Source organism: Streptomyces sp. NPDC047130, assembly GCF_040643475.1.
In the GTDB taxonomy this organism is placed as follows: Bacteria; Actinomycetota; Actinomycetes; order Streptomycetales; family Streptomycetaceae; genus Streptomyces.
The window spans coordinates 447,833-505,503 of the sequence record NZ_JBEYUK010000003.1; the positions used below are offsets into that span (position 1 = coordinate 447,833).

The following is a 57,671-nucleotide window of genomic DNA, read 5'->3' on the forward strand; positions in this document are numbered from 1 at the left end:
CAGGAGGTCTGGGTGCCCGCCGCCGCCCTCCACGTGGTAGGCGTGCACGGTGCGGTTCCGGGTGGCCTCCAGGGTGTCGGACAGGTAGCCGGACTCGTTGAGCGTGTCGGTGTGCAGGGCGACCGGCAGGTCGGCCGTCTCGGCGACGGTCAGGCAGGTGTCGACGATCTCCGGGGTGGCGCCCCAGTCTTCGTGGATCTTGAACCCGCCGCCGCCGGCGAGCACCGCCCGCTCCAGGAGCTCCTTCGACGAGGACGAGCCGCGGGCCAGGAACGCCACGTTGACCGGCGCGTCCCGCCAGCCCTCGATCAAACTGTGCAGGTTGTAAGCGGGGTTGGCGCCCACGTCCCAGACACCGCCGATGCCCATCCCGACCAGCGAGGTGACGCCGGCGGCCAGCGCGGCGGGCACCACCTCGGGGCTGGAGAGGTGGACGTGGGAGTCGACGACGCCCGGGGTGGCGATCAAGCCCTCGCCCGTGATCATCGCGGTGTGGGAGTCGACGACCAGTTCGACGCCGTCGGTGCTTCCGGGGTTGCCGGCCCGGCCGGTGCCGACGATACGGCCGTCCTTGATCCCGATGTTGGTCTTGCGGACGCCGAGGAGCGGGTCGAGGACGAGGACGCCGAGGACGACCATGTCCAGGGCGCTGTCGCGGGCGGCGCGTCCGGCGACCAGCAGACCGTCGCGGGCGGACTTGGCGCAGCCGCCGAGGAGCTCCTCGCCCGGCTCGGTGTCGTCGGCCTCCACCCGGACCCACAGGTCGGTGTCGGCGAGACGGACAAGGTCGCCGGTGGTGGGGCCGTACCGGGAGGCGTATTCGGTGCGGGACATGCGGCTCATCGCTGCTGGCCTCCTCGGACGACCACGGTGACGGTTCGGGTGCAGCCGGGCAGGAACTCCACGGAGGTGCCGGAGGGGACGTCGAGGCGGTGGCCACGCGCGGCCTCGCGGTCGAACTTCAGGACGGCGTTGGCCTCCTCCAGCGGGAAGTGCGAGGAGAGCCACACCGGACGGTGGCCGTGGTTGGTGATCGTCAGTTCGCGGCGTGGGCGGCCCGGCGCGAGTTCGATGTCGGGCGCCGGCCCGTCTGTCGCCACCGCGCCGCCGGCGGGGAGCACAGCCCCGGGGCCCTGCGCGTCGGCGGGACCGAACGGCTCCGTGACGTGAACCAGGGAGGTGCCGTGCGGGAAGAGCGCCTCCACCTGGAGGGACGGCACGGCCTCGGCCACACCGGGCAGCAGCGACTCGCGTGGCACGAGGTGCACGGCGCGCTCCACGATTTCCTCGAGCGGGGTCGCGTCCCAGGCCATCTCCAGGATCTCGTCGCACACCAGGGCGATCGCCTCGGTGGCGCCCAGACGGGCGCCCCTGGACAGCCGCCGGCGGGCGAGCTCCGCGGCCGAGAACAGGGTGAGGCGTTCCTGCTCGCGTGGGGTGAGATGCATGGGCGGGCTTCCTTCGAAGTGCGTGGGCGGTTGGCCTGCCTGGGGATGTGCCCAACAGCCTGCCCGGTGAAGGCCAGGTGAACAATGACGGGACGCTCCGCGTTAGGCCCCCCATAATGGGCATGTGCACAATGACGAGCCGGTTACGGCACCCCCCGAGAACCTGCGCAGGCGTCTGCCCTCCCCCGCACCGGGAGGCGACGCCCCGACCGGTTCGGACCCTGAAGGCCTTGACGAGCTGCACCTGCTCGCCCAGCACTGCCTCGACCACATCGCCGAGTTGGTCGACCGCTATGTCGCCGAGGTGTCCGCGTTCGAGGGGTACCGGACGGCGGTCGAGCAGGAGGATCTGCGCGAGACCGCCCGGGACAGCTTCGAGCTGCTGCTCAGGCTGGTCGGGAGGCTGCCGGTGCCCGAGTCCCTGGACGGAGTCTCGGAGCGTCTCGGGCGCCGCCGCGCCCAGCAGGGAGTGCCTCTGGAACAGCTGCTCCAGGCCGTGCGGATGGACTTCCGTGTGGTGTGGACGGCATTCCTGCAGCGGACGCCCCCCGAGCGGCTCGCCGAGCTGACCCGGGGCGCCGTGCGGGTGTGGGAGGCGGTGGAGTTCCACACCGTGCGCACCCACGCCGCCTACCTGGACGAGGTGGCCGTCCTGGCCAGGCGCCAGGAGCGGGAGCGGGTCGCCCTGATGGGCAGACTCCTCTTCTCCGACGGCCGCGACCAGCAGTTGGTGGCCCAGGCGGCGGCCCTGCTCGGAGTGGGCGCGCGCGACCGGTTCGCCGTGGCGATCGCCCCGCCGGCCTCGCAGGACGCGATGCGCCGCGCGGTCGCCTCCCACCTGGGCCGGACGGTGTCCCATCTGCAACAGCACCAGGGCATGCTGGTCCTCGTGGTACGGCTGCCGGGCGACACCCCTCAGCTTCCGCACGACTGGCTCGTCTCGGTGCCCTGCGCGGTGGGCCCGGTGGCCAGAGGTCTGGCCGAGGTGCCCGGGGTGGTCCGCGCGGCGGAGGCGGTGGCCCTGGCCCTGCCGGCCGACGCGCGGGGACCCGTGACACTGGCCGAGGCGTGGATGCCGGTGGCAGCGGCCCGGGTGGGGCCGGTCGCCGCGATGCTGGCCCGCTCGGTCCTGTCGGGCCTCGACGCCGCGCCGTCGGCCGAGCGCGGCAGGCTGCTCGACACGGTGCTGGCCTACTGCGACACGGGGTCGATCGCTGGAACCGCCGCGCGGCTCTACTGCCACCGCAACACGGTGCTCAACCGGCTGAACCGGTTCACCGAACTCACCGGCTTCGATCCGGCCCGGCCCCGGGAGGCGGCCACCGTGCTGTTCGCGCTGAGCTGCCGGGACACGGCCGCCGCGGGCCCGGCCGACCCGGCGGCGGAGCGCGGCTGAGCAGGCTGATGCGCCGGTGGCGTGCGCCTTGGAGGCGCGCACCTCTCCGCTGGAGGGCAGCCGGCGGACCGGCCAGGAATCGTAGCTGGCGCAGCGCCCGAACTCGCCCTGCTCATCGACGACAATTGCGCCAGACACAGAGGGTGCCGCACGCATCGGCTGGCACACCCACCGCTTCACCCCCGCGGAGAAGCCAGGGTGCTGGAAGGACGTCCCGACTCTGACACCTGGGGCCGCGTCCGCGCGGTCGTGCGTCCGGCGGAGGACCTTGCACGGCGCGTACGCGCAGTCCGATGGGCCGGCTCGCTGTGCTTCGAGGTGCTGAGCATGACCTGGTCCTTCGGTCTCGTCGCGAGGCGCCGGCCCGGTGTCACGTCCTGCCGGGCCTGCGGGCGCAGACGCTGCCGTGGGAGGCATGAGAACAACGAGTCCTGCCGAAATGCGCCTGTACGGTGTTCCGTTCGAGCGGCCTACTGAAAGGAAGGCATCGCACGGGAGGTCCACGGTGACCAACACACCGACTGGTAGGCCATCGGCACCTCGACCGCGGACAGGCGCCGAGTCGGTCCTCGAAGCACTGCGCGCATGCGGCGTCTCGCACGTCTTCGGACTGCCTGGCGGCGCCAATCTACCGCTCTACAGGGCGCTGGGCGGCGCGCCCTGGCTGCGGCACGTACTGACCCGGCACGAGCAGGGCGCCGGGCACGCGGCATCCGGCTACGCGCAGGCCACCGGACGCATCGGAGTGTGCTTCGCCACCTCCGGCCCGGGTGCGACCAACCTCGTCACCCCGTTGATGGACGCCCACATGGATTCGGTGCCGATCCTGGCCGTCACCGGACAGGTCGACAGCGGGCAGCTCGGCAGTGACGCCTTTCAGGAGACCGACATCTGCTCCGTCGTGCGACCCGTGACCAAGTACACCGCCGAGATCACCGCCGCGGCCGACATCGACGCAGCCGTACGCGAGGCCGTCGGACGGGCGCTCAGCGGACGCCCAGGCCCCGTCCTGCTGTCCATCACCAAGGACGCGTTGGTCGGGGAGGTCCCGTCACCCGACACCGCGGCGGCGATCCCGGTCACGCCACCACCCCGCGCCGATCCGGAATCGGTGGAGCGAGCTGCCGCCCTGCTCCTGGCCTCACGTCGCCCCGTGCTCTACGTGGGAGGAGGCGCCGTCAAAGCTGCCGCGAGCGGGCCGCTGCGGGAACTGGCCGAGCTGCTGCGTCTACCGGCCGTCACCACTCTCATGGCTCAGGGAGCCTTCCCTGGTGGCCACGATCTGCATCTGGGGATGCCCGGCATGCACGGCACCGTTCCCGCGGTCGCCGCCATGCAGCGCGCGGACCTGCTGCTCGCCGTGGGTGCGCGGTTCGACGACCGGGTGACCGGCAGGCTCGAGGGGTTCGCACCGGAAGCCCGCGTGATCCACATCGACATCGACCGGCGGGAGATCTCCCGTAAACGACAAGCCGATGTGGCTCTTCACGCGGACTGCTCGCAGGCATTACGGGCCTTGCTGGAGGCATTGAGACGGCAGTTGCTCGGCACGCCTGTGCCTGACTTCACGCCTTGGTGGAACACTCTCGACACCTGGCGCGACCGCTACCCGAAGGGTTCCGGCGGCGACGGCTTCCGGCTCACCGCCGCCTACGTGCTGGAACGCCTCGACGCCCTGGTGAGCGGGCCGCGGACGGTGTACACGGTGGGAGTCGGCCAGCACCAGATGTGGGCGGCGCAACTGCTGAACTGCGAGCGCCCCCGCACTTTCCTCACATCGGGAGGTGCCGGCTCCATGGGATACGCGATCCCCGCGGCCCTCGGCGCTCAGGTGGCCCTTCCGGACGCCGAGGTGTGGGCCGTCGACGGCGACGGATGCTTCCAGATGACGAACCAGGAACTCGCCACCTGCGTGCACGAACGTCTGCCCGTCAAGGTCGCCGTCATCAACAACTCCTCCCTGGGTATGGTGCGCCAGTGGCAGGAGCTCTTCCACGACGGCGACATCCAGCACACCGATCTGGACACCGACGAGGGATCGCAGAGCCCAGACATCACCCAGCTGGCCCTCGCCTACGGCTGCGCGGCCTGGAAGGTGACTCGCCCCGAGGAAGTGGACCGCGCCGTGATCGCCGCCTCGGCAGTGCGTGACCGGCCCGTGGTCCTCGAGTTCGTGGTGCCCAGAACGGACATGGTCTGGCCCATGGTGCCGGCCGGAGTCTCCAACGAGGAGATCCTCGTCGCACGCGACCTGCGCCCGCGCCTCGAACCGGACCCCACCCCGGACGATCCTCAGAGCCGTGACGCCTGACAACACTCCGCGTCTGCACCAGGCAGAGCGTGGGAACAGCGGCGCCCCTGACCGTGGCAGGAAGGAGCACTACGGTGACAGGTCCCCCGGACGACGAGCTGGAGGCGACGCTCTCCGGACTACCACCACCCAGCAGCGCACACTTGGCGCAACACCTCCCTTTGGCCCGTGGTCTGGTAAGCGACACGCTGCCGGCGCTGGGCCGTCACGCACAGCTGGTCCAGGTCCGCCGGATCACCCTGCCCGCCGGCGGCACCACGGGCTGGCACTACCACCATGGCCCACTGCTCATCGTGGTCAGCCAAGGGGTCCTCACCCACACCTTGGCCCGGGACCTCAGCACGGAGACGGTGCGGGCCGGGCAGGCGTTCGTCGAGGCACCCGGCCCCGAGCAGGGACACATCGGCAACAACCTGGGGACAACACCCCTGGTGATGTACGCGATCTACTTCCTGCCGTCCCTGGCATCTCCTCTTTCCGAAGCAATCCCAGCCCCCGGCCCGCAACCGGACAGCACCCCACACTCCGAATGAGGCCCGACCGTCGTCTCCGCCACGGCTGTCCACCCGCACAGCGCCACCAGCGTCAGCTGACGGCGCCGGACGGGAACTCGGGAAGCCATGTACGCCCTGCGCTTCGAGGAAGTCGGCGAGCCGGCACGGCGGTCGCGACCACGCGCTCGCCCGGCGCGAAGACGTCGCCGAACGCGGACCTGCACCGACACCCGACGGACAAGGCGTCGACCTCGTCATCGAGGCCGTCGGCTCGGACCAGGCGTTCGGCATGTGCGCGCGCATCGTCCGGCCGCGAGGCAGGATCGCGAACACAGGAGTGCACACGAAGCCGGTCTCCCTGCCTCTGGACGCCCTGTGGAACCGCGACGCGACGGTGTCCACCGGCCAGGTCGACACCTACACCCTTCCCGACCTGCTCGTGCCCGCTCGTACTGCTGCGGACTCGACGCCCGCGGGTCGACGGGCTGATCACCCACCGGATGCCGCTACACCGACTGCAGGACGCTTATGCCCTGCTCGCGGACCGCCGCGGTGAACTCGGCATCAAGATCGCACTGCGTCGAGAGGGCTTCCATGAGCGGTCGGCGTGACGGAAGTCGGGCTGACGCCGACTCACCGGGTCACGCCGACCGCTCCACACGGAGAGGACACAGACCGGAGCGACGCGCCCTGCGACGCGTGGTGGCCGCCACCCGAGACGGGCAACCACGCCGACATCAAGGGGCGGAAGCACTGCCCCTGCCCTCCGCCGCCGCACCGGCCCGTCGCCGGCCGGTGACCATCGATCGGGAATCGGCACACGGGTGATGACGGCAGGTCAGGAGCGCGGCGACGACTGCCCCGTGTGCCGGGACCTCTGGGCGTGGTTCTGCAGGAAGGCGATGAGAGCGGCTGTGAGCTCGGCCGGCGCGTCCTCCTGGACGAGATGGCCCGAACCGGCGATCGGTTCGAGTCGCGCGCCCGGAATGCGGGATGCGAGCTCCCGCCCCTTCGCCGCGGGAATCCAGGTGTCGTCCTGGCCCCAGCACACCAGCGTCGGGATGCCGATCTCGCCGTACCGGTCCTGCACCTCGTCGGTGTGGAGCTGGTCGGCCTGGCTGATCTGCCGGTAGAAGGCCGCCTGGCCAGGCTCGCCGAGCCAGGGCCGGACGAGCCGGTCGAGGACCGCGGGGTGCAGGCCGGGACTGCTGGCCGACGCTACGTACTCGCGCACCAGAGCGTGGTGCAGCGCGGGCGGCAGCTGCTCGAAGACCTCGGAGTGCTCACCGACAAGCCGGAAGAACGGCGACCCCCACGGCGCCAGCGCGACCGGGTCGACCAGAGCGAGCGCGCGATAGCGGGCGCCGTGCAGCAGATGCGCCCGCAAGGAGACGGCGCCACCGAAGTCGTGGGCGACCACCAGAGGCTCCTCCAGGCCCCAATGCGCCAGAAGCTCGGTGAAGACCCTGCCCTGGGCAGCCAGGGAGACATCCTGTCCGACGGACATCTCCGACGCCCCGTAACCGGGCATGTCCCACACGAACACCTGGTGACCGCGGGCGAGTGAACGGGCGACGGCACGCCAGACATACGAGGAGAAGGGTGTTCCGTGCAGGAGCACGACCGGATCCCGGCCGGGTTGTCCGAGGCTGCCCCAGCGGACGTCGCCCGACGTGCTGCGGAATGTCTCGGGCAGCTGCCATTCGCTCACGGGTGCTGTTCCTCTCGGCTGTGCTCGCAGTGCAGCGCTGTCCGGACCGGGCGTGGTCCGGACGGCGTGGGCACAGGCGGTAGCTCCGCGCCCAGGCAGTGAACTCACCTTGTGCCTGGTCACGCGGCGGATGATAGCGGTCCGCCGCCCCGGCGGATGCCTTTCTCGCCGCGTGTCAACAGCCGTCGAGATGCGCAGGCAGGCGGCCGTGGTCGGTACTGGTGCCGGTGCCGGTGCCGGTGCCGGTGCCGCAGCCAGGGTCGGTGTCAACGCCCGGGACAGCGAGTCGCGCATGGTGACGCGAGCACCGCCCCCAGCCCGCGGAGACCTCTCCCGATGGGGGCGTCAGGGGCATCGATGGTGACCTCGTCACCACACGCGTCCGGCGCGGTGTCTCCGTCGCACCTCGTCGGAAGCGGGCGGCAGCCCCGAATCTGGTGTCAGCGCGTCGAACTCCCCGTGCACCAGGAGGCGCCCCCATGGCCCACAGCAGCACAGCCCTTCACGAGCCGGTCCCTCCGTCGGGGCCTGTGGCCGGCCGCCGTCCCACGGCTCCCGTCCGCCGCCTCGCCGGCCACGGCACCGATCGCGTCACCGACCTCTGCACCGCCCTCTTCGCGGGATTCCGCGGCTACGACCAGCGGATCAGGGCGCGGCAGTACATGGACGGGCTGCTGACCGCCGAGGGGCGCAAGTCGATCGCCAACATCGCCACTTCGGTCGGCATGCCCGGTGACGAACAGCGGCTGCGCCACTTCGTGAACAGTGCGCGCTGGTCCGTCGGCCCGGTGCGCCGGGCGCTCGCGGGGTTCCTCGACGGGAATTCCCCGATCGCCGCCTGGGTGGCGCTGCCGGTGTCGATCCCCAAGACCGGCAGCCGCACCGTGGGCGTGGCCCCGCACTACTCCGCGGAGGACGGGCACCGGATCGTCGGGCAGCGGGCCTATGGCATGTGGTACGCGTCCGAGCGCCTGGTCGCCCCGGTCAGCTGGCGGCTGGCCTTACCGGGTGACAGCGGCCCCGCCCCGTCCACGACCCGGGAGTGCGTGGCCGGTCTGCTCGACGACATAAGGACCTGGCGGGGCGGTTCCCGCCTGTGCGTGACGGACGTACGGGGCGACGGCGAGCAGGAGGACGCCGCCCGGCTGCTGCGCGGGGCGTCCCCCGTCGCCGTACGCGTCAGTGGTCACACCCTGCTCGCCGTGGACGAGCGGCGGCCGGGGGGCCGGAAGGAGCGTCTGGTGCCCGTGTGCGACGCGCTCGGCGCGGCACGCCGGACGCGACACATGGACGGTGTGCCGTACGCCGGGCACGGCGGGCTCCCGCCCGTGACGGCGATGGCGCACGTACGGCTGCCCGGAGCGCACGGCGCCGCCGTCGAGGGCTCCCCCGGAAGGGTGAGGCTGTTCGGCATGTGGCGGGGCACGCGCCGCGCCCCGGACGAATGGTGGCTCACCAACGCCCGGGACGCGTCGCCGGCCGCCCTCCTGCGTGCGACCCGGCTGATGCGCGAGGTCGGTGCGGGCTGGCGGGACCGTGGCAGGGACGTGGGGCTGCGGGACTTCGAGGGGCGCTCGCTCCAGGGCTGGCACCGACACGTCACCCTGGCGTCCTGCGCCTACGCAATGGCCGAGCTCGCATCCTCCGAGGCGCCGGGTGACGCGTCGCCGGCCGCGTGAACGGCCTCCGGGACGGCGGCCGGCCGCGCTTCGGGTCCGGCGGGCGCGTCCCGTGGCGGCGGGTCCTTCCTCTGCAGGACGTCGCTCGTGCGGTGGAGTCGGAGGGCCAGCTGGACCTCCAGTGCCCGCTCCGGTTCGAGCCAGTCCTCGCCGAGCAGTTCCGTGACCCGCTCCAGCCGGCGGGAGACGGTGTTGGGGTGGACGTGGAGCGCCTCGGCGGCGCGGCGCGGACTGCAGCCCGCGGCGAAGTACGCGTCCAGGGTCTTGGTGAGTTCGGTCGACCGCTGGTCGTCGTAGTCGAGCACGAGGCCGATGGTGGTGTGGATGAAGCTGGCGGCGTCGCGGTTGTCGGAGAGCAGCACGCCGAGGAAGCCCAGGTCCTCGGTGGAGGCGTGGGTGCCGACGCTGTCGAGCGAGACCAGCGCGTCCAGGCAGCGCAGCGCCTCCTGGTGGGTCTGCCGGATCAGGCCGGGGCTGGAGACGGGTCCCGCCGCTCCCACGGTGACAGGGTGGTCGAGCAGGGGGCCGAGTTCCGCGGAGACGGCGGCGGCCTCCGCGCTGGAGTCGGTGGCGGGCAGCAGCAGGGCGATGCAACCGTTCTGGATGCTGCGTAATCCGTCCATCCGCCGTGCGTAGGCCGCGGCCCAGCCGGCCGCCCGGCCCTGGGCGCCGCCCTCCACCCGCACCACCACGACCACGTGCGGCCGTTCGAGGTCGACGCGCAGCCGGTGCGCCCGCTCGACGAACTGCTGGGTGAACCGGTGCGGTGCGACCAGCAGGTCCTCGAACAGTTCGTCCCGGAAGGGGCTCGTCGCGGCGGCCTCCCCCCGCTGCGTCTGGAGGAGCACCGCGACCGACTGGGCCGCCAGCCGCAGGGAGGTCTTCCCGGCCTCCCGCAGGGGCTCCCCCGGGTGGACGAGGAGGACGGCGAGGCACTCGTCACCCGCGACGACGGGTACGGCCCAGGCACCCGTGGAGAGGGCTGCCGGTGTGCGACGTGCGCACGCGGTACGGGTCGCCTCCCTCATCTCCCGCTCCACGGCCGGGGGCACGGTGCCGCTTGCCGCCAGCGGCCGGTGCGCCATGTCCCAGACGGACGCTGCGCCGCCGAAGGCCCGGGCGACGTCGTCGACGAGGGTGCCGAGGCTGCCTCCGGCGAGCGCCCGGTCCACCAGCGCGGCGTGCCGCTCCGCCCTGCTCCGCAACTCGTCCAGTTCGGCGGCGATGCGGCAGGTGTCGGACCGGAGGTGGAGTACCTCGTCGTGACGGCGTTCCAGGGTGCGTGTCTTCTCGATGGCGACCGCGGCCATGTCTCCGAGTGAACTCATCAGGGAGACCTCGCCGACCGTGAAGTGCCGGACGTTGCGGTCCGCCGCGTACAGCACGCCGAAGGCGTCGTCGCCGAACCTCAGCGGAGCCGCGATGATGGCCTTCAGCCCCTCGGCGCGGACCACCTCGTCCAGGACCTCGGAGTGCCGCATCCGTCTGTCGGCGAGGTAGTCGGCGCTCCACATCGGCACGGCCTGCTGAATGGCCTCTTCGCCCAGGCCCGCGGTGTGCGGGACGCGGTAGCCCACGGTGAGTGCGGACGCGTGGCCATCGGCGGTGCGGACGAAGCTGTCGCCCGCGTCGGGGTCGCGGAAGCTGATGTACGACATGTCCAGGCCGAGCAGCGTCCGGGTGCGGCGGGTGATCGTCGACAGCAGGGAGTCCAGGTCGTAGGGAAGGGTCAGATCGCGCGCGGTGTCCACGAGCCCGGACAGTTCGGTCTCGCGCTGCTGGCGGCGGGAGAACAGGGCGTGGATGCCGGCAACCGTGCGGCCCGCACGCTCCAGGTGTTCCGTCTCCGTGCCCGGGAGCGTGTCGCGAGCGCGTCGGAGCCGCTCCTCGATCTCGGTCAACGGCGCTTCCGCGGCGAGCAGTTCCATGACGCCGAGGATCTCACTTATGCCGGAATGCTCACTTGATTCCATGTATGTGGCTACCTCGTCCAGGAAGTGCGCAACTGCCGTTCGCGCACGTCGGCATCAGCCCTCAGCTTCAGCCCCTGCCCCGACCACCACGGATATCCCTCACTGTGGCGAGCGTCACATGTCATGGGTGGTGTTCACGCCACCATCGGCGGGGCCCGGCATGCCGTGAAGGGGACCTGCTGGACGAGGTGTTCGCGCCGGTCCATTCACCGTCCACGGCGACCGCCCTCGACCTTCTCGGTCTCACCGATCCCGACCCCGGAGCCGCACCGACCTCCCTGCTGGAGATCGGCAGCGGATCGGGAGTCATCTCCGTCCAGGCCGCTCTGGCCAACTGCACGACCCTGGCGACGGACATCAACCGCGACGCCGTCGAGAACACCCGCAGGAATGCCGAACGGCACGGGGTGACGGACCGTCTGACCGTGCTGCACAGCCACCTGTTCGACGCCGTCGACGACGACGCCCGCTTCGACCGCGTCTTCTGGAGCTCCAACTACGTCCTCGCTCCCGCCCAGTTCTCCTATGCCTCGATGCACGAGCGCGCCTACCTGGACGCCGGGTACCGCACCCACCGCCGGTATGTGGAACAGGCGGTGCACCAGCTGACCGACGGCGGTTCCGCCCTGCTGCACTTCTGCGAGCGGGGCGACGCTGCCGCGCTGGCGGAGATCGCGCGGGAATGCGGCCGTGAACTGCGGGTGCTGCGCCGCCGCACGGTGCTCGAAGGAACCGATCCGATCGAGCACTTCCTGCTGGAAGTGGTGCCGGTGGGGAGCAGGCGGGCCTGGCCCGTCGCCGGCAAAGCCGTCCGAGACGTGCGCGGATCGCCCGCCTCACGCCGTCCGACCGGGCGGTGATGTCGCCGGGCCCCGGAGTTCCGCGCGGGAAGCGGACTTCGGGAACAGTGTCGCCGTCGTCGACCGCGGGCGCGCCGCGCACCCGGGAGCGGCCGACCCGAGCACCCCGCCCCCTGTTCCCCTCCCCTGCCCCCGGACACCGCAGCCGGCTCCTACAGGTCCCGCCAGTCACCGGTGAGCGCCTCGGTCTCCCGCGCGCGTTCGCGCAGTTCCGCGGCGGCCAGAGCCGTGGCGGCACGCTCCACGTCGGCGCTCGTCGCCCAGGAGTGCGCCGTGCGCTCGAGCGCGTCGGCGGGCCGGTGCGAGAGGGTGTCGCCCTGCGGGTGGCCCTGCCGGACCACAGCGTCCAGGGTCCGCTCCGACATCGCCTGGACGGTGTTCCAGGCCACCAGATCCTCGGCGAGGTGAACCGCGGCCGCGGGGTCGGCCTCACCGGCGTCCGGCCACAGCAGCCGCTGCTGCCGGGCGCCCGCGTTGCGCAACCTGCGCCAGGTGGGGGTGCCGAGGCTCTCCTCGTACAGCAGGTAGGCGGCACGGGCGAGGGCCTGCGCGGGCCGGGCGGGCGGTGCGGCCGTGCCGGGCCGGCCGACCAGGGCCTTCGCCGTCCGGGCCACGTCGAAGGACGCCACCGAGCTGCCGGTCGGGGGGCGCCCCGCCTCACGTGTCCGGCCGAGTCCCTCGAAGTACGCGTCGACGGCGTCCCGGTAGTGACGCGGGGCGTACAGGTGGGTCATGGCGACGCCGATCTCCTCCGCCAGGCAGTCGCTCGCCGCCGCCAGGCCCGCCGCGGTGGCCGGCACCGAGACCAGCAGGTTGGGGCGGGCCACCGCGCCGGCCAGGGCCCTCGCCTCGGCGAGCAGACCCGGCGCGTCACCGGCCGACCGCGGGTCCACCTCGGCACAGACCCAGCCGTCCGCGCCCCGGGTCGCCGCGAAGCGCGCTGCCAGCACGTCGCAGGCCCACCGGGCGTCGTAGCGGTGCAGCGCCTTCAGGGCGGTCTCCGCGCCGACGCCACGCGCGCGGAGCGACCGGATCTGCGCCCGGTACGCGGTCCCCTCGCGTGTCTCCCGCCCCAGTTCCCGCAGGGACAGCACGGCGCCGCCCACGGCTCCCCGGGCGACCAGTCGGGCCAGGGTGCCGTCCGCGAGCGACCGGCGGGAGATCCCCTGGATCCACACGGCGACGCCTTCGTGGGCCAAGGCCGCCAACGCCGAACCGGCGTGTGACGCCCGGGTGTTCGGCGCGCGCTCACTCATCCCGTCCTCCGGTCCGGGTTCCGCTCGGCCGGCGTCCGTGCGCACCGGTCGGGGCTTTCGCCGTCGGGGCGCTGTCCGTCGGGACGGCCCGGACCCCGCTGGTCGGCGCGGTCCGCTCCCGGGGCACGGACCGGCCGGCCCGGTGACCGGCGCAGGCCGCCGCCCCCGTCACCGGGAGGGCGACGGCGATCACCTCGCTCACCGACACCGGCCCAGGTGCACGGCCAGTGCGTCGCCCACGGACTGTCCGTACGTGGCAGTGACGCGGGCCAGCAGGTCCTTGGGAGTCGCCCGGTAGAGCTGGCAGCCCACGGTCTCCAGCGCCTCGGTGGCCAGGGCGCAACCGAGCGGGACCGCCGCGTCGGGCGTGAGTCCCCAGCTGGTGGCGGCGAGGAAACCGGCCCGGAAGGCGTCGCCCGCACCGGTCGGGTCCACCACGCTGTGCGACGGCACGGCCCCGAAGGACTGCCGCAGGCCGTCGGCGGTGGCCGTGCGGACGCCGTCGGCGCCGTGCGTGACGATCCACGTGCCCACCCGGGAGAGGATCTCCTGCTCGCTCCAGCCGCTCAACTCCCGCAGGAGTGCGGCCTCGTAGGCGTTGGTGAACAGCCAGCGCGCCCCGGTGACCAGCAGCCGTGCCTCCTCCCGGCCGAGCCGGGCAAGTTGCTGCGAGGGATCGGCGGCGAACGGCAGGCCCAGCTCCGCGCACTGCCGTGTGTGCCGGAGCATGGCGTCCGGGGCGTTGGGCGCGACGAGCACCAGGTCCGGGCCGCCCGATCCGTCGACGAGGTCGGCGAGGTCGATCCGTACGGCCTCGGACATCGCTCCGGCGTAGAACGAGGCGACCTGGTTCTGGTCCTGGTCGGTGGTGCACATGAAGCGTGCCGTCCGCCGCTCTTCGACGACGCGGACGTGACCGGTGTCGACGCCGTTCGCCTGGAGCCAGGCGCGGTACTCGTCGAAGTCCGCCCCAACGGCGCCGACGAGGCGGGGGGCGAGCCCGAGGCGGCCGAGGCCGAAGGCGACGTTCGCGGCGACCCCTCCACGCCGTACGTCCAGGTCGTCCACGAGGAACGACAGCGACAGGTGGTCGAGGTGGTCCGGCACCAGTTGGTCGGTGAACCGGCCGGGGAAGGTCATGAGGTGGTCGGTGGCGATGGAACCGGTGATGGCAAGGCGCACGGCATCCCCCAGAGTGCTCTCGGTAGTCGTCGCGGGCGGTCGGGGCCCCGGGGGCTCAACCGGCCGGCCCCTGTCCGGTGGCCGCGAGGACGGGGACGCCGTCCCGGCCCGCGGGCCGGGCGGCGCAGGCGAGCGGGGCGGTGCCCTCCCGGATCGCGGCGAGGACGCCCCGGTGCACGTCGAAGGCGGCGGCGGAGCGGTTGAGCGTGATGTAGTGCAGGCCGGGCGCGCCCTCCGCCAGCAGCCGGCGGCCCATCGCCGTCGCGTGCTCCACGCCGACGCGGTGGGACGCCTCGGCGTCGTCACGGGCCGCTTCCAGGCGGCGGGCGAGTCCGGCGGGGAACGCGGCCCCGCTGAGCTGTGCGAACCGGGCGATCTGCCGGACATCGGTGGCGGGCATGATCTCCGGGACGATCGGGATGTCGCAGCCCGCGGCGGCCACCCGGTCACGCAGTCGCAGGTAGTCCTCCGCGTCGAAGAACATCTGAGTGATCGCGTAGGAGGCCCCCGCTCGGCACTTGGCGACGAAGTGGCGGATGTCGCTGTCCCAGTCGGGGGACCGGGGGTGACGTTCCGGGAACGCCGCCACGCCGATCGTGAAGTCGCCCAGGGACCGCACCAGTTCGACGAGTTCCGAGGCGTGGCGCACGCCCTGCGGGTGCGGAGTCCACTCGCCCATGGGGTCGCCCGGCGGGTCGCCCCGCAGGACGAGGACGTCCCGGATGCCGGCGTCCGCGTACTGGCCGACGACGGCGCGCAGTTCGGCCACCGAGTGGCCGACCGCGGTCAGGTGCGCGACGGGGCGCAGCGTCGTCTCCGCCGCGATGCGCCGGGTGACGTCGACGGTGCGGTCGCGGGAGAAGCCCCCTGCCCCGTAGGTGACCGACACGAACGCGGGCGACAGCGCCTCCGCGCGCCGGATCACCCGCCACAACGCGCGGTCACCCGCCGCTGTCCTGGCCGGGAAGAACTCGAAGGAGAAGGTGTACGGTGCGCCGGGCCGGGGGAACGGCGGCGGGCCGGACGCCGTCTGCTGCCGGATGGGTCCCACGTTCACACCCCCGTGACGGCGCGCAGCGCTTCGACGCGGTCGGTGCGCTCCCACGTGAAGTCGGGCAGTTCGCGGCCGAAGTGGCCGTAGGCGGCGGTCTGCGCGTAGATCGGGCGCAGCAGGTCGAGGTCGCGGATGATCGCGGCCGGGCGGAGGTCGAAGACCTCGGTGATGGCGTGCTCGATCTTGTCGGTGTCGATGGTGGCGGTGCCGAAGGTCTCCACGAACAGGCCCACCGGCTCGGCCTTGCCGATCGCGTACGCCACCTGCACCTCGCAGCGCGCGGCGAGACCCGCGGCCACCACGTTCTTGGCGACCCAGCGCATCGCGTAGGCCGCCGAACGGTCGACCTTGGACGGGTCCTTGCCGGAGAAGGCGCCGCCGCCGTGGCGGGCCATGCCGCCGTACGTGTCGATGATGATCTTGCGGCCGGTCAGGCCCGCGTCGCCCATCGGGCCGCCGATCTCGAAGCGCCCGGTCGGGTTGACCAGCAGGCGGTAGCCCTCGGTGTCCAGCTTGATGCCGTCGCTCTCCAGGGCGGCCAGCACGTGCTCGACGACGTGGATCCGTATGTCGGGGGTCAGCAGCGAGTCCAGGTCGATGTCCGAGGCGTGCTGCGAGGAGACGACCACGGTGTCCAGGCGGACCGCCTTGTCGCCGTCGAACTCGATGGTGACCTGGGTCTTGCCGTCGGGACGCAGGTAGGGGACCGTCCCGTTCTTGCGGACCTCCGTCAGTCGGCGCGACAGGCGGTGCGCGAGGTGGATCGGGAGCGGCATCAGCTCCGGCGTCTCGTCGCACGCGTAGCCGAACATCAGGCCCTGGTCGCCCGCGCCCTGCTTGTCCAGCTCGTCGCCTTGCTCACCATCGGCGGAGGCCTCGACACGCTTCTCGTACGCGGTGTCGACGCCCTGCGCGATGTCCGGGGACTGCGCGCCGATGGACACCGACACACCGCAGGAGGCGCCGTCGAAGCCCTTCTTGGACGAGTCGTAACCGATCTCGAGGATCTTGTCGCGCACGAGCTGTGCGATCGGCGCGTACGCCTTCGTGGTGACCTCACCCGCGACCTGCACGAGGCCCGTCGTGATCAGGGTCTCCACGGCGACCCGGGAAGCCGGGTCCTCGCGCAGGAGCGCGTCGAGGATCGTGTCGCTGATCTGGTCAGCGATCTTGTCGGGGTGGCCCTCGGTCACGGACTCCGAGGTGAACAGACGACGGGACATGACACTCCTCAGGAAGGGGAAGAGAGACGAGAGTGGTTTCGGCGGGCGGATGGCCGGCCGTCAGGACCTGGTCGGGGCGACAGGGGCGGCACGCCTGTCAGGAGGCACCGGGGCTGCTCGCCCGTGACAGTTCCATGCCGCCGGTCTCCGGGGCCCAGGCCGCGGTCACCAGGGCGCCCAGTACGGAGACGGCACAGCCGAGCAGCATGACCGCGCCGACCCCCCAGGCGTCGAGTCCCAGGGGCACCAGGAAGGTGCCGAGGGCCGCGCCGATCCGGCTCACCGCCGCGGCGAAGCCGATGCCGGTCGCCCTGATCTCCGTGGGGAAGACCTCGCTGGGGTAGACGGCCTGCAGCACGCTCGACCCGGCGTGGAACAACGCGAACACGCCGAAGCCGATCGCCACGACCGCCGGGTGCGCCTGTGGCCACAGGCCGAGGACCAGCAGGGCGGCGGCCGTGACGCAGAACGGCCACAGGAGCAGGGCCCGCCGTCCCACCCTGTTGATGACGACCATGCCCGTCAGACAGCCCACCAGGAGGAAGGCGTTGAGCAGCAGCTCGCCCACTCCGCCGCCCGGAGCCCCCAGCAGGCCGAGCACCTGTGGGGCGAAGGTGGAGACGGCGAAGAACGGGGTCACCTGGCAGAGCCAGAAGAGGCTGGTGAAGGCGGTACGGCGCAGATACGCGGGGGCGAACAGGGTGCTGTGCCGGGTGTGCACGGTCGCACCGTCCGGTGCGGGCCGCTCCAGCTCCCGGCCGAGCCACCGCCGGCTGATCTCCTCGGCCTCCGCGATCCGGCCCTTTCCGGCCAGCCAGGCCGGGGACTCCGGGGTGCCCAGCCGGGCGAGCAGCACCACCAGGGAGGGCAGCGCGCTGCTGGCGAGGATCCAGCGCCATGCGGTCGGGTCGTCGGTGAGGGAGGTCACGGCGAGGCCGAACCCGGTGGCCAGGGTGTAGCCGACGTACCAGAAGACGATCAGGGAGGCCAGCAGACGGCCGCGTCGCGCGGGCGGTGCGAACTCGGCGACCAACGCACCGGCGATGGCGTAGTCGGCGCCCACCGCCGCTCCCATCACCAGCCGCACGAGGAGCAGTTGCACGGGGTCCTGGACCACGAACTGCAGCAGCGAGCCGATGAGGAAGACGAGCAGGTCGATGAGGTACATCTTCTGGCGGCCCACCTTGTCGGTGAGCCATCCGAAGATCAGGCCGCCGAAGAACAGGCCGATGAGCGACGCGGCGCCGATCAGTCCGGCCCACGCGGAGGTGAGCTGGAGGTCGTCGCGTGCGAGCGGCAGGGCCGCGCCGACGACGCCGAGCACCCAGCCGTCGCAGACCTCGCCGCCGCCGGCGCAGACGGCGATCCTCGTCTCGAACCGGCGGACCCGTCCGGCGTCCTTTCCGGTGGGGCCGGTTCCGGTGCCACGGCCTGGCGACGCGTGCGCTTCCACGGCTGACACGTGGGTTCTCCTCGGTCGATGGCGGGGCGGGGCGGGGGGAGGCGATGCCGGGGCGGCGGGGTTCCCCGCCGCCCGCGCCCGGGGGAGTCAGGGGCTCGCCATGAGGTCCACGGACAGGACGGCCCGGTGCGGCGAGGTCACGTCGAGCACCTCGCTCTCCGTGAGCACCGCGGTCTGCAGCTGCCGCATCCGCTGCGAGGGTTCGATGCCGAGTTCCCGGGTGAGGGTCCGGTGGAGCCGCTGATAGGTCCCGAGGGCCTCCGCGGTGCGGCCCGATCGGTAGAGGGCGACCATGTACTGGGCGTGCAGGTTCTCGTGCACCGGGTACTGCGAGACGAGTGTCCTTAATTCCGAAAGCAGCCTGTGGTGCATTCCGAGCCTGAGTTCCGCCTCGATGCACTGTTCCAGCGTCGTCATGCGCAGGTCTTCCAGACCCGCCACTCGGGCCTGGATGCACGGCCCTTGCTGAATGTTCACCAGAGTGCGCCCGCGCCAGAGCCCGAGTGCCGACCGGAGTTCCGTGGAAATCTTGAGGTCGTCCGTCCGCGAATGGGCCAGCCTGGACCGCGCCATGTGCGCGTCGAGCACGTCGAGATCGAGATTTCCCTTCTCGATGTGGAGCGAATAACCCTGGTGATGCGTTTCGAGAATGCGCTTGCTCTCGGTGGTCGTCGGGCCGGTGAGGTCGCCGGACAGCGCCTGGCGGATCTGGAAGACGCGGGTGTGCACGCTCTGCACGGCGCTGCGCGGCGAGGAGTCGCCCCACAGCTCCCGGACGCACGTGTCCAGCGTGACCAGGGAGTTCGCGTGGAGCACCAGCAGCGCCAGCAGTTGCCGGGTCTTGGGCGGAGTCGGGAGCAACGACCCGCCGGGGTCCGTCAGGGACAGCGGGCCGAGAACTGCGAACTTCATTGAACTCCCTCTCACGTGCACATTGGTGAGCTGCCGTCCGTGTCCGTACGAGGAACGTATCCCCGGCGTCGGACCTTGCCCACAATGACCGTCGGACTCTGTCATTCACGCCCGATTTGCCCCGTTTTGCGACCTCGGGGAAGGGGTTCGGTATCGAGCGGTGAGCGAATCGTAAGAACGCCTTGCTTCACTGGTCGGGTCCCCGCCGCCGAAGAGCGTGGAAAGAACGCCGGTCGTCCTCGGAGACGCATTTCGGCACCGCGCCCAGGACGACCTCCAGGACAAGGAGAGGCTTCTTCATGACGAAGGGTCTGGTCATCTTCGACTGCGACGGAGTTCTGGTCGACAGCGAACCTCTGAGCGCACGGATCATGCGGGGAATGGCCGCCGAAGAGGGTATTGACTTTTCCCCGGAACAGGCGCTGGAATTCATCCGGGGCCGGAAGGTCGCCGCATGGGTGGACCAGTTGGAGGCCATGCTCGGCAGGCCGCTGCCGGCGGACTTCGTCCCGGCGTTCCGGAAGGGATGCTCGGAGCTCTTCTCCACCGACCTCCTGCCGGTCCCCCGGGTCCAGGAGGTCCTGGAAGGGCTCGCACTGCCCTTCTGCACCGCCTCCAGCGCACCCCGCGAGAAGATCCTGCACACCCTCGGGCTGACCGGCCTGCTGCCGCACTTCGAGGGCCGCGTGTACAGCGCCTACGAGGTCGGCTCCTGGAAGCCGGACCCCGGACTGTTCCTGCACGCGGCGGCCGACCGCGGGGTACCGGCCAGACGCTGCGCGGTCGTCGAGGACAGCCTGGTCGGCGTGCAGGCCGGCATCGCGGCAGGCATGTCCGTGTTCGCCTACGCCCCGCCGCACAGCGGGACTTCCGCCCTCCTCGCCGCCGAGGGGGCTACCGCCTTCGGCTGCATGGCGGAACTGCCGGGACTGCTCGACGAGTGGTCGGCCGGCCTCCTGCACGACCGCACCGCCCCGTAACCGGAACCCCTCCCCTGCCCCTCCCCGGAGCCCTTTCCAGCCCCTTCCCGAGCCCCCTCCAGGACGAGCGCCCGTCACAGGGCCCCGTCGCGACCCGTCCTCCAGAGAGACCAAGACGGAAAGGCACGATCCGTATGCCGAGTGTTCTTCACGAGCTGCAGCAGGCCGGCGAGTCGGCGGAGATCTGGTGGGACTCCTCGCCCCTCGACTTCCCCCGCTGGCGGCGCAAGCAGCTGGCCGACGCACCCGACGACGACACCCGGAGCCGCTGGCGCGAGCAGCTGGACCGGTTCCTGTGTCCGGCGACGCCCGAACGGTCCCTCGTCCGCGGGGTCACCACGAACCCCTCCCTGGTCGCGCAGAGCGTCCTGGCCTCTCCGGAGAGCTGGCGCAACGACATCCAGGAACTCATCCGCTACCAGCTGACCCCCGGAATCGAGAGCACCTTCGCGCTCGTCTACGAGGAGGCGCTGCGCCGCGCCGCCCGCGAGATGCTGCCGATGTGGCACGCCACGGAGGGCCGGTTCGGCTGGGTGTCCGGCCAGCTCGACCCCCGCCACATGCTCGACGCCGACCTCATGCTCGAACAGGCCCTGCGCATCGCCCGGATCGCCCCCAACCTCATGCTCAAGGTGCCCGGCACCAAGCAGGGCTACCAGGTGATCCGACAGCTGGTGGCACGCGGCATCTCCGTCAACTCCACGCTCTCGTACACGGTCCCGCAGTTCATCGCCTGTGCCGAGGCCGTGGAGTCGGGCCTCGCCGAGGCGCGCACCCGGGGCATCGACACCGGCCGGTGGCGCGGGGTGTTCACGCACATGATCGGCCGGTTCGGCGCCAACAAGGACCTGCGGTACGAGGCCGCCATCCGCGACATCGACATCTCGCCCTCCGACCTGAGGTGGGGCGAGCTCGCCGTCCTCAAGCGCATCCACCGGCTCATCGCGCAGAACGGGCATCCCGTCAAGCCGCTGCTGTCCAGCCTGGAGGTCGACGACCCCGGACACGGGAGCACGCTGAGCATGCACCTGGAACAGAGCGCCGGAGGGGCCGTCGCCTACACCTGCAAGCCGCAGTTCATCGCGGACGTCATGCGACGGGAGAGCGAACTGCCCGCCTTCGACTCCACGGCCATCGGTCAGGAGGTCCCCGCAGACGTGCTGGAGAAGCTCATGTGGCTTCCGTCCTTCCAGCGGGCCTACGACCCCAAGGGCATGCGCCCGGAGGAGTTCGCCCACTACGGGCCGTTCGTGTCGACGTACGCCGAAGTCTGCGCGAACACCCGCAAGTTGATCGACTTCGTGGCGCACCAGTTCCAGACCGCGGTCTCCCCGGCACGTCCCCTGCTGCTCGTCTGACCCCCTCTGCTCCCACCCGTACTTCCCCACCCCCAAGGAGGTGTCATGCACAAGTCCATCGCGCTGTGGAGCCACCCCCGGTCGATGTCGACCGCGCTGGAGCGCTCGTTCATCGAACGACGCGACTTCAAGGTCTTCCACGAGGCCTTCGCCTACGTGTTCTTCATGCACGAGGAACGGGCCGCCATCCCGCACAAGAATCCGGACCCGAGCCACCCGCTCACCTATCCGGAGATCAAACGGATGATGGAGGACGCGCGGCTCGAAGGCCCGGTGTTCCACAAGGACTTCCCCTACCACTGCCTCGACCATCTCCTCGACGACCCCGACTACCTGCGGGGCCAGGTCAACACCTTCCTGATCCGCGACCCGGAGGAAGCGGTCCTCTCGCACGCCACGGTGCACCCCGGACTCACCCGGGAGGTGCTCGGCTACGAGCAGCTGGCCCGCACGTTCGACGCCGTCCGCGACCTGACCGGCACCACCCCGGTGGTCATCAACGCGGCGGACCTCGCCACCCGCCCCGAGGCGACCCTCGCCGCCTACTGCGACGCGGTGGGCATCCCCTTCCTGCCCGAGGCCCTGCACTGGAGCGCCGGAGAGCAGCCCCAGTGGTCCACCTGGTCCGGCTGGCACACGGACGTCGCCGCGAGCAACGGCATCAGCGCGCCCCAGCGCTCCTACCGCTTCACCTATGAGACGCGCCCCGAACTGCGGGAGTTCGAGCGGTACAGCCGTCCCTTCTACGAGCACCTGGACCAGTACCGGCTGCAGCCGGCCGAGGAGGCAGTCCTGTGAGCGTCACCACCGTCATCGTCACCGGCGGGGCCAGCGGTGTCGGCCGCGCCTTGGTGGGCCGGCTGCTGGACGCCGGAAAGACCGTCATCACCTGCGACATCGACGAGCCGGGCCTCAAGTCGCTGGCCGACGAGCACGAAGGCCGTCCCCTGCGGACCCACGTCGTCGACGTCGCCTCGCACGAGGCGTGCGACGCCTTCATGGACCAGGTCATAGCCGCGCACCCCGAGGTGGACGGCCTCGTCAACAACGCCGGTCTCTACCTCGGGCAGCCGGTCTGGGATTACGACGACGCCACGATCGAGCGGGTCATCGCCGTGAACGTCAAAGGGCCGGTGTGGCTCTCCCGCCGCTTCGCCGACCACCTGCTGCCCGCCGAGCGGCGCGGCGCCATCGTCAACCTGGCGTCGGTCGCGGGCGAGGTGGGCAGCTCCGACGCCCTCTACGGCACGGTCAAGGCCGGCGTCATCGGACTCACCAAGTCCAACGCCATGAACTTCGCCCCGTACATCCGGGTCAACGTGGTCTCGCCCGGGCTCATCGTCAACACCGCCATCGCCGACCGGATACCGGACTACCGGTACGCGGAGTACAAGCGCCAGGAGCAGCTCGACGGCGACATCCTGCCCGAGTACGTGGCCGACGTGTGCGCCTACCTGCTCAGCGACGAGTCCCGGACCCTGACCGGCGCGCTGCTGCGCGCCGACAACGGCTCCTACCCGCGCTGACCCGCCCGGTGCGTCCGCCGGCAAGGCGCACGCACCGCGCGGGGCGGCGCTCCGCCCCCCTCTCCGTACGCCATGGAGGCACATCTTGACTTCCCCGACCGACCGTTCCGGCAAGCCCCTGATCATGCTGCTGGGCATGGGCGACCTGAGCGCCAAGGTGCTCACCATGCTCCTCTCGGACGCGGCGACCAACCGGGTCGTCCTGGCCGGCCGGGACACCGAGGCCATCCGCAGGCGCGGCAACCTGGCCCTGTTCACGGCCGCCAACCTCGGCCTGCACGGCTCCGTCGACACCGTCGGCGTCGACCTCCGTGACGTCGACGCCACGGCCGAGACCCTCGCGCGGGTCCGCCCCGACATCATCTTCATGGGCGCCTCGCTCCAGTCCTGGCGGGTCATCACCGCGCTGCCCAAGGAGGTCTTCGAGGAGCTCGACGAGGCGCAGTTCGGCCCCTGGCTTCCCATGCACCTGACCCTCAACCACCTGCTGATGCAGGCGGTGCGGGACTCCGGCGTCGACGCCAAGGTGGTGAACGCGGCGTTCCCCGACGCGGTCGGCCCGGTCCTCGACAAGGTGGGCCTGGCCCCGACGGTCGGAGTCGGAAACGTCGCCAACATCGTTCCGGCGCTGACCCTGGGCGCCGCCCACCTGCTGGACGCGGACCCGTCGCAGGTCGAACTCCGGCTCACCGCACAGCACTACTTCAGCCACTACGTTCCGCGCTTCGGCGACGCGGGCAGGGGCAGTTACCACCTCGCCGCGCGCGTCACCGGGCGGCCCGGCACGGCGGAACTGGACCACGCGGCTCTCTTCGCCCAGCTCGACGGCCGGCTCAAGCGGATCGGCGGGATCGACGGCCAGCTGCTGACCGCCTCCTCCGCGGTACGCGTGCTCAGGGGCATGGCCGCCGACAGCGGCGTACTCGCCCACGCCCCCGCGCCGGACGGCCTGCCGGGCGGCTACCCGGTCCGCGTCCACCGCGGCGGCGCCACCCTCGACCTGCCCGAGGGCCTGGACCGCGACGAGGCCGTCCGGATCAACGAGGAGTGCCAGCGGGCCGACGGCATCGACCGCATCGACGACGACGGAACGGTGCACTTCGCCGAGCCGGAGATGGCCGTCATGAAGCGCCTGCTCGGCTACGAGTGCCAGAACATGAAGCTCGGCGACAGCGGCGAGTGGGCCGAGGAACTCGGCGCCAAGTACACGGCGTTCGCGGACACGTTCCGCTGAACCGCACTGCCCCCGGGGGCACCCCGCCCCGTCCGCACCGGGTCCCCGCGGACCCGCCCCCCGTCACTCTGAGCCGGAGGACCACCATGACCACTCCCGCCGCACGCGCCGACCGTTCGGCATCCGCCGCCGGCGGCACGCTCAGCACCCCGCGCAGCCCCGGCCTGCGGCAGGCGGCGCCCGCCCGGGACGTCGTGTCGGACGACTTCGAAAGCCAGTACATCCCCACCCTCGTGGAGCTGTGGGACCAGCTGATCGACTGGGACCGCCGCCGGGAGGGCGAGCAGGACTTCTTCACGGAGCTCCTCCACGGGGTCGAGGCCCGCCACGTCCTGGACGTCGCCTGCGGCACCGGGTACCACGCGGTGACCCTCGCGCAGGACGGCTTCGACGTCACCGCCGCCGACGGCAGTGCCCGGATGGTCGAGCACACCCGCCGCAACGCCGTGCGGCACGGCCAGACCTTCGACGTCCTGCACGCCGACTGGCGCAGTCTCCACCAGCACCTCGACAAGCGGTACGACGCGATCGTCTGCCTCGGCAGTTCGTTCCCGCACCTCTTCCAGGAGGAGGACCGCCGCGCGGTGCTCGCCCAGTTCTACGAGGCCCTGAACCCGGGCGGCGTCCTCATCGTCGACCACCGCAACTTCGACGCCATCCGCCGTCACCGCTACCGGAGCAGCGGCAACTACTACTACTGCGGGACCGGGGCGACCGTGAGCGTCGCGCACATCGACGCCGAACTGTGCCGATTCCGGTACGACTTCCAACAGGGCGGCACGCACCACCTGGAGGTCTATCCCATTCTCGCGGCGGAGCTCTCCACACTGCTCATCGACTCCGGGTTCGACACCATCCAGACCTTCGGCGACTTCCAGGAGAAGTTCGACACCGACGACGTCGACTTCGTCATCCACGTGGCCCGCAAACCCTGAGAGGCGCCGCGGAATCGTCCGCGTCCCTTCGCACCTGGTCCCGGCAAGCGTCCCAGGCAGGCTGAGAAGCAGCAGTCAGAAAGGCCACAACGGCAGTGAATACCAAGCAAAGCACCGGCAAGCGATCCTCGCCCGCCGCCGGATTCGTCGTCACCGTGCTGCTGACCAGCTTCGTGGCGGCGACCTACGGATTCGGCTTCTACCTGTTCGCGCAGCTCGTCACCGACATGCGCAGGGACCTCGGGTTCGACTACGCGGTGGTCGGCACCATCACCGCGGCGGGCCAGCTCGGCTTCCTGGTGTTCGCCCTGCTCGGCACGTGGCTCTCCACCCGCATCGGCGGCGGCCAGGTGACGATCGGCTCGGTGGCCCTGTGCGGGCTGTGCCTGGTGCTGCTGCCGACGACCGACAGCATCGTGCTGATCGCGCTCCTGCTGACGATCATGGGCGGTACGGCCGCCTCCGTGTACGTGCCGCTCGTCGAGATCGTCGGCCGGGTCGTCGACTACCGCCACCGCGGCAAGGTCCTCGGCCTCGTCTCCAGCGGCACCAGCTACGGAGTGGTCGTCAACAGCATCCTCGTTCCCGGCTTCGTGCGGGACGACAACTGGCGGGGCCTGTGGTACTCGGTCGGATTCGGCACCCTGATGGTGACCGTGGTCGCCGCCGTCACCTTCCACCGGCTCGGTCTCTTCCGCTCCGACGAGAAGGCGGCGCCCGTCGCGGCGCATGGCACGGACGCGGGGGACCCCGACTCCCGGGCGGAGGGCGCCGGCAAGGAGGGCACCGGCAAGGAGGGCACCGGCAAGGACGACAGCGCCCGGGCGGGCTGGCGCATGGTGCTGGTGCGCTGGGTGGTCATCGTCTGGGTCATGAAGTTCCTGAACGGCTTCGCCTGCATGCCGTTCCAGAACTACCTGTCGCCCTATCTGCGCGAAGGTCTCGGATTCGACATCGATTTCGCCGCACAGGTCTGGGGCACCATCGGCGTCATCGGAATGTTCGCCGGATTCGCCGTCGGCTGGCTCTCCGACCGCATCGGCGTCCGGGCGTCCCTGGTGATCTGCTACACGCTCTTCTTCCTCTCCTCCGTCCTGCTCGTGCTGGCTCCGGTCGGATTCCTCCCCATGGTCTCCGGCGTCCTCTTCGCCCTCGCCTTCTACCCGATCTACGGGCTGGTTCCGGCCTACGTGTCGAAATCCGCGTCAGGCGCCGCCGCCACCGTCATCTTCGGCGTCACGAACGTGACCCAGGGAGTCGGCGGAATCGTCGGCAATTACACGGCGGGATTCCTGAAGAACGTCACCGGCGATTTCATGTGGTACTACGTCGTGGTCGCAGTGGTCGCCGTCGTTCTCGGCTTCCTCACCCTGCAACTGCCCCGCGAGGGGTCCGCGGAGAGCGCCCTGGGCAAGAAGAGCCCGGCCCCGGAGACCCGTACGGAAACCGCCCCGTCCGTCGGCTGACACCCCCGGCAACCAGTACGGCCGACGCCCACACAACCGGAAGGTTCCCGATGGAAGACCAAGCGGTCTGCACCTGCCGTCCAGGTGCCACGGTATGGCTGACGGGCCTGCCCAGCTCGGGCAAGACCACCCTCGCGAACGCCCTCGCCGGCAGACTGCGCGCCGAGGGCCGCCGCGTGGAGGTGCTCGACGGTGACGAGATCCGCGAGTTCCTCTCGGCGGGGCTCGGCTTCAGCCGCGAGGACCGGCACACCAACGTCCAGCGCATCGGCCTGGTGGCGGAGGTGCTGGCGCGCAACGGGATCACCACGGTCGTTCCCGTCATCGCCCCCTACGCGGACAGCCGCGCGGCCGTCCGCAAGCGGCACCTGGCCAGCGACACGCCCTTCCTGGAGGTGCATGTGGCGACGCCGGTCGAGGTGTGCGCCGTGCGCGATGTGAAAGGCCTGTACGCGAAGCAGGCGGCGGGTGAGATCTCCGGACTGACCGGGGTGGACGACCCGTACGAGGCACCTGCCGATCCGGACCTGCGCATCGAGTCGCACACCCAGTCCGTGACCGAGTCCGCGGCGGCGCTGCACGCGCTGCTCACCGAGAAGGGTCTGGCATGACGACCACTGCCGCAACTGCCGCGGGGGGCCTGGACAGTCCGTTCGCGCTGAGCCACCTGGACTCGCTGGAGTCGGAGGCGGTGCACATCTTCCGCGAGGTGGCGGGCGAGTTCGAGCGGCCGGTGATCCTCTTCTCCGGCGGCAAGGACTCCATCGTCATGCTCCACCTGGCGCTGAAGGCGTTCGCCCCGGCCGCGATCCCGTTCTCGCTGCTGCACGTGGACACCGGGCACAACTTCCCCGAGGTCCTCGACTACCGCGACCGGGCCGTGGCCCGCCACGGGCTGCGCCTGCACGTCGCCTCTGTGCAGGACTACATCGACCGCGGGGTGCTGCGCGAGCGCCCCGACGGCACCCGCAACCCCCTCCAGACTCTCCCGCTGACCGAGAAGATCCAGGCGGAGCGCTTCGACGCGGTCTTCGGCGGCGGACGCCGCGACGAGGAGAAGGCCCGCGCCAAGGAGCGCGTCTTCTCGCTGCGCGACGAGTTCTCGCAGTGGGACCCGCGCCGGCAGCGCCCGGAGCTGTGGCAGCTCTACAACGGCCGCCACGCGCCCGGCGAGCACGTCCGCGTCTTCCCGCTCTCCAACTGGACCGAGCTGGACGTGTGGCAGTACATCGCCCGCGAGAGGATCGAGCTCCCCGGGATCTACTACGCGCACGAGCGCGAGGTGTTCGCCCGCAACGGGATGTGGCTCACGGCGGGCGAGTGGGGCGGCCCCAAGGAGTCGGAGCCGGTCGAGACCCGTCTGGTCCGCTACCGCACCGTGGGCGACATGTCCTGCACCGGGGCCGTCGACTCCGACGCCACCAGCCTGGAGGCCGTCATCGCCGAGATCGCCGCGTCCCGGCTCACCGAGCGGGGCGCGACCCGCGCCGACGACAAGATGTCCGAGGCCGCGATGGAAGACCGCAAGCGTGAGGGGTACTTCTGACATGACCATCGACACACTGCGCTTCGCGACCGCGGGCTCCGTCGACGACGGCAAGTCCACCCTCGTCGGGCGCCTCCTGTACGACTCGAAGTCGGTGCTGACCGACCATCTGGAGGCCGTCGAGCACGTCTCCCGCAGCCGCGGCCAGGACGCCCCCGACCTCGCCCTCCTCACCGACGGACTGCGCGCCGAGCGCGAGCAGGGCATCACCATCGACGTCGCCTACCGCTACTTCGCGACCGCTCGGCGCCGGTTCATCCTCGCCGACACCCCCGGGCACGTGCAGTACACCCGCAACATGGTCACCGGCGCCTCCACCGCGGACCTCGCCGTCGTCCTGGTCGACGCCCGCCACGGCGTCGTCGAGCAGACCCGTCGCCACGCCGCCGTCGCCGCCCTGCTGCGCGTCCCGCACGTGGTGCTGGCCGTGAACAAGATGGACCTCGTCGACTACGCGGAGCCGGTCTTCGCGAAGATCGCCGAGGAGTTCACCGCGTACGCGGGCGAGCTGGGCGTTCCCGAGATCACCGGGATCCCGATCTCCGCCCTCGCCGGGGACAACGTCGTCGAACCCTCTGCCCACATGGACTGGTACGGCGGTCCCACCGTCCTGGAGCATCTGGAAACGGTGCCGGTCTCCCACGACCTGACCGCCTGCGACGCGCGCCTCCCCGTCCAGTACGTCATCCGCCCCCGGTCCGCCGCCCACCCCGACTACCGGGGCTACGCGGGCCAGATCGCCGCCGGAGCCTTCCGCGTCGGTGAGCAGGTCACCGTCCTGCCGTCGGGCCGCACCTCCACCATCGAGGGCATCGACGCGCTGGGCGAGGCCGTCGACCTCGCCCACGCCCCGCAGTCGGTGACCGTACGGCTCCGTGACGACGTCGACATCGCGCGGGGCGACCTCATCGCCCCGCTCAGCTCGGCGCCCGCCCTCTCGCAGGACGTCACCGCACTCGTCTGCCACGTCGCCGACCAGCCCCTCTCGGTCGGCCAGCGGGTCCTGCTCAAGCACACCACACGCACCGTCAAGGCGATCGTCAAGGACATCCCCTCCCGGCTCGCCCTCGACGACCTCTCCCACCATCCCGCACCCGGACGACTCGTCGCCAACGACATCGGCCGAGTCGTCGTCCGCACCGCCGAACCCCTCGCCCTCGACACCTACGCCGACTCCCGCCGCACCGGTTCCTTCCTCCTCATCGACCCCGCCGACGGCACCACCCTCGCCGCGGGCATGGCGGAAGCGGCCGGTGCGTCATGACCGGGGAATCGGCAGGTCCCGGCGGGCCCCACGAGGTCGCTGCCTGACGACGCCGACGGGTGGGGCCCGACGGGTGCGTTCCGCGCCGGCTGTACGGGGCCTGCCTCACGCGGGCGCTGGGCAGGGCGGCCGCCGCGGCGGCCAACGGCTTCATGACGTTCCGCCTCCGGTACACCCGGGTGAGTGGTCCGGAAGAAGTCTCCCCGAGGGCCGGACGTGTGCCGCATCCGCCGGCGGTGGGCGGGGCGCTCGACGCGGACGCGGTGGTCCGCGCGCTCGGGCACCTCGCCCCGGACACTCGCCGGGCGCCTCAGACCCCGCACCGATCGGCGCAGGTCGTGGCCGATCCCTGGCGGCGGGGAGCGCTCGGCCGGGTGCCCCGCGGCCCTGATGTCCTGCCGGTGGGCGCGCTGCGGGCGAGTCGCTGCCGGGCGCCCTCGCGCCGCCGCGCCGCCACGTCCCGCACCGGGCGGCCCGCCACCGGCGGGAGCGCGGGGACCGGCGGCCCGCCGTCGACGAACTCCACCCACGCCTGCCGGCGATCCGGCAGAGGCTGTCCTGCGCCGACCGCGAGCACTTCCTGGCCGTGACGCTGCGCCAGCGGGAGGGGCACCACCACCGGCCGGCACCTGCCACCGGCCGGGCCCTCGCGGAGTCGGCCCAGCCCTCGCGGAGTCGCCGCGGTCCGGACGGCTGACGGCGCGCGGCCGGGGTGACGGCGGCGGCGTGCGCGGACGGCTCCGGCGTCACCGTGCGCCTGTCCTGGGGCGCCCCGGTGACCGTGGGTACCGTGGTCGACTCCGCGGGGACCGAGAGCCGCACCGGTGAGCCGGCGGATCCTCTCGTACGCGGACTGCCGGCGTCGGGCGCGGCCAAACCGGGTGCACGCGGGCGGGGCTTCGACACCGGGACGACGGCGGTCGTTCGTCCCCGACGGCATGCGGTCACCGTCTCGACGCGCCATTGTTAGCGCTAACAAACACCGCACTCAACCACCCTGAAGCGAGCGTTACGCCTTCGTTGCCTTGAGGCGGAAGCGCCAGGCACCCCGCCGACCGACCAAGCCGCCGAACTCCCACTCGGCGAGTCGCCGGATCACGCGGACAGAGGCTCCTGACCACCATCCGATTCGGCAAAGCCGCCAGCTCGCGACCCTTGCGCTCCGGAATTGTTAGCGCTCACACTAGGAAGTGCTTTCGCGTCCGGCCGGCCCCTGTGGAACGTGCTCACAACGTTCACAGCAACCCCTCTTCCCGCCTGGGCGCACAGGTGCACACGCTTTGCCGCAGCCCCGCCCGCTCACATCAAGGATGATGACCATGCGCAACCGCAGAGCCGCGCTCGCCTCCCTGGCCACCGCCGCCTCCCTCGCCCTCACTCTCTCTGCCTGCGGCCAGAACAGCGAAGGGGGCAGCGAGGAGGGCAAGGGCAGCAGCGAGGGCGCCACCATCGGCATCTCGATGCCCACGAAGTCCTCGGAGCGGTGGATCGCCGACGGCGACAATGTGGTGAACAACCTGAAGGCGAAGGGCTACGAGACCAAGCTCGTCTTCGGCGAGGACAAGCCGGACCAGCAGGTCTCACAGATCGAGAACATGATCGCGCAGGGTGTGGACGCTCTGATCGTGGCCGCGATCGACAACAAGTCGCTGAACAACGTGCTGCAGCAGGCCAAGGACGCCGACATCCCGGTCATCTCCTACGACCGGCTGATCCTCGGCACCGAGAGCGTGGACTACTACGCGTCGTTCGACAACGAGAAGGTCGGCGAGCTGCAGGGCACGTACATCATCGAGGAACTCGGGCTGAAGGACGGCAGCGAGAAGGGGCCGTTCAACCTCGAGCTGTTCGCCGGCTCCAACGACGACAACAACACGCGCTACTTCTTCCAGGGCGCGATGAAGGTCCTGCAGCCCTACATCGACAAGAAGCAGCTCGTCGTCCGCTCCGGCCAGACCGAACTGACCCAGGTCACCACCCTGCGCTGGGACGGCGCCACGGCGCAGCGCCGGATGGACGACATCCTCACCAAGTCGTACAAGTCCGAGAAGGTCGACGCGGTGCTCTCGCCGTACGACGGCATCTCCATCGGCATCCTGTCGGCGCTGAAGTCGGACAACTACGGCTCCAAGGCGAAGCCCCTGCCGATCGTCACCGGCCAGGACGCCGAGGTCGCCTCGGTGAAGTCGATCATCGCGGACGAGCAGGCGATGACCGTCTACAAGGACACCCGCGAGCTGGCCAAGGTGGCCTCGAACATGGTCGACGCCCTCCTCAACGGCAAGAAGCCCGAGGTCAACGACGAGGAGACCTACGACAACGGTGCGAAGGTCGTCCCGGCCTACCTGCTCGAGCCGGTCAGCGTGGACAAGGAGAACTACCGGAAGGTCGTCGTCGACTCGGGCTACATCAAGGCGAGCGACCTCAAGTAACCTCCCTCCCCCACTGATTGGAAGGCACGACCATGGCGGGACCCGTCCTGGAAATGCGCTCGATCGTCAAGACCTTCCCCGGCGTCAAGGCGTTGTCGGACGTCACGTTGACTGTCCGTCAGGGCGACGTCCACGCCATCTGCGGGGAGAACGGCGCCGGCAAGTCGACCCTGATGAAGGTCCTCTCCGGCGTCCACCCGCACGGCGGTTACGAGGGCGAGATCCTCTTCGAGGGAGAGCCCTGCCGTTTCCGGGACATCCGGGCGAGCGAGCAGCGCGGCATCGTCATCATCCACCAGGAGCTCGCGCTGGTGCCGTATCTCTCCCTCGCGGAGAACATCTTCCTCGGCAACGAGCATGCCCGGCGCGGCTTCATCGACTGGAACGAGACGCTGCGGCACGCGACCCGGCTGCTGCGCCGGGTGGGGCTCGACGACCACCCGGAGACCCGCGTCGCCGACATCGGCGTGGGCAAGCAGCAACTGGTCGAGATCGCCAAAGCCCTGTCCAAGAAGGTGAAGTTGCTCATCCTGGATGAGCCGACCGCGGCGCTCAACGACGAGGACAGCGGCAAACTCCTCGATCTGATCCTGGAGTTGAAGAAACAGGGCATCACCTCGATCATCATCTCCCACAAGCTGAACGAGATCCGCAGAGTCGCCGATTCGGTGACGATCCTGCGCGACGGGCGGTCGATCGAGACGCTCGACGTGAAGGCCGCGGAGACCACCGAGGACCGGATCATCAGCGGCATGGTCGGGCGCGACCTCGACCACCGCTTCCCCGCACGCACCCCCCACCGGGCGGAGGAGGGCGCCGCCCCGGCCCTCGAGATCCGCAACTGGACCGTTCACCACCCCATCGACCGAACCCGCAAGGTGGTCGACGACGTGTCGGTCCACGTCCGGCGCGGGGAGATCGTCGGTATCGCCGGTCTGATGGGGGCCGGCCGCACCGAACTGGCGATGAATGTGTTCGGCAGGACGTACGGCCGCTACGCGGGCGGCACGGTCCTCAAGGACGGCAGGGAGGTCCGGACCCGGCACGTCGCGGACGCCGTCGCGCACGGGATCGCCTACGTCACCGAGGACCGCAAGCACTACGGCCTCAACCTGCTCGACACCATCAACCGCAACATCTCGCTGACCGCGCTGGACAAGGTCGCGAGGCGGGGCGTGGTGGACGAGCACGAGGAGCAGAAGGTCGCCGAGGGCTTCCGCAGGTCCATGAACATCAAGACGCCGACCGTCTTCGAACCGGTCGGCAAGCTGTCCGGTGGCAACCAGCAGAAGGTCGTCCTCAGCAAGTGGATCTTCGCCGGTCCCGATGTGCTGATCCTGGACGAGCCCACGCGCGGCATCGACGTCGGCGCCAAGTACGAGATCTACACGGTCATCGACCGGTTGGCGGCCGAGGGCAAGGCGGTCGTCTTCATCTCCTCCGAACTGCCGGAGCTGCTCGGCATGTGCGACCGCATCTACACGATGGCGGCCGGTCGGCTGACCGGTGAGTTCTCGAGGGCCGAGGCCTCACAGGAAGCGCTGATGCGTCAGATGACGAAGGACAAAGAGGTAACGCGATGAGCACCGATGTGACCGCCACGCCGTCGGCTCCGGCGCCGCCCGGCAAGGGTGGCCCGGCCTCGGGCGGAGGCTTGCTGCAGCTGATGCGGGACGGCCTGCGCCGGAACATGCGTCAGTACGGCATGCTGATCGCCCTCGGTCTGATCGTGGCGCTGTTCGCGTGGCTGACCGACGGGGACCTGCTGCTGCCCCGCAACGTCTCCAACCTGGTCCTGCAGAACAGCTACATCCTGGTCCTCGCCGTCGGCATGATGATGGTGATCATCGCGGGCCACATCGACCTCTCGGTCGGCTCGCTGACCGCGTTCGTCGGCGCCTTCGCCGCGGTGCTCACCGTGCAGCAGGACATCTCCTGGCCCGTCGCCGTGGTGCTGTGCCTGCTGGTCGGCGCGGTGGCCGGGGCCGTGCAGGGCTTCTTCATCGCCTACGGCGGCATACCGTCGTTCATCGTCACCCTCGCCGGCATGCTGATCTTCCGCGGTCTCACCGAGATCCTGCTGGAGGGCCAGACCCTCGGCCCCTTCCCCGAGGGCATGCAGAAGCTCGGCAACGGCTTCATGCCCGAGGCGGGCCCGGAGACCAACTACCACAACATCACCCTGCTGCTGGGCGTCGCCCTGATCGTCTTCGTGGTCCTGCAGGAGATGCGGGACCGGCGCCGGCAGAAGGAGTTCTCCCTCGACGTGCTGCCGCGCAACGTCTTCCTGCTCAAGCTCGTCGCGATGGCCTCCGCGATCCTCGTCGTCACCCTGCTGCTCGCCAGCTACAAGGGCGCGCCGATCGTGCTGCTGATCCTCGGGGCGCTGGTGGTCGGCTACGGCTACGTCATGCGCAACACGATCTTCGGCCGTCACATCTACGCCATCGGCGGCAACCTGCCGGCGGCCAAGCTCTCCGGCGTGAAGGACAAGAAGGTCACCTTCCTGGTCTTCGTGAACATGGGAATGCTCGCCGCCCTGGCGGGCATGGCGATCGCTGCCCGTCTCAACGCTGCCTCGCCCAAGGCGGGCCTGAACTACGAACTCGAGGCCATCGCCTCGGCGTTCATCGGCGGCGCGTCCATGAGCGGTGGAGTGGGAACCGTCCTCGGCGCGATCATCGGCGGCCTCGTCCTCGGCGTGCTGAACAACGGCATGAACCTCCTCGACGTCGGGACCGACTGGCAGCAGGTCATCAAGGGCCTCGCCCTGCTGGCCGCGGTCGGCTTCGACGTGTGGAACAAGCGCAGGGTCGGGTCCTGAGCCGTCCTGGCCCCGCTCCCCCCGGAGCGGGGCCAGGGCTCCTGTCCTCCCGCGCGGGGCCGTCGCCGGTGTCTGCGCACGGCCTGCCACCGCCGGGGAAGCGCACGAACGCCGCGGTTGCTGGTGCGCGTGGGGTGAGGGTGGCGGTGTACGTGCGCCGGCCGTTCTCGGCGGACGGTGGCCGGAGAGGCGTTGCCGTAGTACGCGTCCGGTCCGTGTTCGCGGGTGACGTGCCGGTCGAGCAGATGCCGCGGAGGCTCGGAGCGCTCGAGGGACGATCGCAGCGCAAGGGTGTGCAGGGCCATCTCTGCTATCGCCTCGCAGACGACGGCGTGCTCGAGCGAGGCCGTCGCGGTGGCGCCCCAGGTGAACGGACCATGGCGCGAGACGAGCGCCCCGGGCACCTCTTCGACCCGGCGTGGATCTCCTTCGAGCAGGTCCGTTGGGCGCGTACGGACGGCGGAGGACGGGGCGGTACCTTGAGCAGGGGCCACCAGCGAACAGGGAAGGGGAGGGGAGGGGATTGACCCAGCTCCCGGACGTCTCCAGAGCACCCACGATGGCGGATGTCGCCCGCCTTGCGGGCGTGTCCCACCAGACCGTCTCGCGCGTGCTCAGCGGTCACCCGAACGTCAGCGCCAGGACGCGCTCCGCGGTGACGGAGGTCGTCGAGCAGCTGGGCTACCGCCGCAACTCGGCAGCTCGCGCCCTCGCCACCCGCCGGACCCACACCCTGGGCGTCATCGCCGTGAACACCACGCTGCACGGGCCCGCCAGCACACTGGCCGGCGTGCAGCAGGCGGCGCAGGAGCGCGGCTACCTCACCTCGGCCGTGACCTTGCGCACCGTGACGGACGCATCACTCGACGAGGCGATGCGGCACCTTTCCGTCTGGGGAGTGGAAGGGGTGATTGCCATAACTCCGCAGCGCGACGCCGTACGAGCTCTCGCCGCGCTGGACGCCCCGTGCCCGGTGGTCACCGTCGAGGGCGGCCACACCCTGGACCTGCCCGGCGTCTCCGTCGACCAGCACCTCGGGGCGCGCATGGTCACGGAACACCTCCTCGCCGCAGGGCACTCCACCGTGTGGCATGTCGCCGGCCCCGCCGACTGGCTCGAGAGCGAGGCCCGCACCGCCGGCTGGGAGTGCGCGTTGCGGGAGGCCGGCGCCGAGGTACCGCCCCTGCTGCGAGGCGACTGGAGTCCCCTGTCCGGATACCACGCCGGGCAGCAACTCGCGGGCAGGGCCCTCGCCTCCCCCGGGAGCGGCGGGCTCACCGCGGTATTCGTGGCGAACGACCAGATGGCGCTCGGCGTGCTGCGGGCGTTCCGGGAGGCGGGACTGCGCACCCCGGCGGACGTGGCGGTCGCCGGCTTCGACGACATTCCGGAGGCGGAGTTCTTCCCTCCCCCGCTGACCACGGTTCGCCAGGACTTCGGCTCGCTCGGCCGCAGCAACATAGGGCTGCTGCTCGACCACATCGAAGGCACCGCGACGGAGGCCGCGCACCTGACGGTCGCCCCCGAACTCATCGTGCGGACCAGTACCGGCCGCCGTCGGGACCCGACCGAGGATTGGTCCGGTCCCGTCCCGGCAAGCGGCAGCACGCGCAGCCCGCCGGGGACCCGCACGCATGCCGGATGACCATCGGTGTGCTCGAAGATGTGCGGGTCCGCCCGTTGGTTCGCCGGCGGATTCGTGTACGCCGCTCCGGGTGGGGCCGAGGCCCATCCCGGGCGAAGAGACGGGTCCCCTGGAGGCATGGGCGCCTTCCTGGATGCACGAGACGGTGCGTCCCCGCCTGGCCACCACCTTGAAGAGGATCCAGGAACGCGCTCCCAACTCGCGGATCGTCATGATGGGCCATCCCCGGCTCCTGACCGGGGCGACCTGCGCCAACATCAACGAGCAGAACAAGACCTGGCTGAACGGGCTGGCGGACATGCTGGCGGCCGAGATGGCCGGTGCCGTCGCGGACGCCAATGCACTCCACGGGACCCGTGCCGTCTTCTCCGACCCACGCGACGAATTCGAGGGCAGGGGGATCTGCGGCGATCCGGAAGGAATCCACGGCATCATCCTCACCGGCCATTCGCAGGCGGACCTGGGCGTCAACTCGAGCAAGTCCTTCCATCCGAACATCCACGGCGCCACCCTCTACACCGATTCCCTGGAGGCCACTCTGCGCTCCTCGGGGCAGCGGACGTCACGGTGACCGGGCCGGGGTGACCCGGTGCGTGAGAGGGAGGAAGGGCGGGAGCGGCCGGCGTGGTCGCCCCCTCGGCTCGGGCGGGGTCCGTCCCCGACGCGGACCGGCGGAGCGGTACTCACCTGCCCCCTCCGCCTCCCGCCGGTCCCCGTGAGGGACCACCGTGCGGCTGTGGCGTGGTTACCGGAACACCTCGGCCAGTTCCTGCCAGAACGCGCGCCAGTGGACTTCCCCGAAGGTCCGCAAGGAGATGTCCCGGTTGTTCGCGAGTTTCCGCCGCACGACAGGATCAGCCTTCCGCACAGCCGCCATCATGTCGAGCAGTTCACCGGCCGCCCGCTCCAGTTCGCCGGCCGACGGGCCGACCATCACGGCCGAGTATCCGGGGTAGACGGACGCGAAGATCTTGAACGGGCTGACCGCACAGGGCAGTTCCGCCACGGCGGCGAAGGCCGGGGGCATGCTGGCGGCCTCGACACCGGGGACGTTCGGCGTGTAGACGACCGCACCCGACCTGTTCCGGGCGATGTGCAGCAGGTCGATCTCGTCCAGGTGCAGACCCTGCTCGTCGCGGTAGGAACTCAGCGGCACGCCGTCGGCCCAGACGACCGTCCCGCCGAGTCCCAGGCTGTCCGCGAGGTCGAGCATGTCCCGCGCGTGCTCCCGCTCCTCGGCGAGGCTGCCGAACACGACCAGGACCGGGACGGGCTCCCCGCGTCTCCGCGCCTCCGCGGTCGTCGCGGCATGCAGCCGCAGGGTCAGCGCGACGCCCTTCTCCGGGACGACGCGCTTCGGGACGACCAGCACCGGCTGATCCTCCTCGACACCGTGCTGCGCCAGGAATTCGCGCTGATGCGCGTCCAGGTCCCCGTCCGGTACCGACAGGGGCACCATGGGGGGCAGAAGCATCGGCACCGCGTCGGTCGGATAGCCGGCTGCCTCGGTGACCTGGGCGGGTGTGAGCGTCGCCCAGTAGGTGTAGCCGTTCGCCCTGGGAAGTGGCGTCAGTTCGTTGGGGAAGACCGGGTAGACGCGCTTCCCGTCGGCGGTCCGCGCGTAGTTCTCGAGCAGGTCGTGGTCCCACCACACGACCCGTCCTCGTCGGTGCCCGTCCGCGAACATCTCGTCCAGCACCCGCAGCAACGCCAGCGTGACCGGCACCGCGTCGGTGAGCGTCATGTTCATCGCAATCACCACATCGACATCCGCGAGCATGACGCGGAAGTGCTCCTCGTACGGAGCGGCCAGCCGGTCGATCTCCTCCCGGAGCGTCGCGCGTTCCCCGGCGTCGAGTTCGTCGAGGGCGGCGACCCGGTCACGCACAGCGAGCAGGTCCCGCCCCCACGCCCCAGGGTCGCCCGGCAGCTCCATGCACGCGGGGGTCATCCAGTCCGGATACGGCTCCCCCCGGCCGTCCGGCGCGAAACCCTTGTCGAAACGCCACGAGTACCCCAGGTCGGTGATCACCGGGAACTCGACCACACCTGACCGTACGCCGAGATCGAGCGCGTACCGCAGGCTGGTCAGCAGACCGGAGACGGGCAGACCATCGCCGCAGACAACCCCTAAACGCATTCCTCGTTCCTCTCTGCAGTCACCTTCATACGGGCACGCATGCGCAGCGTCATTGCTGCGGCGAGCGACGCGAACGCCTCACCCCTCAGGGCACGGTCTCAGGCACCTGCGAGACGCAACCGCTGCCGGATCCCGCCGGCCAGCCGTGCGACGACGGGAGCGCCGTCGGAACGCAGCGACGCCTTCTTCGCGTTGAAGCAGTGCACCCAGGCACCGGCGGCCCATGCGGCCTCACGGTCGGCGGCTGTCCAGGACAGTCCCCTGGCCGCCTGGTAGGCATCGATGAACCGAGCCGTGTGCGCGATCGTCGCCTCACCGGGACGGCCGCCCAGGACCGCGTGCACCGCGGCAGCCGCACCGGCGATGACGATCTCCGGCAGCGTCACGATGCTGTCCCAGTCGTGCACCGCGTGCAGCGCGCCGCCCTTCCACGTCACGTTCTGCGCCTCCCAGTCGCAGTGTCCGACGACGGGGACGCCGAGGTCGTGCTCGCTCAGCCGCTTGCGCACCCGGGTCGCCGCGTCGTCCAGCCAGTCCGGCCCCGGGTGCTGGTTGAGGTCCTCCGGCTGATCGTCGGGAAGCGGCCAGACAGCGCCCTGGTCGTGGTTCCACCAGACCCACGGCGGAGGCGGGTCAAGCGTGCCGATCTCGTCCACCGACGGTGCGACCGACACGAACCGGGCCAGCTCGGCGGCCGACCGGGCCGAGGAGCGGGGCGCGACGTCGAGCGCGACGCCGTCGTCCACCAGTGTCTCCATCGTCACGATCCGGCTGCCGTGCCGGACCGGTTCGCCCAGCGGTTCGGAACACGGCAGCCCCGCCTGCCACATGAGCCGGTGCGTTCGGCAGCAGCCGGCCAGCCGGTCGGCGAACGGCCGGATCTTCACCACCACCCGGCGTCGGTCCGCCAGTTCCACGGCGAGAACCGTGGACAGATGCGAGCAGCGCCACAGCTCGGTCCGCGGAGGGCTGCCGAGGCGGCTCTCCACCAACGCGGGCAGGAAGGACAGGTCGAGTGCGGTCGTCTCTTCGAACATGGCAACGGCCCCTGTCTCGTCGACTGCATCACCGCCGGGGCCGGCTGTACGGCCTCGCCGCTTCTCGGTCCGAAGTCCTCCGGCGGCGGGCGAGGGGACCTCGGTGGCCTCCACTATGACCAGGGAGGCGCCGGTCTGGCAGCACTGCGGCGATCGCCCGGACGGCACCATCCGTTTGCCACCCCGCCGGTCGCGGCCGGCGGACCGGAACCGGGGCCGAGGCCGGCTGCGCGACGGTTCGCACCACGGTCCTCAGGGGAGGGCGAGGGCCCGGCTTCCGGCCCGGCGGCGGCCACTGGAGTGCTGAAGGTCGAAGGTGAGGGTGAGCTTGCGCAGCCAGCGGTCGGTCCCGTCGTAACGGGGCGTGAACGGCTCACGGCCGTGCACGGCCCGGTAGTTGTCGATGAGGACCAGGTCGCCGGGCCTCAGCCGGACCGGCACGAGTGCTCCCTCGAGCCGGCGGCACAGCCGGGAGAACGCGCGCGCGGCCTCGTCGTCCTCCGGCGCGGTGGTGGTGTAGGCCGGGTCGACCCGTAGGTACGGCTGCGAGCCGCCGAAGAGCACGGGCCGCCACACGGGGGACGGATCGGATCCGGTCTCCTTGAGGTGTTCGGGATCGGGGCGGATGGCGAAACGAGGCCGGCGGAGCACCTCCTGATCCTCCGCATCGACCCCGAGAAGCCCGCTCGCGGTGGCGACGGTCGTCGCGGTCAGGTCCTCGTTGCGGAGACACAGGAGTGCCAGCACGTCACAGCGGGCGTCGTCGAAGGCGTCCTCGACGTGGAAGTCGAGGTTGTCGACGCTGCCGTGGCCGGTCTGCGCGTGTTCCTGGCCCTGGATCGGCAGAACGTCGTTGAACAGCCTGCCGTCCTGCAGCGTCTGCCAGCAGACCGGGTCACCCACCTGCGTCGACACCATCGCCAGCCAGAGGTCGTGGGCGGCCGTGGCGGCGCGTCCGCGCGGTTTCCAGTGCGACGGCGTCGCGCCGACGTTCTCGTCCAGGCGGGGTCTGCGGACCACCGTGACCGCGCTGCCCAGCCGGGACCGGACGCCGGCCAGGACGTCCGTCAGCCGTGGGGGGAGACGGTCGCCGTGTTCGGCGAGCTTCGCCAGCAGGCCGAGGTCGTCCGTGGTGTCGTACTCGCCCATGAGCCTGCGGACGACGTCGTCCGCAGGACGTGTCTCCTGCGCGGTGAGCGCGATCTCCTGGATGTCGGGCACGGGGGCGGAGCTGCGCATCTGGGTACCCTCCTGCTGTCTCGGTCGGTCCGGCGAAGGCTGCGGTGCCGCGGGGTCGAGCTATCCGGTGCCCTCCGCCATCTCCGTGAGGAGCTCGGCCCACGGGTCGGTCGGGAACCGACGGTCGACGATCCGCCGGTTGCGGCGCAGCAGACCGGTCGTGCGGGGATCTCCGCCGCGGTTCGCCTGCATCGCCGTCACCAGTTCGACGCCCGACCGGCCTGTCGCGGCGGCACGGGGATCCACGGGGACGACGTGGAAGTCGCTTCCGTACGTCGGTGCGAAAGCCGTGTAGCTCGTGCTCGCGCAGGGCAGTCCGGCGACGGCGGCCAGCGCGGGGCCCAGGCCGACCGTCTCGACGTCCTCGGTGTTCGGAGTGAAGACGACGCCGCCACCACTCGCTGCGGCTGTCCGCAGCAGGTCGATCTCGTCCAACCGCCAGGAGCCGGTGCCGTCCCTGACGCTGCACAACGGGACACCGTCGAGGAACCTCACGTCCGGCAGGAGGTCGAGGCGCCGTGCGGTGCTCAGCACGTCGGCGGCGTAGGAGGGATCCTCCACCAGGCTGCCGAAGACGAGCAGGTACGGGACGGGAAGGCCTCGTTCGAGGCTGGCCGACCGGGCCGCCGCCAACACCTCGAGGGCGAGTTCCACCCCCTTGACCCGGTAGACCCGTACCGGGTTGAGCAGGATCGGTCTCCGGGGGTCGAGCCCGAGTCCGTCGAGGAACTGGGTGTGGCGGGGCTCCAGCGGTCCGGTCGGCACGCGGGGCAGGATGTTGGGCACCACCCGCGGCGGCTCCGGTACCGGATAACCCGCCCCCTCCTCCGCGAGTGCCTCGGACACCACCGCCCACCGCACGCCCGGTCCGGCCTCGGGAAGCGGGGTGAACTCGTTGGGACGGTCGGGATACCTGCGGACCCCTCCTTCGTGGTCCGCACAACTGCCGAAGAGGTCGTGGTCCCAGAAGAGCACGCCGCCGGAACGGTTCTCGTGGTGGCGTTCGCGTGCCGCGGCGAGCAGTGCCTTGGTGACGGGTACGGCGTCCGACAGCGTCATGTTGACGGCGATGGTCCAGTCGATCCGGTTGCGGCGCATCCATTCCGAGAAGTACTCGCGGTAACGGTCGGCCAGGCGGTCGATGCGCTCGTGCAGCCGGGCGCGGTCGACCGGTCCCAGGGCCGCGCCCTCCGCGACCGCCATCCGTATGGAGCTCCACTCGGTCGCCGCCTGTTCAGGGTCCCCGAGGACGGGAGGGGCCGGCCGGGCCCGCTCCCACCACGCGGACGTCTCCCGCTCCGCCGGCCCGTACGGGAAGTAGGCGGCCTTGTCGGGCCGCCACGAGTAGCCCAGGTCGGCGGATACGGGCAGTTCGAGCAGTCGGAGGTCGGTGCCGAGGCCGACCACGTTGCGGAAGATGGTCAGCAGTCCGCTGGCCGGCACGCCGTCGCCGCAGATCAGTCCCAGGCGCACCCCGGAATCACCGGCCCAGCTGGGTGTTGATGATGGCCTCCACCAACGTGGCTCCCGCTTCGGTGAGGGTGACGCTGCCGGCCCTCCGGTCGATCCGTACCAGTCCGCGGTCGCTGAGCGAGTCGAACGTCGTACCCCATCTGCCGGACAGCAGGGAGCTGTCGGGGAAACGGGAGCGGTGCACCTCCTCGTGCAGCGGCTGACAGGTGGACAGCGCCATCTGTACCGCTCGCACCTCGCGGTGCTCCGCGCTCACCGTCGTGACGTTCTCCAGCGGGATCTCGCCCTTCTCGACCAGGCCGAGGTACTTGGCCGGAGCGACCACCGCGTTCGCCTCCGCGTCCTCGCACCAGCTGTAGGCGCCCAGGCCGATACCCACCTGTGGGACCTGCTTGTCCTGGTCGAGGTTCAGCGAGCGCCACACTTCCGGTCCCACCTCACGCCGGGGGAAGTAGGTGGTGGGGTGCTCGTAGTAGCCGGCAGCGGCGAGCCGGTCGACGGCCCCCTCCCGCATCTGCAGCTGCTGCCCCAACGACGGCCATGCGAAGCCGCGTTCGGCCAGCTGCTCGCGTACCCGCGGGTTCTCCCACACGGCCGGGGAGACGTGCCCGATGGCCGACTCCACGTCGTGGAAGGACTGCAGATGGAGCTTGATCGCGACGATGGTGCTGAACTCGGCCTCGATCAGGCCGTCGATGTCGTGGAGGAAACCGGCGACGCTCTGGCCGGGCAGGCCCCAGACGAGGTCGCCGTCGACCCTGGTGAAGCCCAGCCGTCGTGCCGCGTCTCGGACTTCCAGCGCCTGTTCACCGGTGTGCCGGCGGTTGGCGACCTGCAGCAGCCGGTCGTCCAGGGACTGGATGCCGTAGGTGAGGGCGGTGAACCGCGCATCGCGCAGGGTTCGAAGGACCTCCTCGGTGAGGGAGTCCGGACTGCCTTCCGCCCTCATCGAGGTGTGCTCGTCGAAGACGAACGTCTCCCGGTAGAAGTCCATCAGACGCTCGATCTCGTGCGGCGGCAGGACGCTCGGCGTACCGCCGAACAGGCAGAACTCGCCGACCGGAGTGGTGCGCAGCGCCGGGACGGCCTCCACCCAGAGTTGGGCTTCCCTGATGTTCGCGTCCACCCACCGACGTGCGGTCGCGTCGGCCGTCTCGGGCCGGCTGCTCGTCACGAGTATCGGGAACTGACAGAAGTGGCAGCGGTAGCGGCAGAGTGGGATGTCCGCCCACAGGTGAAAGGACGGCGCTTCGCGAAGTCGGCGTTCCAGATCACCGAAGAACTGCTGTGAATTGCCCTTCGCATCTCCCGTGAAGACATGGGTGAATGCTTCGGCTTGGACATATCCGAGGAGCTCGTAGTTGCGCTCGTCGGAGAGCAACGAGGAAACACGGGGTACCGGATATTCCGGATCGATTTCCGAGAGGCTGCGAAGCGCCTGCCCGCGCTCGTATAACGGTGCCGTGCTAGTCCCCATGCTGGCGTCACTCCGTATCCACTACGTCGATGATCGTCGGTGATTGGGGTACCGCCTGATCAGGCTAGGCACCTTCCCTCGCACCGTCAATACGGCACGTGACGGACCCAACGTGGCGCGATTCATGCGGAGTGACGTGGATCTGCCCGAGGTGCTCTTCCGGCGTTCCGGCCTGTCGGCAGATAATGCAGTGATCACACGTCCACGCGCGGCTCACTCTGTGTCAGTGACCCCGGGAAAATAAATGACGGACGACGCGATTGGCTACGATCGGTGATGGATAAGTCTGCTTCAATACCAGCCATGGCATGGCCACCTCGACTCGTCATGACGGATGCGACCGCTGCCGCACTGGCCGATTTCAGTGCGACCTGGCCGGTCGAAGAACTCAGGACCGACCGGTCCCAGCAGGCGGCTCTTGGCCGTGCCCGCGAAGCGATTCCCGGTCTGGGCCCGCTGCTGGACGAGGCGGTCACCCTCCTGCGGGCGTCGCTGGCCGTGGTCGTCGAGGGTTTCCCGCTCGACGCCGGTGCGCTGGTCATCTCCGCCGCGGCTCTCGGCGAGGTCGATCCGAGCTACAACGGCCCGAAACCGGACTCGCTCGTGCACCACGTGGTCGACAGCGAAGCCCGGCCCTACCGGGACCCGGACCCGTTGCACACCGACTCCCCGTTGCTTCCCCTCCCCCATGCCTACCTCGGACTGCTGTGCGTCCGCCCCAGTCCCGCAGGTGACGGGCGGACCGTGCTGGTGACCGCTGCGGAGGTCGCCGCCAAGATCGCCGACCGCGGCCATCTGCGAGCGCTCCAGGACCCCTGCTACCCGTTCGCCGTTCCGAGCGGCTCCGGAAGCGACGAACCATCGGTCACGACCCATCCGATCCTCACGACGACCGGCGGGGATGCCACCGTGCGGTACTGCCCGGTGCGGGTTCCCGCAGGTGTGCGGCGGGCCGGCCGCGCTCTGGACGACGAGCACGTGAGCGCGCTCCGTGCGTTCGAACGCGTGCTGGAGGAACAGCACCTGCCCGTGGTCTTTCCCCTTCGGGCGGGCGAGCTCCTGCTGCTGGACAACAGGCGCCTGCTGCACGGCCGCACCGATGTCGGACCCGAAGGCGTCGGTCGCCACGTCATGCGCGTCAAGGTGCACAGCCGCGATGAGCAGCGGTAGTCCTGGTCACCAGCCGTGCGGCGAACCAGGTGCGCGACGAGCACGAGAAGCCCACGGCGAAGGAAATGCCCCCGAGGGCCCCCCAGCATCCGCATCGAGGAGCCGTCACCGTGACCATCAGCGTGGGTGTCGTCGGCGCGGGGCAGTTCGCCCGCGCGTTCATTCCGCTCTTCCAGGCCCATCCGGGCGTCCATGACGTCCGCCTGACCGAGGCCGTCCCCGAACGGCTCCGGCGCGAGTCCGCCCGGCACGCCATCACCACCACCTACACGTCGTTCGAGGACATGCTCTCCTCGGACGTCGACGCTGTCGCGATCTTCACCCAGCGCTGGACCCACGGCCCGCTGGTCGTGCAGGCCCTGGAGGCCGGAAAGCACGTCTACTCGTGTGTGCCGATGGCCGTTTCCGAGGGCGAGATCGAGGCGATCCTCGACGCCGTGCGCCGTAGCGGCCTCACCTACATGATGGGTGAGACCAGCTACTACAACCCCGCCGTCGTCTACTGCCGGGGACGCCACGCCGAGGGCGCGTTCGGCGACATCTTCTACTCCGAGGGCGACTACGTCCACGACATGGATCTCGGCTTCTACGACGCGTACCGCTACAGCGGCGGTGAGCGCTGGAAGGAGACCGCGAGCTTCCCGCCCATGTACTACCCGACCCACGCTCTGGGCGGCGTCCTCGCGGTCACGGGCTCGCACGTCACCTCCGTGTCCTGCCTCGGCGTCTCCGACACCAGGGGCGACGGAGTCTTCGACCGGGAGATCAGCCGCTGGGACAACGACTTCTCCAACGCGACCGCACTCTTCCGCACCGCGGACGGCGGCGTCGTGCGCACCAACGAGATGCGGCGGGTGGGCTACCCCTCACTGCTGCGTGAATCCCGTTTCCGCTTCTTCGGCACCCAGGGCAGTTTCGAGCAGCTGGCCACCGTCACCCTGTGGCAGGACCGCGAGAAGGCTCAGGACATCGAGGAACTGATGCGCACGGTGCCGACAACCCGCCTCGACGACGCCGCGCTCGCCGAGATCGATCCATCCCTGCGCGACGATTTCGTGAGCAAGTTCGCGCCTGTCCATGACACCGGCCGGCTGCCCGCCGAGTTCGCCGGGCGACCCAACGGTCACCAGGGCTCGCGCCAATTCCTCGCGGACGACTTCGTGACGGCGTGCCTGACCGGGAGGACGCCGCCGGTCAACGCCTGGACGGCAGCCCGCTACACCTTGCCCGGCCTGGTCGCCCACCGATCCGCCCTGGCGGGTGGCGCGCAGCTGGAGGTCCGGGACTTCGGGGACGCCCCGGCGTGACAGCGCTCGGTCACCGCCCGCCGCCCAGCACGCGTCCGCAGGCCAGGAGCCCGTGCCGACGATGTGCCGCACGAGCCTGAACGCCTCACGGAGGGGGAGGGGTCTGTCGTCACCGCGGGAGGCCGCCGACCCGAAGTGAGGCAATGCCCTCACCTCCCGTAACTCGCGCGCGCCCTCGTGGTTGGGACTTCGGAAGGACGGCCGTGCCCATGCCTCGCGAACGTGTCCCAGGCGCGGGCCGACCGTCGTGAACTCACTCCGCGCCGAAGAGGGAGCAGCGTGACGATCGCCAGTTTCAAGGCGCCCATGTCGGAACCGAACGAACCGCCGGAGATCTATGCGGACCCGGTCAGGATGGAGCGGGACACCCCGGCCAAGGTGGAGCCGGACACGTTGCAGCGGGATCTGCGCCGCATGGGACTCGGCTGCGAGCTCACCGAAAAGCCTTACCTGCAACGGTTCATCAACGAAGTCCGCCAGGAACTGCCGTCCTCCGGCCGGGTTCAGGCGGTGGGCATCGGTCTTCGGGACCCGTCGCTGCTGGACAGCGGCCCCGCGGGCACCTCGTTCGTCGACACCGTGCTGAGCCTGTCCGCCGGCGGGTACGCCGACATGGCGGACGTGGTGGCCGAACACGAGGGCGTGGACGCGTTCTTCGAGGAGATCCTGCAGGGCAATCCGGGCGGGCAGGCCATGGTCAACGCGATGGCCGACGCCGAGTGGGGAACCCCTGGCTTCGTCAAGTCCTTCGCGCGGAACGATCCACGAGGCATCGTCCACCTGGCGGAACTCGCCCGGGCAGGGGTGAAGCTCGTCGCCGCGACGACCTGGAAGTGGCACAGGGACGACGAGACCGGACGCGTCACCCGCAGCGACCTGGCCGAACTCGCCTTCCCCGAACGGTGGGACCGCCTCCACGCCAAGGGCGAGAAGCAGCACCGCTCGCGCTGCCGCAAGGGCGACCAGCCGGAGCGACGCTGGGCGGTGACCACATACAGCAGCCACGAGTACCGGAAGGACCTGGCAGACGCGACCGCCATCAAGAAGCTCTACCGGACCATGGGCGGCAACCTGACGTCCGCGGTCGCCGAAGGCGTGGACACGGAGTGCGTGGAAGCCGCCCTCTCCAACGCCCTCGCCTTCCTGCAGGATTCCTCGTTCAGCGACCAGGACTTCGATTCCTGGTCCGACAAGAGGAACCCCCGAGAAGTTCTGGTGTTCCTCGTCCACGAACCCGCGCCCGAAGACGTCCAGGGTGTCGGGGTGGTCAGCGTGCAGTGGCGCTTGCGGGTCGAGAAGTTCAGGGACAAGAAGCAGGAGGCCCACCCCACGAAGATGGAGTTCTGGGTCCGCACCGCTCTGTATCCCAGCGTGTACGACGACAGCGACCCGCGCAGCAGGAGGACTCTTCTGTCCAACCAGACGAGCGAAGACCTGCGCCTTGTCAACTGACTGCAAGACAGCCTGAGCACAAGAGTCACGAGATCCACGAGAGTCACGAGAGCCACCAGAGGTGAGACACTCCATGGCCGACACGACCGCATCCCCGTCCCGCGACGACGTCGCACCGGGTCCCTTCGAGCCTCCCGAGATCTTCGATCCGGAGGTCTTCAAGAAGCTCCCGCAGGCGTCCAGGGACACCTTCGCGAAGTCCCTCCTGATCAGCGAGAACGGCGAGGAACGCCTTGCGGCTGTCCTCTACGCTCCCGACCTGCAGTTCATCGGCGTCGTCGACAACAAGTCCTCGGACGCCTCCTCCTCGTACAGCAAGTCCGTCACCGAGGGCTTCGACACCACCTACTCGGTGGAGATCTCCGCCCAGCACACCGCCGAGTGCAACTTCTTCGTCGCGAAGGGCTCGCTGACCGTCGGTGTGGCCCTCACCTTCACCTCCCAGCACAACAAGTCCACCACCGAGACCATCAACTTCGAGGTTCCCGCCCGCAAGAGCGCCTACCTCTACCAGGGGTTCCTCCGCACGAAGATCATCCGGCACGACCTCGGGACCCGCACCTACAGCTGGGCTCCCGATGGCGAGGGGCGCTTCCTGACCAACCTGATCGCCACCTCCGACAAGCCGGAGGCCGGCACCGCCGTGCTCACCTCGCAGCGCTGAGACGGCGGCCTCCGGCGGCGCCGAGGAGCCGGAACGGCCGGCCCGGCATCCACCGATGCCGGGCCGACGGGCGCGCCACGGGGGTCTCACCCTGCCGTGGTGATCGGTGCCCCGGGCCCGAGCGGCAGGTCCAGGCCGTAGAAGAGGGCCAGGACGGCCAGCCAGGCCAGCAGGAAGGGCACCACGAAGACGGCCAGCCGGGACAGGACGGTGCCGAGTTCGGCGTCCGGCTCGTAGCGCCGCAGGATCGTCAGCATCAGGAACACGTACGGATTGAGCGGCGTGATCATCTGGGTCGCCGAGTCGCCGATGCGGAAGGCGGCCTGCGTCACCGCCGGTTCCATCCCGAGCAGGAGGAAGGCCGGCACGAACACGGGTGCCACCAGGGACCACAGGGCGGATCCGGAGGTGACGAACAGGTTCAGCACGCAGACCAGCAGCACGAACACCACCAGTCCCCAGAAGCCGGTCAGCCCGGCCGACTCCAGCAGGGAGGCGCCCTCGACCGCGAGCAGGGTGCCCACGTTCGACCAGGTGAAGACTCCGATGACCTGGGCGATCACCAGGATGAGGACGATGTAGGCCGACATGCCGGTGATCGACTCGGCCATCATGCGCGGGACGTCGTCCGCCCGTCGCACGGCGCCCACGACGCGTCCGTACACCACTCCGGCCAGCAGGAAGGCGACGAACAGCAGGGGCACGACGCCGTCCAGCACGGGCGACGGCACCAGGGCGCCGCCCTCACCGCGCAGCGGTGAGCCGGGCAGCAGCCAGAAGGCGACCACCGCGGCCGCGTACGCCAGCACGACGGCGCCGGCCCACCGCAGACCGCGCCGCTCGGTGGCGGTGACCTCGAGCGTGGCGCGGTAGCCGCCGTCCGCCGTCGTCCCGGTGCCCTGCGACGGCTTCGTGCCGTCCTCGTCCGTGGCCTCGGGCGTCGTGCTCTCCACCGGCGCGGGCATGCGCGGCTCCAGGACGCGGGAGATCAGGAAGCCGCCGATCAGGGCCAGCACCACGCTCGCGGAGGCCGTGAAGAAGTAGTTCACGAGGATGTGCGTGGGCGCGTCCTCGCCGCCCGGCAGCACCTGCGCGGCCTTCTCGGTGATGCCCACGTACAGGGCGTCCAGGGCGCCCACCGTGAATCCCGCCGCGTAGCCCGCGCAGACGCAGGCGAAGCCGCCGATCAGGCCGGCGATGGGGTTGCGTCCGCAGCCCTTGAAGACCAGCGCCGCGAGCGGCGGGATGATGAGGATGGCGACGTCGCTCATCATGTGGCCCTGGGCCGCAACGAAGGCGACCAGGTACGGGACCAGGGCGCGGGGCGCCCTGCCGATCGAGATCCGGACCGTGGACTCCAGCAGGCCGGTCTGCTCCGCCACGCCCACCGCGGCCATCATCAGCAGGACGGTGCCCAGGGACGGGAAGCCGGTGAAGTTGGGGATGAAGTTCTCCAGCAGCCACCGCACCCCCTCACCGGTGAACAGCCCCCGCACCTGCAGGGTGTCGGAGGTTCCGGGCACGGTGACGGTGGCGCCCGCCCAGTGGAGGAGGGTGGAGACGACGCCGAGCAGGAGGAAGAGGAAGACGAAGAGCAGCACCGGGTGCGGGAGCTTGTTGCCCGCCCGTTCGATGCCGCCGAGGACGCGGTCGAGGAGTGATCCGGCCGTGCCGTCGGCCGTCCGCCGTTCCTTCGTGAGCAGGTCTCTGCCGGTCATCGGCCGCCTCCCGACCGGTCGAGGGTGTCCTTGCGGACGGCGCCGCGCTGGGCGACGAGCACCACGTGCCCGGGGTCGGCGAGGACGCCGATGTCGGCGAGCGGATCGCCGTCGCACAGGACGAGGTCGGCGTGGAGGCCCTGCCTCAGCGTGCCGATCTCGTCCTCCAGACCCAGCAGCTCCGCCGCGGTGCGGGTGCCGGCGACGATCGCGTCCATCGGCGTCATGCCGAGCGACACCAGGTGGGACAGTTCCCGCAGGTTGCGTCCGTGCGGGACCATCGCCGCGTCGGTGCCCATCGCGATGCGCACGCCCTCCGCGATCGCCGCGGAGATGTTCTCGCGGGTGATCTCGGACCAGCGGAGCTTCTTCTCGTAGTGGAACGGCTCCATCGTCGACTTGTCGATTCCGTCGAACACCGTGGACAGCGTGGGGACCAGGAAGACGCCGTGCGCGCCGGCGAGGTCGCGGGCCTCGGCGGTCATGCCGTAGCCGTGTTCCACACTGGTCACGCCGCCGCGGACGGCGTTGAGGATGCCGGCGGTGCCCTGTGCGTGCGCGGCGACGGGACGGCCGCCGTGACGGTCCGCCTCCTCCACGACGGCCCTGATCTCCTCCACGGTGAGGCCCTCGTCGTCGGGCTGGTCGTAGGGGCTGGACATGCCTCCGGTCGCACAGAGCTTGATCACGTCGGCGCCCGCCCGCAGCAGCCGGCGTACCGCCACCCGCACCTCCTGCGGCGAGTCCGCGAGTTCGCCCACGCCGGAGCTGGGGTCGAAGCCGCAGTCGGTGTGGAAGTCGGCGTGGCCGCCGGTGTGGCTGAGGATCCGGACGGCGGTGTGCAGGCGCGGCCCGGCGGTGAGCCCGCGGGCCACCGCGTCGCGGTACCCCGCCGCGAGTCCGCCGAGATCGCGGGCGGTCGTCACGCCGGCGTTCAGCGTGGCCCGCATCCGGGCCGCCGTGTCGAACACCGCCACGGTCGGGTCGTCCGCGTAGCGGCGCACCATCTGCCGCGCGGACTCCACCCCGAGGTGGACGTGGGCGTCGACGAACCCCGGGAGCAGTGTGCGCCCGGCCGCGTCGATCACCCTGGCCCGGGCGGGGCCCTCGGGCGCTCCGGCGGCCGGCCCGGCGTAGACGATCAGGCCGTCGTCGTCGACGTCGAGGACGGCGTTCTCGACGGGGGCGGCGCCGGTGCCGTCGATCAGGCGCGCTCCGGTGATGCGGAGGGAGGAGGCCGTGGGCAACGGTGCGGGAGAGAGGCAAGGTGCGGTCATAGCCGGACACCCTCAAGATCCTGGGTTACGAACCGGTAAAATCGCCGGAATCATTCAGGCCGCATGCGTCTGCGCAGGATTCGGAGCGCCCATGGGAACGCAGCAAACGGTCCGCCCCGACGACCTCGACCTCGCCATCGTGCACGCGCTGCAGATCCGCCCGAGGGTGCCCTGGACGAGGCTCGGCGAGGTCCTCGACGTCGATCCGGTCACGGCCGCCCGCCGCTGGGCCCGGCTGGTGGACGCGGGAGTCGCCTGGGTCGACGGCTACCTCTCCCCCGGTCACGACGACGGCGTCTACGCCCATCTGGAGATCGACATGGGCGGCACGCCGCGCGAGGACACGCTGCGTCTGCTCGCCCACGACCGGCACATCCTCAGCCTCAAGCAGACCACCGGCGGGCGTGACCTGCTCGCCATCGTCGGCGCGAGCGACCTGCACGCCCTGTCGCAGCTCGCGGGGGAACGCATCGCCCGCCTGCCCGGGATCCGGGCCACCCGCGTCCACGTCATCACGGCGGCGCCGTTCGAGGGCGCCGCGTGGCGGCTCGACGTCCTGGACCGCGCCCAGCGTGACGCCCTGGCGGTCCCGCCCGACGAGGCCCCGGACGCTCCCCTGGGCCCGCTGGACCGACGCATCGCGCTCGCCCTGGGCACCGACGGCCGGATGCCGCTGGAAGCCCTCGCGCGCGCGGCGGACACCAGTGTCTCCACCGCACGCCGCAGGCTCCGCGTCCTCACCGGCAACCGGCGCCTGTCGCTGCGCTGCGCCCTCGCCCGGCCGCTCACCGGCTACCCCGTGTCGGTCGTCTTCTTCGTCTCCGTTCCCGCCCGCCACCTCGACGACACGGTGGCCGCGCTCCGTACCCTGCCCGAGCTGCGCATGTGCAGCATCACCTCGGGCCCCGCGAACCTGGTCCTCGACCTCTGGGTGCGCGCGCTGTCGGACGTGCACATGCTGGAGGCGCACCTGGAGAACCGCCTGGCCCGTCAGGAACTGCGCGTCGTGGAGCGTGCCGTCGTCCTGCGCACCGTCAAGCACGTCGGCCGCGTCCTCGACCACCGGGGCCGGAGCGCCGCCGTGGCGCCGCTCAACTACTGGGATCCGCAGGCCGATTGACGTCACGGAACGGCGCCCGCACCGAGGCGGACGCCGTTCGGAGACGATGCACCGGGAAGCGTCCCGGCGCATCACGTCTCGTCTCAGGACACCACCCGCACCTCCTCGCCCGAGAGCTCTCCGGCCGTCGCGCCCCGGTCCTCGCGCGGCAGCCACCGCACCGCGAGGAGACCGAGCGCGAAGGTGAGCGCGGCGGCGACGCCGATCGCCGCGTGCAGCCCCGTCACGAAGGCGTCCTTCGCCTGCTCCGCGTCCTCGGCCGACAGGCCCGGGGACCCGAGGGTCGTGTCCAGGGTGCCCGAGACGCCCGGGCCCAGGAGCCGGAAGAGGTACGCCGCGAGCGAACCGAGCAGGGAGATGCCCAGGGCGTTGCCCAACTCGTTGCTCATCTCCGCGATCGCACCGGCCGAGCCGGCGCGCTCCGGGGGCACCGCCGCCACCGCGGTCTCCGCGACCAGGCTGAAGGAGAGTCCGTAGCCGACACCGGCGATGACGGTCGAGGCGATGTAGAACGCCGCACCCCCGTCGGAACCGGTGAAGAGCAGCAGCGCGAGCCCCACGGCCATGAAGAAGTGCGAGGCGATCAGCGCGGCCCGCTTGCCGATCCGCTCCACCACACCGGCCGTGCCGACGCAGGCGGCGGTGAGCACCGCCGCCCCCGGCAGCGCGAAGAACGCCGCGGCCAGCACGCTGAACCCGAGCACCGACTGCAGGTACACGCCGCTGAGGTAGCCGGCCGCGGCCCACGCCACCAGGGACAGGAGCCCCGTCAGCACGGCGACCGTGAAGACCCGGTCGCGGAAGAGCTTCAGGTCGAGCAGCGGCTCCTCGAGTGTGAGCTGCCGACGCACGAACCAGACCAGGATGGCGACGCCCAGCACGCCGACGGCCGACTGCCCGGCCGAGAAGCCTTCCGCGGCGGCGGCCTTGACCGAATAGACGGCGAGCAGGATGCCGATCGCCGACTGCGCCACGCTCAGCGCGTCCACCCGGCCCGGCCGGGCCTCGCGGACGTCCTTGAGGAACGTGGGGGCGAACGCCAGGAAGACCGCGACGATCGGCAGGTTGATCAGGAACACCGAGCCCCACCAGAAGCCGTCGAGGAGCAGCCCGCCGACGACGGGTCCGACCGCGAAGCCCGCCGCGAAGGTGGCCGCGAAGATGCCGATGGCGCGGGCACGCTGCCTGGCGTCGGGGAAGAGGTTGCTGACGATCGCCAGGCCCGAGGGCAGCAGCGTCGCACCGCCGAGCCCCATCAGCGCCCGGGAGGCGATGAGGATCTCGGGTGTGCCGGCCACGGCGGCACCGGCCGATCCGATGCCGAACAGGGTGGCGCCGCCGAGCAGGAACTTCAGCCGGCCGTGCCGGTCACCGAGGTTGCCGAAGGCGATCAGGAGCGAGGCCACCACGAAGCCGTAGATGTCGACGATCCACAGCGCCTGACCGGCGGTCGGGGAGATGGCCTCCGTGATGCTCGGCATCGCAAGGTAGAGCACCGAGTTGTCCATGGCCACGAGGGCCACCAGGCTCAGGACGAGGGTGAAGCCGAGCCAGGCCCGGCGTGGTGTCGCGCTACGCGCAGTCATGTGCTTCCTCCACGGGAAAACATAGGAATGATTATTTTCTTCTGAAGTGAGTATGCACTCCAGGACACGGCGTGGCGAGACGATCCGCCACGCGGGGACCATGGACACGCGGGAACCAGGGACGGACAGGGAGCGGGACATGGCAGCGGAGACCTTGCGGATCGCACTGACGGGCGCGACGGGCACGGTCGGGAGTCGGGTGGCCCGCCTCCTGGCCCCCCACCACCACCTGCGCTGCCTGACCCGTTCCCCCGAACGGGCGATCCGCCTGGGGGTGCCCGGCCTGGCCGTCGAGGCGGACCTGGACGAGCCGGACTCGCTGACGCGGGCCTTGACCGGGGCGGACGCGCTCCTGGTGGTGACGTTCGACCCTCTACGGGACGCCCATGACGCGCACCTCCTCGCTGCCGCCCGCCGGTCCGGGGTCCGGCACGTCGTGAAGCTCTCGGCCCTCGCGGTGACCGACCCGCGCGCACAGGACGCGATCACGCGCTGGCAGCGCGTGTGCGAGGAGCGTGTACGGGCGTCCGGGATGTCCTGGACGCTGCTGCGTCCCCGCGCGTTCATGTCCAACTGCCTGGGCTGGGCGGGAACCGTGCGCGACAGCGGCCTCGTGCGCACGCTGCACGGCGGTTCCCCGAACTCCTGCGTCGACCCGTGGGACGTGGCCGCCGCGGCGGCCCGGGCCCTCACCTCCGCGCGGTGCGCGGGTCAGGCCTACGCGCTGACGGGCCCGGAGCCCCTCTCGGCCCGTCAGCAGGTCGCGCAGTTGTCGGAGGTTCTCGGCCGGCCCGTGCGGCACGAGGAGCTGACCGAGGAGGAGGCCCTGGGGGCGTGGCGCGCCCGCTTCCCCGCCGAGCTCGCCCGGGCTCTGCTGGAGAGCGCGGACCGGCAGGCCCGCGGGGGCAAGAGCACCGTGCACGGTGGAGTGCGGGAAGCGACCGGCCGGGACCCCGGTACGTTTCGGGCCTGGGCGCGGCGTCATGCCTCCTCCTTCGGCCCGAAGGAGGCCGAGGGGGCGGCGGGCTCTTCGGCCGGTGCGACGGCGACGCCCTCGACGTAGGCGGCGTGGAGCAGGTCCGGGTCGGGGCCCTCGAGGACGGACGGCTTGCCGAGTCCGTCGAGGACGACGAGGCGCAGGAGGTCGCCACGGGTCTTCTTGTCGACCCTCATGGCGTCCAGGAGCCGGGGCCACTGGTCACCGCGGTAGGTCACCGGCAGGCCCACGGACTCCAGGACCGCGCGGTGGCGGGCGGCCGTGACGTCGTCCAACCGGCCTGCCAGCCGGGCCAGTTCGGCCGCGAACACCATGCCGACGCCCACTGCCGCGCCGTGGCGCCACGTGTACCGCTCGTTCCGCTCGATCGCGTGGCCCAGGGTGTGCCCGTAGTTGAGGATCTCGCGGCGGCCCGACTCGCGGAGGTCCTCCGAGACGGCGGCGGCCTTGACCCGGACGGCGCGCTCGATCAGTTCCGCGGTGTGCTGTCCGGACGGCGTGCGGGCCGCCCGCGGGTCGGCCTCGATCAGGTCCAGGATCGCGGGGTCCGCGATGAATCCGGCCTTGATCACTTCGGCGAGTCCGGAGGCGTAGTCGTCGACCGGCAGCGAGTCCAGCACCGCCAGGTCGCACAGCACCCCGGCCGGCGGGTGGAAGGCGCCGACCAGGTTCTTGCCCTCGGCGGTGTTGATCCCCGTCTTGCCTCCCACCGCGGCGTCCACCATGGCGAGCACGGTGGTCGGAACGGCGATCCAGCGGACACCGCGCAGCCAGGTCGCCGCCACGAAGCCCGCCAGATCCGTGGTCGCCCCGCCGCCGAGCCCGACGATCACGTCGCTGCGGGTGAACCGGGACTGCCCCAGCACCTGCCAGCAGTAGGCGGCCACCTCAGCCCTCTTGGCCCCCTCGGCGTCCGGGACCTGGACGGTGGTCACCTCGAAGCCCTGCGCGGTGAGGTCGGCGCTCATCTCCCGGCCGGCAGCGGCCATCGCGGCGGGACGGACGACGGCCACCCGCCGCGCAGGTCCGACCAGGGAGAAGAGCCGGTCCCGCAGCCGACGCCCGATCACCACCTCGTACGGGTCCGTCCCGGCGCTCCCGCCGACGCCGACGCGGACCGCGGGCGCCTCCGTGCCCCTCATGACGGAGTCCTGACGGACACGCCCGTCAGCGCGGACTGCACGGCGTCGGCGACCTGCCCGGGGGTGCGGCCGTGGGTGGCCACCACGGCCCGCGCCACGGACAGGTACAGGGGGCGCCTGCGGGACATCAGCGTCAGCCACTGGTACCACGGGTCCTCCCGCAGCAGCGGCCGGGAGTCGTTCCCCCGCAGCCGCTCCTGCACGTCGCGGAGCGTGGCGTCCAGGAAGACGACAGGATGTCCGCGCAGCGCGGCGCGCGTGTCCGGGCGGACGACGGCACCGCCTCCCAGGGCGAGCGCTCCGGAGTGCTCGCGCAGTGCCGCGACGACCGCCTCGTGCTCCAGGGCACGGAAGTGCGTCTCGCCCTGCTCGGCGAAGATCTGGGGGACGGAACGGCCCGTGATCCGGACGATGTCCTCGTCGGTGTCCCGTACCGTCGTCCCGGTGCGTTCCGCGAGGATCCTCGCGACCGAGGTCTTGCCCGCGCCGGGAGGGCCGACCAGTACGGCGAGCGGGGAGGTCACGCGATCTCCAGGTGCTCGAGGAAGCCGGTGACGTTGCGGCGGGTCTCGGTGGTGCTGTCGCCGCCGAACTTCTCCGCCACCGCGTCGGCCAGGACGAGCGCCACCATCGCCTCCGCCACGATCCCGGCGGCCGGCACCGCGCAGACGTCCGAGCGCTGATGATGGGCGGCGGCCGCCTCACCGGTGGTGACGTCCACGGTGGCCAGGGCGCGCGGCACGGTCGCGATCGGCTTCATCGCGGCCCGCAGACGGAGGGGCTCCCCGGTGCTCAGGCCGCCCTCGGTACCGCCGGAGCGGCCCGAGGAGCGGCGGATGCCGTCAGCCGTGGGCACGATCTCGTCGTGCGCCCGCGAGCCCGGCACTCGCGCCAGACCGAAGCCGTCACCCAGTTCCACGCCCTTGATCGCCTGGATGCTCATCAGGGCGGCCGCGAGCCGGGCGTCGAGGCGGCGGTCCCAGTGCACGTGCGAGCCGAGACCGACCGGCACGCCGTGGGCGACGACCTCGACGACACCGCCCAGGGTGTCGCCGTCCTTGTGGGCCTGATCGACCTCGGCGACCATCGCCTCGGAGGCGTCCGCGTCCAGGCAACGCACCGGGTCGGCATCGAGGCGGGCCACGTCGCCGGGCCCCGGCACCACTCCGCACGGGGCCTTCGCGGCGCCCAGTTCCACGACGTGACTGACGATCTCGATGCCCGCCGTCTCCCTCAGGTAGGAGCGGGCCACCGTGCCGAGTGCCACGCGCGCCGCCGTCTCCCGTGCGCTGGCCCGCTCGAGCACGGGGCGCGCCTCGGGGAAGCCGTACTTCTGCATCCCCGCGAGATCCGCGTGGCCCGGGCGCGGGCGCGTCAGCGGGGCGTTGCGGGCCGTGCTCGCCAGGAGGGCGGGGTCGACCGGGTCGGCCGCCATCACCCGCTCCCACTTCGGCCACTCGGTGTTCTTCACCATGACCACGACCGGCGAGCCCAGGGTGCGCCCGTGGCGTACCCCGCCGAGGAAGGTCACCTCGTCCCGCTCGAACGTCATGCGTGCGCCGCGTCCGTGGCCCAGCCGCCGCCGTGCCAGCTCGTCCGCCACCGTCTGCGTGGTGATCGGCACGCCGGCGGGCAGGCCCTCCAACGTGGCGACGAGCGCGGGTCCGTGGGACTCCCCCGCTGTGAGCCAGCGCAACCTGC

At 71.0% G+C, this 57,671-nt stretch carries 48 protein-coding genes and 1 pseudogene (2 of these 49 running past the window's edge); 27 read left to right on the top strand and 22 right to left on the bottom strand.

What is annotated here, in order from left to right; all coding sequences use genetic code 11:
• Positions 1-843: the start of an urease subunit alpha gene (locus ABZ836_RS07130; protein ID WP_361140146.1), read on the bottom strand. 846 nt of this gene lie to the left of the window's left edge; only the first 843 of its 1,689 coding nucleotides appear in the window; it begins with the start codon at positions 841-843; its stop codon lies beyond the left edge, outside the window.
• A complete protein-coding gene (gene ureA, locus ABZ836_RS07135) occupies positions 840-1,448 on the bottom strand; it encodes an urease subunit gamma (RefSeq protein ID WP_356128200.1) in 609 nt (202 codons plus the stop codon). Before ureA ends, ABZ836_RS07130 begins: the two co-directional genes overlap by 4 nt.
• Positions 1,449-1,572: 124 nt before the next feature.
• Between ureA and ABZ836_RS07140 the strand changes: the two genes are divergently transcribed.
• The 4 genes from ABZ836_RS07140 to ABZ836_RS07155 all read left to right on the top strand — a co-directional run bounded on the left by ABZ836_RS07140 (position 1,573) and on the right by ABZ836_RS07155 (position 6,205).
• A complete protein-coding gene (locus tag ABZ836_RS07140) occupies positions 1,573-2,844 on the top strand; it encodes a helix-turn-helix domain-containing protein (RefSeq protein ID WP_361140149.1) in 1,272 nt (423 codons plus the stop codon).
• A gap of 505 nt (positions 2,845-3,349) precedes the next feature.
• Positions 3,350-5,155, top strand: coding sequence for a biosynthetic-type acetolactate synthase large subunit (gene ilvB, locus ABZ836_RS07145; RefSeq protein WP_356128205.1), 1,806 nt, complete (start codon positions 3,350-3,352; stop codon positions 5,153-5,155).
• 161 nt (positions 5,156-5,316) lie between these two features.
• On the top strand, positions 5,317-5,688 hold the full coding sequence (locus tag ABZ836_RS07150) for a cupin domain-containing protein (RefSeq protein ID WP_361140153.1): 372 nt from the start codon (positions 5,317-5,319) through the stop codon (positions 5,686-5,688).
• Between the two features lie 25 nt (positions 5,689-5,713).
• A complete protein-coding gene (locus ABZ836_RS07155) occupies positions 5,714-6,205 on the top strand; it encodes a zinc-binding dehydrogenase (RefSeq protein ID WP_361140305.1) in 492 nt (163 codons plus the stop codon).
• A 282-nt stretch (positions 6,206-6,487) separates the two neighbouring features.
• Here the strand turns inward: ABZ836_RS07155 and ABZ836_RS07160 are convergent, their stop codons facing one another.
• Positions 6,488-7,360 carry an alpha/beta hydrolase gene (locus ABZ836_RS07160; protein ID WP_356128209.1) on the bottom strand — a complete coding sequence of 291 codons (873 nt, stop codon included), beginning with the start codon at positions 7,358-7,360 and terminating at the stop codon, positions 6,488-6,490.
• 479 nt (positions 7,361-7,839) lie between these two features.
• On the opposite strand from ABZ836_RS07160, the gene ABZ836_RS07165 reads away from it, so the two are divergent.
• On the top strand, positions 7,840-9,039 hold the full coding sequence (locus ABZ836_RS07165; protein WP_356128212.1) for a transposase: 1,200 nt from the start codon (positions 7,840-7,842) through the stop codon (positions 9,037-9,039).
• Here the strand turns inward: ABZ836_RS07165 and ABZ836_RS07170 are convergent.
• On the bottom strand, positions 8,979-10,967 hold the full coding sequence (locus tag ABZ836_RS07170) for a helix-turn-helix domain-containing protein (protein ID WP_361140158.1): 1,989 nt from the start codon (positions 10,965-10,967) through the stop codon (positions 8,979-8,981). The genes ABZ836_RS07165 and ABZ836_RS07170 overlap by 61 nt on opposite strands.
• A gap of 233 nt (positions 10,968-11,200) precedes the next feature.
• On the opposite strand from ABZ836_RS07170, the gene ABZ836_RS07175 reads away from it, so the two are divergent.
• Positions 11,201-11,872, top strand: coding sequence for a methyltransferase domain-containing protein (locus ABZ836_RS07175; RefSeq protein ID WP_361140161.1), 672 nt, complete (start codon positions 11,201-11,203; stop codon positions 11,870-11,872).
• Between the two features lie 152 nt (positions 11,873-12,024).
• On the opposite strand, the gene ABZ836_RS07180 is transcribed toward ABZ836_RS07175, so the two are convergent.
• The 6 genes from ABZ836_RS07180 to ABZ836_RS07205 form a co-directional block, all read right to left on the bottom strand.
• Positions 12,025-13,071 (bottom strand): transaldolase family protein, encoded by a 1,047-nt coding sequence (locus ABZ836_RS07180; protein ID WP_361140164.1) that lies wholly within the window; start codon positions 13,069-13,071, stop codon positions 12,025-12,027.
• A 255-nt stretch (positions 13,072-13,326) separates the two neighbouring features.
• Complete coding sequence (locus tag ABZ836_RS07185; protein ID WP_361140167.1) at positions 13,327-14,310, bottom strand: carbohydrate kinase family protein; 984 nt, start codon at positions 14,308-14,310, stop codon at positions 13,327-13,329.
• A 55-nt stretch (positions 14,311-14,365) separates the two neighbouring features.
• On the bottom strand, positions 14,366-15,352 hold the full coding sequence (metF, locus tag ABZ836_RS07190; protein WP_356128417.1) for a methylenetetrahydrofolate reductase [NAD(P)H]: 987 nt from the start codon (positions 15,350-15,352) through the stop codon (positions 14,366-14,368).
• 11 nt (positions 15,353-15,363) lie between these two features.
• The gene (gene metK / locus ABZ836_RS07195) at positions 15,364-16,587 is read right to left on the bottom strand and encodes a methionine adenosyltransferase (protein ID WP_356128226.1); all 1,224 of its coding nucleotides are present in this window, start codon (positions 16,585-16,587) and stop codon (positions 15,364-15,366) included.
• Positions 16,588-16,684: 97 nt separating this feature from the next.
• Positions 16,685-18,049 (bottom strand): MFS transporter, encoded by a 1,365-nt coding sequence (locus ABZ836_RS07200; protein ID WP_361140171.1) that lies wholly within the window; start codon positions 18,047-18,049, stop codon positions 16,685-16,687.
• Positions 18,050-18,136: 87 nt separating this feature from the next.
• Positions 18,137-18,961, bottom strand: a complete 825-nt coding sequence (locus ABZ836_RS07205; protein WP_356128232.1) for an AfsR/SARP family transcriptional regulator — start codon at positions 18,959-18,961, stop codon at positions 18,137-18,139.
• A 299-nt stretch (positions 18,962-19,260) separates the two neighbouring features.
• Here ABZ836_RS07205 and ABZ836_RS07210 point away from each other — a divergent pair, with 299 nt between their 5' ends.
• The 13 genes from ABZ836_RS07210 (at position 19,261) to mmsB (ending at position 34,526) form a co-directional block, all read left to right on the top strand.
• A complete protein-coding gene (locus ABZ836_RS07210) occupies positions 19,261-19,941 on the top strand; it encodes an HAD-IA family hydrolase (protein WP_361140175.1) in 681 nt (226 codons plus the stop codon).
• Positions 19,942-20,075: 134 nt separating this feature from the next.
• A complete protein-coding gene (locus tag ABZ836_RS07215; RefSeq protein ID WP_361140178.1) occupies positions 20,076-21,299 on the top strand; it encodes a transaldolase family protein in 1,224 nt (407 codons plus the stop codon).
• Positions 21,300-21,344: 45 nt separating this feature from the next.
• Positions 21,345-22,097 carry a hypothetical protein gene (locus ABZ836_RS07220; RefSeq protein WP_356128241.1) on the top strand — a complete coding sequence of 251 codons (753 nt, stop codon included), beginning with the start codon at positions 21,345-21,347 and terminating at the stop codon, positions 22,095-22,097.
• Positions 22,094-22,825 carry an SDR family oxidoreductase gene (locus tag ABZ836_RS07225; protein ID WP_356128244.1) on the top strand — a complete coding sequence of 244 codons (732 nt, stop codon included), beginning with the start codon at positions 22,094-22,096 and terminating at the stop codon, positions 22,823-22,825. The genes ABZ836_RS07220 and ABZ836_RS07225 overlap by 4 nt, the downstream gene beginning before the upstream one ends.
• A gap of 85 nt (positions 22,826-22,910) precedes the next feature.
• Positions 22,911-24,059 (top strand): hypothetical protein, encoded by a 1,149-nt coding sequence (locus ABZ836_RS07230; protein WP_356128247.1) that lies wholly within the window; start codon positions 22,911-22,913, stop codon positions 24,057-24,059.
• Positions 24,060-24,145: 86 nt separating this feature from the next.
• The gene (locus tag ABZ836_RS07235) at positions 24,146-24,994 is read left to right on the top strand and encodes a methyltransferase domain-containing protein (RefSeq protein ID WP_356128250.1); all 849 of its coding nucleotides are present in this window, start codon (positions 24,146-24,148) and stop codon (positions 24,992-24,994) included.
• Between the two features lie 95 nt (positions 24,995-25,089).
• On the top strand, positions 25,090-26,460 hold the full coding sequence (locus ABZ836_RS07240) for an MFS transporter (RefSeq protein ID WP_361140183.1): 1,371 nt from the start codon (positions 25,090-25,092) through the stop codon (positions 26,458-26,460).
• Positions 26,457-27,071, top strand: coding sequence for an adenylyl-sulfate kinase (gene cysC / locus ABZ836_RS07245; RefSeq protein ID WP_356128420.1), 615 nt, complete (start codon positions 26,457-26,459; stop codon positions 27,069-27,071). The genes ABZ836_RS07240 and cysC overlap by 4 nt, the downstream gene beginning before the upstream one ends.
• On the top strand, positions 27,068-28,006 hold the full coding sequence (cysD, locus tag ABZ836_RS07250; protein ID WP_356128256.1) for a sulfate adenylyltransferase subunit CysD: 939 nt from the start codon (positions 27,068-27,070) through the stop codon (positions 28,004-28,006). The genes cysC and cysD overlap by 4 nt, the downstream gene beginning before the upstream one ends.
• Before the next feature lies 1 nt (position 28,007).
• Positions 28,008-29,270, top strand: coding sequence for a GTP-binding protein (locus tag ABZ836_RS07255; RefSeq protein ID WP_361140186.1), 1,263 nt, complete (start codon positions 28,008-28,010; stop codon positions 29,268-29,270).
• Between the two features lie 1,319 nt (positions 29,271-30,589).
• Complete coding sequence (chvE, locus tag ABZ836_RS07260) at positions 30,590-31,702, top strand: multiple monosaccharide ABC transporter substrate-binding protein (RefSeq protein WP_361140189.1); 1,113 nt, start codon at positions 30,590-30,592, stop codon at positions 31,700-31,702.
• Between the two features lie 32 nt (positions 31,703-31,734).
• Complete coding sequence (gene mmsA / locus ABZ836_RS07265; RefSeq protein ID WP_361140192.1) at positions 31,735-33,285, top strand: multiple monosaccharide ABC transporter ATP-binding protein; 1,551 nt, start codon at positions 31,735-31,737, stop codon at positions 33,283-33,285.
• Positions 33,282-34,526, top strand: a complete 1,245-nt coding sequence (mmsB, locus tag ABZ836_RS07270) for a multiple monosaccharide ABC transporter permease (RefSeq protein ID WP_356128267.1) — start codon at positions 33,282-33,284, stop codon at positions 34,524-34,526. The genes mmsA and mmsB overlap by 4 nt, the downstream gene beginning before the upstream one ends.
• Before the next feature lie 182 nt (positions 34,527-34,708).
• Here the strand turns inward: mmsB and ABZ836_RS07275 are convergent.
• Positions 34,709-34,966 (bottom strand): annotated as a pseudogene (locus tag ABZ836_RS07275) (class II aldolase/adducin family protein); the annotation flags it as partial.
• 83 nt (positions 34,967-35,049) lie between these two features.
• Here ABZ836_RS07275 and ABZ836_RS07280 point away from each other — a divergent pair.
• Positions 35,050-36,171 (top strand): LacI family DNA-binding transcriptional regulator, encoded by a 1,122-nt coding sequence (locus tag ABZ836_RS07280; protein ID WP_361140196.1) that lies wholly within the window; start codon positions 35,050-35,052, stop codon positions 36,169-36,171.
• A gap of 133 nt (positions 36,172-36,304) precedes the next feature.
• Positions 36,305-36,742: a hypothetical protein gene (locus tag ABZ836_RS07285; RefSeq protein ID WP_361140199.1), complete on the top strand. Its 438-nt coding sequence runs from the start codon at positions 36,305-36,307 to the stop codon at positions 36,740-36,742.
• 174 nt (positions 36,743-36,916) lie between these two features.
• Here ABZ836_RS07285 and ABZ836_RS07290 read toward each other — a convergent pair whose 3' ends face one another.
• The 5 genes from ABZ836_RS07290 to ABZ836_RS07310 form a co-directional block, all read right to left on the bottom strand.
• On the bottom strand, positions 36,917-38,311 hold the full coding sequence (locus ABZ836_RS07290) for a hypothetical protein (protein WP_361140202.1): 1,395 nt from the start codon (positions 38,309-38,311) through the stop codon (positions 36,917-36,919).
• Between the two features lie 98 nt (positions 38,312-38,409).
• The gene (locus ABZ836_RS07295; protein WP_361140205.1) at positions 38,410-39,348 is read right to left on the bottom strand and encodes a hypothetical protein; all 939 of its coding nucleotides are present in this window, start codon (positions 39,346-39,348) and stop codon (positions 38,410-38,412) included.
• 252 nt (positions 39,349-39,600) lie between these two features.
• Positions 39,601-40,587, bottom strand: a complete 987-nt coding sequence (locus ABZ836_RS07300; RefSeq protein WP_361140208.1) for a TauD/TfdA family dioxygenase — start codon at positions 40,585-40,587, stop codon at positions 39,601-39,603.
• A 60-nt stretch (positions 40,588-40,647) separates the two neighbouring features.
• A complete protein-coding gene (locus ABZ836_RS07305; RefSeq protein ID WP_361140211.1) occupies positions 40,648-42,060 on the bottom strand; it encodes a hypothetical protein in 1,413 nt (470 codons plus the stop codon).
• A gap of 7 nt (positions 42,061-42,067) precedes the next feature.
• Positions 42,068-43,537 carry a radical SAM protein gene (locus tag ABZ836_RS07310; RefSeq protein ID WP_356128282.1) on the bottom strand — a complete coding sequence of 490 codons (1,470 nt, stop codon included), beginning with the start codon at positions 43,535-43,537 and terminating at the stop codon, positions 42,068-42,070.
• A gap of 327 nt (positions 43,538-43,864) precedes the next feature.
• On the opposite strand from ABZ836_RS07310, the gene ABZ836_RS07315 reads away from it, so the two are divergent.
• From ABZ836_RS07315 to ABZ836_RS07330, 4 genes are all read left to right on the top strand, one after another.
• Entirely contained in the window at positions 43,865-44,707 is an 843-nt protein-coding gene (locus ABZ836_RS07315; protein ID WP_356128285.1) for a TauD/TfdA family dioxygenase, read from the top strand.
• Between the two features lie 110 nt (positions 44,708-44,817).
• Positions 44,818-46,014, top strand: a complete 1,197-nt coding sequence (locus ABZ836_RS07320) for a Gfo/Idh/MocA family oxidoreductase (protein WP_361140215.1) — start codon at positions 44,818-44,820, stop codon at positions 46,012-46,014.
• Between the two features lie 279 nt (positions 46,015-46,293).
• Complete coding sequence (locus tag ABZ836_RS07325) at positions 46,294-47,466, top strand: hypothetical protein (RefSeq protein ID WP_361140218.1); 1,173 nt, start codon at positions 46,294-46,296, stop codon at positions 47,464-47,466.
• Positions 47,467-47,539: 73 nt separating this feature from the next.
• Positions 47,540-48,130, top strand: a complete 591-nt coding sequence (locus ABZ836_RS07330; RefSeq protein ID WP_356128294.1) for a hypothetical protein — start codon at positions 47,540-47,542, stop codon at positions 48,128-48,130.
• A gap of 86 nt (positions 48,131-48,216) precedes the next feature.
• On the opposite strand, the gene ABZ836_RS07335 is transcribed toward ABZ836_RS07330, so the two are convergent.
• Complete coding sequence (locus ABZ836_RS07335) at positions 48,217-49,848, bottom strand: AbgT family transporter (RefSeq protein ID WP_356128297.1); 1,632 nt, start codon at positions 49,846-49,848, stop codon at positions 48,217-48,219.
• Positions 49,845-51,125 carry an amidohydrolase family protein gene (locus ABZ836_RS07340; RefSeq protein ID WP_356128300.1) on the bottom strand — a complete coding sequence of 427 codons (1,281 nt, stop codon included), beginning with the start codon at positions 51,123-51,125 and terminating at the stop codon, positions 49,845-49,847. Before ABZ836_RS07340 ends, ABZ836_RS07335 begins: the two co-directional genes overlap by 4 nt.
• Positions 51,126-51,216: 91 nt before the next feature.
• Between ABZ836_RS07340 and ABZ836_RS07345 the strand changes: the two genes are divergently transcribed.
• Positions 51,217-52,245, top strand: a complete 1,029-nt coding sequence (locus tag ABZ836_RS07345) for an Lrp/AsnC family transcriptional regulator (RefSeq protein ID WP_361140223.1) — start codon at positions 51,217-51,219, stop codon at positions 52,243-52,245.
• Positions 52,246-52,328: 83 nt separating this feature from the next.
• Here ABZ836_RS07345 and ABZ836_RS07350 read toward each other — a convergent pair whose 3' ends face one another.
• Positions 52,329-53,831, bottom strand: a complete 1,503-nt coding sequence (locus tag ABZ836_RS07350; protein ID WP_361140226.1) for an MFS transporter — start codon at positions 53,829-53,831, stop codon at positions 52,329-52,331.
• Positions 53,832-53,970: 139 nt separating this feature from the next.
• Between ABZ836_RS07350 and ABZ836_RS07355 the strand changes: the two genes are divergently transcribed.
• Positions 53,971-54,894, top strand: coding sequence for an NAD(P)H-binding protein (locus tag ABZ836_RS07355; protein WP_356128309.1), 924 nt, complete (start codon positions 53,971-53,973; stop codon positions 54,892-54,894).
• Here the strand turns inward: ABZ836_RS07355 and aroB are convergent.
• The 3 genes in view from aroB to aroC are tightly spaced (each overlapping or abutting the next) and all read right to left on the bottom strand, a layout consistent with a single transcriptional unit that may run on beyond the window.
• Positions 54,813-55,970 carry a 3-dehydroquinate synthase gene (gene aroB, locus ABZ836_RS07360; protein ID WP_361140229.1) on the bottom strand — a complete coding sequence of 386 codons (1,158 nt, stop codon included), beginning with the start codon at positions 55,968-55,970 and terminating at the stop codon, positions 54,813-54,815. The genes ABZ836_RS07355 and aroB overlap by 82 nt on opposite strands.
• Entirely contained in the window at positions 55,967-56,494 is a 528-nt protein-coding gene (locus ABZ836_RS07365) for a shikimate kinase (protein ID WP_356128315.1), read from the bottom strand. Before ABZ836_RS07365 ends, aroB begins: the two co-directional genes overlap by 4 nt.
• A protein-coding gene (gene aroC, locus ABZ836_RS07370) for a chorismate synthase (protein ID WP_361140233.1) crosses the window boundary here: on the bottom strand, positions 56,491-57,671 show its 3' portion. The gene runs 4 nt beyond the window's last position; 1,181 of the gene's 1,185 nt are visible here — the last part of the coding sequence; its start codon lies off the right edge, out of view; its stop codon occupies positions 56,491-56,493. Before aroC ends, ABZ836_RS07365 begins: the two co-directional genes overlap by 4 nt.

Bases quoted from the DNA above. Each gene is read 5' to 3' on its own strand.
- ureA (WP_356128200.1), bottom strand. From the start codon at position 1,448: ATGCATCTCACCCCACGCGAGCAGGAACGCCTCACCCTGTTCTCGGCC.
- ABZ836_RS07165 (WP_356128212.1), top strand. From the start codon at position 7,840: ATGGCCCACAGCAGCACAGCCCTTCACGAGCCGGTCCCTCCGTCGGGG.
- ABZ836_RS07170 (WP_361140158.1), bottom strand. From the start codon at position 10,967: ATGGAACTGCTCGCCGCGGAAGCGCCGTTGACCGAGATCGAGGAGCGG.
- metK (WP_356128226.1), bottom strand. From the start codon at position 16,587: ATGTCCCGTCGTCTGTTCACCTCGGAGTCCGTGACCGAGGGCCACCCC.
- ABZ836_RS07205 (WP_356128232.1), bottom strand. From the start codon at position 18,961: ATGAAGTTCGCAGTTCTCGGCCCGCTGTCCCTGACGGACCCCGGCGGG.
- ABZ836_RS07210 (WP_361140175.1), top strand. From the start codon at position 19,261: ATGACGAAGGGTCTGGTCATCTTCGACTGCGACGGAGTTCTGGTCGAC.
- ABZ836_RS07215 (WP_361140178.1), top strand. From the start codon at position 20,076: ATGCCGAGTGTTCTTCACGAGCTGCAGCAGGCCGGCGAGTCGGCGGAG.
- ABZ836_RS07220 (WP_356128241.1), top strand. From the start codon at position 21,345: ATGCACAAGTCCATCGCGCTGTGGAGCCACCCCCGGTCGATGTCGACC.
- ABZ836_RS07235 (WP_356128250.1), top strand. From the start codon at position 24,146: ATGACCACTCCCGCCGCACGCGCCGACCGTTCGGCATCCGCCGCCGGC.
- cysD (WP_356128256.1), top strand. From the start codon at position 27,068: ATGACGACCACTGCCGCAACTGCCGCGGGGGGCCTGGACAGTCCGTTC.
- ABZ836_RS07255 (WP_361140186.1), top strand. From the start codon at position 28,008: ATGACCATCGACACACTGCGCTTCGCGACCGCGGGCTCCGTCGACGAC.
- chvE (WP_361140189.1), top strand. From the start codon at position 30,590: ATGCGCAACCGCAGAGCCGCGCTCGCCTCCCTGGCCACCGCCGCCTCC.
- mmsA (WP_361140192.1), top strand. From the start codon at position 31,735: ATGGCGGGACCCGTCCTGGAAATGCGCTCGATCGTCAAGACCTTCCCC.
- mmsB (WP_356128267.1), top strand. From the start codon at position 33,282: ATGAGCACCGATGTGACCGCCACGCCGTCGGCTCCGGCGCCGCCCGGC.
- ABZ836_RS07285 (WP_361140199.1), top strand. From the start codon at position 36,305: ATGCACGAGACGGTGCGTCCCCGCCTGGCCACCACCTTGAAGAGGATC.
- ABZ836_RS07290 (WP_361140202.1), bottom strand. From the start codon at position 38,311: ATGCGTTTAGGGGTTGTCTGCGGCGATGGTCTGCCCGTCTCCGGTCTG.
- ABZ836_RS07295 (WP_361140205.1), bottom strand. From the start codon at position 39,348: ATGTTCGAAGAGACGACCGCACTCGACCTGTCCTTCCTGCCCGCGTTG.
- ABZ836_RS07300 (WP_361140208.1), bottom strand. From the start codon at position 40,587: ATGCGCAGCTCCGCCCCCGTGCCCGACATCCAGGAGATCGCGCTCACC.
- ABZ836_RS07310 (WP_356128282.1), bottom strand. From the start codon at position 43,537: ATGGGGACTAGCACGGCACCGTTATACGAGCGCGGGCAGGCGCTTCGC.
- ABZ836_RS07315 (WP_356128285.1), top strand. From the start codon at position 43,865: ATGACGGATGCGACCGCTGCCGCACTGGCCGATTTCAGTGCGACCTGG.
- ABZ836_RS07330 (WP_356128294.1), top strand. From the start codon at position 47,540: ATGGCCGACACGACCGCATCCCCGTCCCGCGACGACGTCGCACCGGGT.
- ABZ836_RS07335 (WP_356128297.1), bottom strand. From the start codon at position 49,848: ATGACCGGCAGAGACCTGCTCACGAAGGAACGGCGGACGGCCGACGGC.
- ABZ836_RS07340 (WP_356128300.1), bottom strand. From the start codon at position 51,125: ATGACCGCACCTTGCCTCTCTCCCGCACCGTTGCCCACGGCCTCCTCC.
- ABZ836_RS07345 (WP_361140223.1), top strand. From the start codon at position 51,217: ATGGGAACGCAGCAAACGGTCCGCCCCGACGACCTCGACCTCGCCATC.
- ABZ836_RS07350 (WP_361140226.1), bottom strand. From the start codon at position 53,831: ATGACTGCGCGTAGCGCGACACCACGCCGGGCCTGGCTCGGCTTCACC.
- ABZ836_RS07355 (WP_356128309.1), top strand. From the start codon at position 53,971: ATGGCAGCGGAGACCTTGCGGATCGCACTGACGGGCGCGACGGGCACG.
- aroB (WP_361140229.1), bottom strand. From the start codon at position 55,970: ATGAGGGGCACGGAGGCGCCCGCGGTCCGCGTCGGCGTCGGCGGGAGC.